Below are 55176 nucleotides of genomic sequence, written 5' to 3'. Positions count from 1 at the left end.
CATCGGCAACCTCGTCGTGCTCGCGCCGATGCTGCTCAACAGCCACGCCGGCACGAAGTACGGCATCCCGTTCCCGGTGTTCGCCCGCGCGTTCTACGGCCTGCGCGGCGCCAACCTGGCCGCGCTGCTGCGCGCGTTCATCGCGTGCGGCTGGTTCGGCATCCAGACGTGGGTCGGCGGTGAAGCCATCTACGTCATCCTCGGGCGGCTGCTCGGGTCGTGGTGGCGGGACGCGCCGATGGTCGCCGGCCAGCACTGGACGCTCTGGCTGTCGTTCGTCGTCTTCTGGATCGGCCAGATGCTGATCATCTGGCGCGGCATGGAGGCGGTCCGCCGGTTCGAGAACTGGACGGCGCCGCTGGTGTCGGTCGGCTTCCTGATCATGCTGGGGTACGTGCTGGTCAAGGCGGGCGGGCTCGGCCCGATCCTGTCCGACGGCGGCAAGCTCGGCTGGGGCCCGGACTTCTGGAAGGTGTTCGCGCCGTCGCTGATGGCGATGATCGCGTTCTGGTCGACGCTCTCGCTCAACATGCCGGACTTCACGCGCTTCGGCGGCAGCCAGCGCAAGCAGGTCCGCGGCCAGATCCTCGGCCTGCCGACTACCATGACGTTCATCGCGATCGTCGCCATCCTGACGACGTCGGGCGGGCACGTCCTCTACGGCGAGGACATCTGGGACCCGGCGCAGCTGGCCGACAAGTTCGCCAGCCCGGTCGTGGTCGTCGTCGCGCTGGTCGCGCTGGTGCTGGCGACGATCTCGGCGAACCTCGCGGCCAACGTCGTCAGCCCGTCCTACGACTTCTCGAACGCCTTCCCGAAGAAGATCACCTTCGCGATCGGCGGCGGGATCACCGGTGTCATCGGCGTCCTGATCCAGCCGTGGCGGCTCTACTCCGACCCGAACATCTACATCTTCGCCTGGCTCGGCTTCTACGGCGGCCTGCTCGGCGCGGTCGCCGGGGTGCTCGTCGCGGGCTACTGGGTGATCGCCCGCACCAAGCTCAAGTTGAAGGACCTCTACACACCCGATGGGGTGTATTGGTTCAGCGGCGGCTGGAACTGGCGCGCGCTGGTCGCGACGCTGGTGGGAGCCCTGCTCGCGGTCGGCGGCGCCTATGGCGGGCCGTTCCCCGACGGCGGCCTGATCCCGTTCCTCAAGCCGCTTTACGACTACAACTGGGTGGTCGGCTTCGTCGGCGCGTTCGTCGTCTTCGCCGCCCTGTCCGCATCGTCCAACAAGGAGGAAGCCAGTGAGCGTGGTCCGAGCCGCATTGATCCAGCAGCGGTGGACAGGTGACAAGGAGTCCATGATCAAGGCGGCGGTCGACCACATCGCCACCGCCGCCTCGCAGGGCGCCCAGGTCGTCTGCCTGCAGGAACTGTTCTACGGGCCCTACTTCTGCCAGGTGCAGGACACCGAGTTCTACTCCTACACCGAGGGCATCCCGGACGGGCCGACGACCAAGCTCATGCAGGAGGTCGCCGAGCGCCACGGCGTGGTGCTGATCGTGCCGATGTACGAGGTCGAGCAGCCGGGCGTCTACTACAACACCGCCGCGGTGATCGACGCCGACGGCACGTACCTCGGCAAGCACCGCAAGAACCACATCCCGCAGGTCAAGGGCTTCTGGGAGAAGTTCTACTTCCGGCCCGGGAACATGGGCTACCCGGTGTTCGACACCGCCGTGGGCCGCATCGGCGTCTACATCTGCTACGAGCGGCACTTCCCGGAGGGCTGGCGCGCGCTGGGCCTGGCCGGGGCGAAGATCGTGTTCAACCCGTCGGCGACCAGCCGCGGCCTGTCGCAGTACCTGTGGAAGCTGGAGCAGCCGGCGGCCGCGGTGGCCAACGAGTACTTCGTCGGCGCGATCAACCGCGTCGGCGTGGAACCGCTGGGTGACAACGACTTCTACGGCCAGACGTACTTCGCCGACCCGCGCGGGCAGCTGATCGGCGACGCCGCGTCCGACACCGACGACGAGGTCGTCATCCGCGACCTCGACATGACGCTGCTCGACGAGGTCCGCGACCTGTGGGCGTTCTACCGCGACCGCCGGCCGGACACCTACGGCCCCCTCACGGAGGCCTGATGACCACGCTCATCACGGGCGGCCAGGTCGTCTCACCGTCCGGAGCGATCTCCGCGGACGTCCTCGTCGACGGTGAGACCATCGCCGCCGTCGGGGCACCCGGGACGCTGACCGGCGACGAGACGATCGACGCCACCGGAAAGTACGTGCTGCCCGGCGGCATCGACGCGCACACGCACATGGAGATGCCGTTCGGCGGCACGCACTCCGTCGACTCGTTCTCGACCGGCACCACGGCGGCGGCCTGGGGCGGCACGACGACGATCATCGACTTCGCCGTGCAGGCCAAGGGAACCTCGCTGCTGTCCACACTGGACAAGTGGCACACCAAGGCCGACGGCAACTGCGCCATCGACTACGGCTTCCACATGATCGTCTCCGACGTCAACGACCAGTCGCTGAAGGAGATGGAAGCCTGCGTCGGCGCCGGGGTCGGCAGCTTCAAGATGTTCATGGCCTACCCGGGCGTGTTCTACTCGACCGACGGCGAAATCCTGCTGGCCATGCAGAAGGCGCGCGAGATCGGCGCCACGATCATGATGCACGCGGAGAACGGCATCGCGATCGACCAGCTGGCGGCGCAGGCCGTGGCCGCGGGCAACACCGACCCGGTCCAGCACGGCCTCACGCGTCCGCCGGAGCTGGAAGGCGAGGCGACGTCCCGGGCGATCCAGCTCGCGAAGGTCACCGGTTCGCCGCTGTACATCGTGCACCTGTCGGCGTCGCAAGCGCTTGCGGCGGTCGCGGAGGCGCGCAACGACGGTCAGAACGTCTTCGCCGAGACGTGTCCGCAGTACCTGTATCTGTCCATTGAGGACCTGGCGAAGCCGGACTTCGAAGGCGCGAAGTACGTCGCGTCGCCGCCGCTGCGGGAGAAGTCGCACCAGGCCGACCTGTGGCGGGGCTTGCGGACGAACGACCTGTCCGTCGTGTCGACCGACCACTGCCCGTTCTGCTTCAAGGACCAGAAGGAGCTGGGCCGCGGCGACTTCCGGGCGATCCCGAACGGCATGCCGGGGGTCGAGCACCGGATGGACCTGCTGCACCAGGGCGTCGTCGCGGGCGAGCTGACGCTCGGACGCTGGGTCGAGACGTGTTCGGCGACGCCGGCGCGGATGTTCGGGCTGTACCCGCGCAAGGGCGTCATCGCGGCGGGTTCGGACGCGGACATCGTCATCTACGACCCGTCGGCGACCCAGACGTTGTCGGCCGAGACGCACCACATGAACGTGGACTACTCGGCGTACGAGGGTTTTGAGCTGACCGGCCGGGTGCACACCGTGCTGTCACGCGGGCGCGTCGTGGTGTCGCCGGACGGGTTCACCGGGTCGACGTCGCACGGGAAGTTCCTCTCGCGCGACCTGAACCAGTACTTGAACTGAGGGAGTCATGGACTTCGGGATCGTGCTGCAGACGGACCCGCCCGCGCGGGACGTCGTGCGGCTCATGAAGGACGCCGAGGACGCCGGGTTCCGCTACGGCTGGACGTTCGACTCCTGCGTGCTGTGGCAGGAACCGTTCGTCATCTACTCGGCGATCCTCGCGGCGACGTCGTCGCTGGTCGTGGGGCCGATGGTGACCAGCCCCGGGACGCGCGACTGGTCGGTGATGGCGTCGACGTTCGCCACACTCAACGACATGTACGGCAACCGGACCGTCTGCGGCATCGGCCGCGGCGACTCGGCGCACCGGGTCGTCGGGAAGCCACCGTCCACTTTGGCCACCGTCCGCGACTGCATGCGCGTGGTGAAGGACCTCGCCGAAGGCCGTGCGGTGGAGATGAACGAGACGACCGTGCAGATCCCGTGGATCCGCAACGGCAGGCTCGAGATGTGGATGGCCGGGTACGGGCCGAAGGCGCTGAAGACGGTCGGCGAGCACGCCGACGGCTTCATCCTCCAGTGCGCGGACCCGGCGATCGCGCGCTGGACGATCGGCGCGGTCCGTGACGCGGCCCGCGCGGCCGGGCGCGATCCCGGCGGCATCACGATCTGCGTCGCGGCCCCGGCGTACGTCGGCGACGACCTGGCGCACCAGCGGGAACAGCTGCGCTGGTTCGGCGGGATGGTCGGCAACCACGTCGCCGACCTGGTGGCGCGCTACGGCTCGTCGGGTGCGGTGCCGAAGGAGCTGACCGACTACATCCGCGAGCGCGAGGGGTACGACTACAGCCACCACGGCAAGGCGGGCAACCCGTCGACGGAGTTCGTCCCGGACGAGATCGTCGACCGGTTCTGCCTGCTGGGCCCGGCATCGGCCCACGTCGAGCGGTTGCAGGAGCTGGCGGAGCTGGGCGTGGACCAGTTCTCGCTGTACCTGATGCACGACGACCGCGAGGCGACGCTGGCGTCCTACGGCTCGCAGATCATCCCGAAGCTCACCGCGTAGGGCTCGCCCTACCCCGGTTCCGGGGGTGCGCACCAGCGCGCCCCCGGTCCCGGTGGCGGGACGATCGGCTCATGAATTCTCCGAAACTCCGTGCTGCGCTGGCTCTGGGGGCCGTCGCGAGCGCGGTCGCCTTGAGTGCGCCCGCGGCCGCGGCGAGCCCCGCCGGAATCGTCTGGGAAGACTCGTGCGCCGCCGGATACCAGTGTGGCCACCTCGACGTCCCACTGTCCTATCAGGACCCTTCGGCCGGCACAGTGTCCGTCGCCGTCGGCCGGTTGCCGGCCACCGACCAAGCCCACAAGCTGGGCACCATCTTCTACAACCCCGGTGGCCCCGGCTCGTCCGGCCGGTTCGCCCCCGCGTTGACGCCGTCCCTGCACGCGCGTTTCGACATCGTCGGGTTCGACCCGCGTGGAGTCGGATCCAGCTCGAAGATCCACTGCTTCACCGATCCGTCGCAGCTCGAAGTGCTGCAGCGGGCGCTCGGCACGTTCCCACTGACCCGCGAGGCCGAGCAGCAGCAGATCGCGGACACGCAGACCGTCACCGACCTGTGTGAGCAGAACGCCGGTCCGCTGGCGAACCACCTCTCGACCGGCACGATCGCCCGTGACCTCGACCGCCTGCGGGCGGCGTTCGGCGAGCCGAAGCTGCGGTACTACGGCAAGTCGTACGGCACCTACCTCGGCGAGACCTACGCCAACCTGTTCCCCGGCCGCGTCGGTTCGCTCGCGCTCGACGCCGTCGACGACCCGGCGCGCTGGTCGACCGGCACCGGCCCGATGAGCTACCGGCTTCGCGGCTACGAAGACGGACCGCGCGCGCTTCAGTCCTTTTTGGACGCCTGCGCGTCGCGCTGCGCGTTCGACTACGACGCTATCCTGGACCGGCTCGAAGCCGGCCCGATCACGGTGACCGACACGGCCGGGAAACAGGTCGTCGTCACCTACCAGAGCGCGATCGCCACGATCCACAACTACCTGACCGATGCCCAGGCCGCGCCGCGGCTGGCGGCGTTCCTCCAGGCGCTCGCGGATCCGGCGTCGCGCGCCCCGGCCGCGGCGGGCGGCCCGCCGGACGTCGATTCCCTTCTGGGCGGCGGCGCGACGCTGTGCTCGGACGCGGCGAACCCGCGTGATCCGGCCGTCTGGTGGGACTACGCCCGGCGCGCGGACCAGGTCGGGCGGGGTTTCGGCCCGTACGACGTCTACAAGACGCTCCCCTGCGCCACCTGGGACATCTCGGACACCGGCCGGTACGCGGGTCCGTGGAACCGGCCGACGGCGCCGATCCTGCTCCTCGCCAACCGCCAGGGTGACCTGGAGACGCCGTACGCCGGGGCCCAGCGGACCGAGAAGCTGCTGGCCAACGCGCGCCTGCTGACCCTCGACGCGTACGGCCACGGTTCGCGCGGCAAGAGCGCGTGCGTCGACGCCTCGCTCGACCGCTACTTCGTCGCCGGTTCGGTGCCCGCCCGGGGTGCGCTCTGCGCTCCGGACCGGGGTCCCTTCGACTGAAGGTACGCCATCGCCGCTTCGGGATCGCCCAGCCAGCCTGCGTAGTCGGCCGGGTTCTCGAAGAGGTGCGCGAACCGGTGCGCCACTTCGGGAACGCGCTGTGCGGTGTCCAAAGTGGCCAGTACGTGGGGCGGCGGCGGGGCCAGGAGGTCGTTGTTGAAGCGCGTCGCGTGCCGGGCGTGCTGCCAGTAGCGGGCGAAGGCGTCGTGCATGAACTCCTCGTCGAACGGCCGGTCGGCGCGCTCGACGATGGCCTCCTGGTACGCCCGCGCCGCGCGGGCGGCCATGTTGGCGCCCTGGCCGCCGACCGGGTCGTTGGTCACCGCGGTGTCGCCCATCGCGAGGACCTTCGCCCCGGACGGCAGGGTGCCGACCGGGTGCCGCACGATCGGCGTGATCCGGCCGTGCAGCATCTCGGTCGGCGCCACGGGACGCGTGTTGTCGAGGAGCTCCGCCTGCCACGGGTAGTGCGTGCGCAGCAGCTTCCGCGCGGTCTCGTAGTGCTGGTCGATGTCGGTGACGCCGTCCCAGACGTCCATCGGGCCGCCGGGCAGACCGAAGAAGCCGATGCCGTGCACCGGGCCGTGGACCGAAAGCACGGGCAGCAGGAAGAACTCGCCGACCGGCGCCATGCCGAAGGTGAGCCCCGGCACGGCGTCGAGCGTGCCGGCGACGTAGCAGATACCGATCGCGCGCTGCGGCTCGCGGTAGGGCGAGCGTTCGTCGTCACGCGGGAAGAGCGCGTCGAACTGCGGCCCGCGCCCGGCCGCGACGATGAGCAGCTCGAACTCGCGGGCGCAGTCGTCGAGGTCGGCCGGGGTGACGCGGCGGAGGCGGAGGTCGCCGCCGAGGCGGTCGAACTCGGTCATCCAGTCGGCGACCTTGACGCGCTGGTCGACCGACTGCGCGGGCCGGTCGAGCCCGACGCGCCACGAGATGGCGGGCTCGGCGCCTTCGCCGGCGGCGGCGAAGGCGACTTCGCGGATGGGCGGCGCCTCCCAGAAGTCGATGCCGAGGGCGCGTTCCCGTTCGAGGGCGGGGTGGAAGAGGCACTGGTTGGAGACGAGCCGCCCGTCGCGCACGGCTTCGGCGGGGCGTTCGGCGAAGATCGTGACGTCGTAACCCCGTTGCCGCAGCCCGATGCCGAGGACGAGCCCCGCTTGCCCCGCTCCGACGATCCCGATCCGCCGCATGGCCGCCCCTCCCCTGGAAACCCTTTGCTGCCAACGTACTCGTTTTTCGGGAACCGGCCCCCGCCCGATCGGGCGGCCGCTAGGGTGGTTCGGTGACGCAGCCGCCGCCGGGTTTCGACCGCACACTCCTCCTCCGGGACGGCCGCCGGGTGTGGGTCCGCCCGCTGACCCCGCAGGACGCACCGGAGCTGGGCGAAGCGATCCGGAACGCGGACCCGGAGACGCTTCGCCGCCGGTTCTGCGGCTCGGCTCCCCGAGTGACACCCCAGCTGCTGGAGCGCCTGACGGTGCTGGACTACGAGCGCCGGTTCGCCCTGGTGGCCAGGTCAGCGGAGGGCCCGGGGGTGGCGGTGGCCCGCTACGAGGCAACGGGCCGGCGGATGGCGGAGGTGGCGATAGCGGTGGCCCCGGCATGGCGCCGGGTGGGGCTGGCCTCGGCGTTGCTGCACATGCTGGGGCTGGCGGCATTGGAGCGCGGGTTCGAGCGGTTCACGGCGGTGTATTCGGCGGACAACCGTCCGGTGGCGGAGCTGTTGGACTACGCGCGGGGGCGCCGGGTGATCGCTGAGGGTGTCGCGGAGGCGGAGGTGCAGCTTCGGGATCATCCCGAAGCGCCGGTGTCGAGGCCGGGATTTTCTTTCTTTCAGCGGAATCCGTAACAGAACGGCACCGGCTGTCGTCCGGTACGACGGGTGACGCGCGCGGGCGGATCATCTCCGAGGTCACCGCAGATGTGGGCACCAGCGCGAGAAGATCGGCCGCGCGATCGTGCACAACGGGGCATATGCAGGCGGATCGAGCACGCCTCCCAGCTGTTCCGCTAGTTCGCCGACATCGACGAAACCCTGCTGCCCGAGCTGGCCAAGCTCACGAAAGAGTCCTTCGACCTCGACTCGGTCATCAGCGCCGCCGGTGAGCTCAAGTACATCGGGCAGCTGAAGCGCGTCCTCGCGGCTCAGTTCAAGGAACCCGAGGACGACTGGGTCAAGTTCCTGACGTCGCGGGTCTACGAAGGCGCGATCACCCAGCGGGTGCGGGACCAGTTCGGCCCGCTGGTGGCCAAGGCGGCCAGCCAGTTCCTGAACGAGCAGGTCAACGACCGCCTGAAGAACGCGCTCGGCGGGCCCGGTTCCTACGTCAGCGTGTCGGGCGGGAGCACGCCGCAACCCGAGCCGGAGCCGGTCGCCGATGCCGATGACGCCGAGCGCGTCGTCACCACCGAAGACGAGCTCGAAGGCTTCCGGATCGTCCGCGCGATCGTCTGCGCCGAGGTGTCCGCCTCACGGATCGCCGCGCGGGACACCCAGACGTACTTCGGTGTCCTGCTCGACGACAACAACCGCAAGCCGATCGCGCGGCTGTGGTTCAACCGGTCGAAGAAGTACCTCGGTGTTTTCGACGAGAACAAGGTCGAGACCCGGCTGCCGATCACCACGGTCGAAGACATCTACCAGCACGCGGACCACCTGCGGACCACGGTGGCGAGGTACCTCACCACCGTGCGCCCGGAACCCGCTCAGTCCAGCAGCGCCTGGTAGACCAGCTGCCGCAGCTGCGACCGCAGCCGATACGTGCTCGACGGCAGCAGCTGCGTGTAGAACGCCACCGTCACGTCCTCGTCCGGATCCACCCAGAACGCCGTCGAGGCCGCGCCGCCCCAGGCGAACTCCCCCGCCGACGACAACGTCCGGGCCTTCACCGGGTCCTCCAGTACCGAGAACCCCAACCCGAACCCGTGCCCGTCGAACGGCATCTCCGCGAACAACGGCCGGCCGTACTCCTCCAGGTCCACGTGGCCCGGCAGGTGGTTCGACGCCATCAGCGCCACCGTTCGCGGGGACAGCAGCCGGACGTCGTCCAATGCTCCGCCGCGCAGCAGCATCTCCGTGAAACGCCAGTAGTCCGACGCCGATGACACCAACCCACCGCCGCCGGAAAGGCAGTCCGGGCCGGACTTTCCGAGAGCGCCGAACGCTTCGTTGCGCGTAGCACGGCCCGTAGCGGGATCCGGCACGTAAAGCGCGGCCAGACGAGCGACCGAAGAAGCCACGAACCCCGTGTCCGTCATGCCCAGCGGTGTGAAGATCCGCGACGAGAAGAACTCGTCCAGCGACTGCCCCGAAACGACCTCGACGAGCCGCCCCAGGACGTCCGTCGCGATCGAGTAGTTCCACTCCGCGCCCGGCTGGAACAGCAGCGGCAGCGACGCCCACTGCTCCGAACACGCCGCCAGGTCCAGACCCGGCGGCGTCCCCCACTCGAACCCCGCCGCCCGGTAGATCGCGTCGACCGGGTGGCCGTGGTGGAAGCCGTATGTCAGACCGGCCGTGTGGGTCAGCAGGTGCCAGACGCGGATGGGCTGCGTAGCCGGTTCGGTCACCGGCCGCAGCGCCGAGCCCTTGACGAACACCCGGGGCGACGCGAACTCCGGCAGCCACCGGGAGATCGGGTCGTCCAGCTCCAGCAGGCCGTCTTCGACCAGCATCATCGCCGCGACCGACGTGATCGGCTTGGTCATCGAGAAGATCCGCCACAGCGTGTCGGTCTCCACCGGCGTGCCCGCTTCGACGTCGCTGTGCCCGCCGCTGCCGACGTGCACGATCCGGCCGTGCCTGCTCACCACCGCGAGCCAGCCCGGTAGCCGTCCATCCTCGACGTACCGGTCGAAATGGGTGTCCATCCGGGAAAGCCGGTCCGCGTCGAATCCGGCTTCGGCCGGGTCGACGTCCACCTTGAGGTTCGCCATGTCGGCGAGATTACTTCTCGCGAGCCCGTTCGGCCGCTTTCTCTTCACGCCAGGCTTCGTCGTTCTTCCCGGCGCGCCAGTACCCCGAGATCGACAGCAGCTCACGCCGCATCCCGCGCTCGTCGAGCAGATACCGCCGCAGGTCGCGGACGAACCCCGCCTCGCCGTGCACGAACGCCTGGACCACCCCGGAGCGCCACGGCAGCTCCCGCACCGCCGCGGCGACGTCGCCACCGGACGAGCGGTGCAGCCACGTGATCTGCGCGTCGGCCTTCGTGGAAAGCGGCTGCTGCTCTTCGGCGTTCTCGACCAGGATCACGGCGTGGGCCGCGACGCCCGCCGGGAGCGCTTCGAGCGACGCCGCGATGGCCGGCAACGCGCTTTCGTCGCCGGCCAGCAGGTGCCAGTCCGCCTCGGTGCCCGGCGCGTACGCGCCTCCGGGGCCGGACAACAGCAGCTCGTCACCCGGCTGGGCCGCGGCCGCCCACGGGCCGGCGATGCCTTCGTCGCCGTGGTGGACGAAGTCGAAGATCAGCTCGCCGGCCTGCGGGTCGAACGCCCGGACGGTGTAGGACCGCATCCGCGGCCAGTGCTCCCGCGGCAGCGTGGCCCGGCACTCCTGGACGTCGAACGGCTCCGGGTACTCGACGCCCGGGACCTTGAACAGCACCTTCACGTACGCGTCGGTGAACTCGTTGGGCCGGAAATCGGCGATGCCCTCGCCGCCCGCGACGATCCGGATCATGTGCGGGGTCAGCCGCTCGGTGCGCAGCACGCGCAGTTTCACCGCGGGCCGTCCGGACCGCCGGGGTGCTTCGGCCATCGGCCAACTCCTCGCTCAGGTACTAAGGGTTACCTAAGCACCGTACGCGCAGATTCCGGCTCCTGGCCATCGGGCCGCCCCAGTTCTTCGATCATCCGGGCAAAACCGGCGGCCGTCTTCGCGCGGAACCCGACGAAGAACCGGTTGGCCAGCGGGACTCCCCAGCGTCCCCAGGTGGCCGCGTTGACCACGCGGTGCTCGACGCGCGCGCCGCCCGGATCGAGCGTGACGCGGTACTCCCCCCGGTACCACCAGCCGCCCTGCACCGCGAGGAACCCCCGTTCGGCGTCGACCTCGGTCCGCATCGGATGGCCGCCTCCGGTCACCCGGCGCCGCACGTCCTCGAACACCTCGGCCGGCGGGCGCGCGACGACCCCCGACGCCTCCGCAAGCGTTTTCACCCGCGCGGATCCGAGACGCGCGTGTTCTGGAACGCCGTGATCAGCCACTCGCCGTCCTCCTGGACGAGCACGAAGCTGACGGTCGACTCGCGGCCTTCGTCGGTGGTGTCCGCTCCGGTAACCGAAGAGCCGCCCCCGACGACGACCACGGCGACGTCCGGGCGGACGAACCGCACCTTCGCCGCCGCGCCGAGCTGCCCGGTCAGCTTGGAGCCCTTGAGCGGCCCCTCGAAGAGGGCCCGGTGCGAGCTTTCGATCGCTTCCCGGCCGGGGAAGTTGAGCCCGAAGAACGTCACGTAGTCCGCGTCCTCGGTGAAGAGCCGTCCGTATGCGGTGGCGTCGGCGGAGTTCCAGGCCTCAGTGAGGCGGCCGAGCACGGCGCGGACGTCGGCTTCAGCGGTGGTCGTGGTCATGAGATCCCCTTTTTTTGCGAACACTGTTCGTCTTACGAACACCGTTCTACATACGAACGGTGTTCGCGTCAAGTACAGTGTTCGCGTGACCGTTCCCCCACCGCCGTGGCGCAGCGCCCCACGCCGTCGCGCCGCGAAACCCGCGCTCTCCCAGGAGCTCGTCGTGAAGACGGCGTTGGAGATCTTGGCCAAGGAGGGGCTCGAAGCGGTCACCATGCGACGGGTCGCGCAGGAGCTGGAGACGGGACCCGCGTCGCTCTACGCGCATGTCGCCAACAAAGACGAGCTGGCGGAGCTGATGCTCGACGCCGTGCTCGCCGAAGCGCCGATCCCGGAGCCGGACCCGGCGCGCTGGGATGAGCAGGTGAAGGAGCTGGTCCGCGGTCAGATCCGGGTGATGGTCGCCCACCCCGGCATCGCGCGGGTGGCGTGGGACATCGCCGTGCCGGTCACGCCCAGCTCGCTTCGGCAGGGTGAGGCGATGCTGGCGCTGCTGCGCGCGGGCGGCCTGACGCTCAAGCAGGCGACGTTCGCCGGCGACGCCCTGGCGCTCTACGCCAAGGCGTACGCCTACGAAGCCAGCGGCTGGACCTGGGGCGACATCGATGAAGCCGACACCGCGAAACGCGGCGAGCAGATGGTGGCGTACATGCGGTCGCTGCCGCCCGAGGCGTTCCCGAACATGCTGCACGTCGGCGAGTTCTTCTCCGCCGAGACCGCGACCGAACGCCTCGAGTTCGCCCTCGACATCTACCTCGCCGGCCTCAGGGTCGTGGCGGCCAAGAACTAGGGCCGCAGGACGATCTTGCCGCGCGTGTGCCGCTGCTCCAGCTCGCGGTAGGCGTCGTGCACCTCGGCGAGGGGATAGACGCGCGCGATCGGCACCTCGAGAAGTCCCTTGCCCACCAGCAGGCTCAGCTCGCGCAGCACCTCGGCCGACGCGCCCGCCATGTTGCCGTCGGTCTTGACGTTGTACTTCGCGGCGGCTTCGTAGTCGATGATCGTGTCGATCCGGCCGGGGTGGATGCCCAGGTGCAGCGCCAGGTCGACGTAGCCGGAGCCGAAGGTGTCGACGAACGCGTGCACGCCGTCCGGGGCCGCTTCCTTGATCCGCTCGAGGACGCCGTCGCCGTAGGAGACCGGGACCGCCCCGACCGAGCGCAGCCAGTCGTGGTTCGCTTCCCCGGCCAGGCCGATCACCGTGGCGCCGGCCAGCTTCGCGAGCTGGACGGCCAGCGATCCGACTCCGCCCGCCGCGCCCGAGACGACGACCGTGTCCCCCTCGCGCGGGCACACCGCGGCCACCGCGGCGTAGGCGGTGGTGCCGGCGACGAACAGCGAGCCGGCGGCCTCCCACGACACCCCGTCCGGCCGCGGCGTGAGGTCCGAAGCCTCGGCCACGACGTAGTCCGCGTGGCTCGATCGCGTGTGGACGAAGCCGATCACCTCGTCGCCGACGGCGATCTCCTCGACGCCTTCGCCGAGCTCCGCGACGACGCCGGCGAAGTCGCTGCCCTGCCCGGACGGGAACGTCGCCGGGAACCGCTCGTGCAGGAGCCCGCGCCGGATCGACGCCTCACCCGGGTTGATCCCGGCGGCGCGGACCTCGACGAGCACCTGCCCCCGTCCCGGTGCCGGCCGCGGCACGTCCTCCACCCGGAGGACGTCCACGTCGCCGTACTCGTCGAACCTGATCGCGCGCGCCATGGGCCCTCCTGGAAAAGTCGTTGCTCTATACAAGCAACCAGGAGGTCCCCGGATTTAATCCCGTCAGCCCGCGAGCCGCCGCACGACGCCGTCGGCCAGCAGCCGCCCGCGGTCGGTGAGCACCGCGCGGCCGCGGGAGTCCAAAGCGGCCGGATCGAGCAGGCCCTCGGCCGCCGCCGCCCTGGCCTCCGCGAGCCCCGGCTCGTCCAGGACGTCGAGCGGAAGTCCTTCGGCGACACGCAGTTCGAGCATGATCCGCTCGAGGTGCTGGTCGTCGTCGGTGAGCACCTCGCGCCCGCCCGCGGGCGAGTCGCCGGCGGCCAGCAGCGCGGTGTAGCGCGCCGGGTGCTTGACGTTCCACCAGCGCACGCCGCCGACGTGGCTGTGCGCGCCCGGCCCGGCGCCCCACCAGTCGTCGCCGCGCCAGTAGCCGAGGTTGTGCCGGCAGCGGGCCGCGTCGTTCGCCGCCCAGTTCGACACCTCGTACCAGCGCAGCCCGGCCGCCGACAGCGTGGCGTCGATCATTTCGTAGTCCGCGGCCAGCACGTCGTCGTCCGGCGCGGGCAGCTCCCCGCGGCGCACCCGGCGGGCCAGCGCCGTGCCCTCCTCGACGATCAGCGCGTACGCCGACACGTGGTCGACGCCCGCGGCCAGCACGGCGTCGAGCGTCGCGAGGAGGTCGTCCGGGCGCTCGCCGGGCGTGCCGTAGATCACGTCGAGGTTCACGTGCTCGAACCCGGCCGCGCGCGCTTCGGCGGCGGCCTGGCCCGGCCGGCCCGGCGTGTGCACGCGGTCGAGGATCTTCAGCACGTGCCGCGCCGCCGACTGCATGCCGAGCGAGACGCGCGTGTAGCCGGCTTCGCGGATCCCGGCGAAGAACTCCGGCGACGTCGACTCCGGGTTCGACTCCGTCGTCACCTCGGCGCCCGGGGCGAGCCCGAAGACGTCGCGGACGGCGTCGAGCACCGAGCCGAGGCCCTCGGCGCCGAGCAGCGACGGCGTGCCGCCGCCGACGAACACGGTGTCGGCGGCGGGCGGCACGACCAGGACCTTCGCGGCCAGCTCCAGCTCGCGCCGCAGCCCTTCGAGCCAGGACTGCGGCGACGAGCCGGAGTCGAGCTCACCGGCCGTGTAGGTGTTGAAATCGCAGTAACCGCAGCGTGTCGCGCAGAACGGGACGTGCACGTAGACCCCGAACGTTCTGCTGCCGAGCCCCTTCAGCGCACTCTCCGGCAAGGCCGGATCGATCGAGGTGGCGGAGTCGGAACGCAGTACGGGCACCCTCGAATTGTCCCCTACGACGCCGGGAGGTTCGCCGCCGCCCAGTCCGGGTCGAGCGGGATCATCTCGATGACGTCGAGCAGGACACCGTTCGGATCGGCAACATAGAAGTGCCGCTGCCCGAACGCCTCGTCGACGACCGGTGTGACGAGGTCGACACCCGCGTCCACCAGCCGTTTCGCCTCGGCCGCGGCGTCCTCGACGACGAGCCCGAACATCAGCCCCGCCGTCTCCCGCGCCCGGTAGGCCGGCGGGACGGAGTCGTGCCCGCGCTGGACGAAGCTGATCTCGTAGCCGGGCGCGCCCGCGTTGACGCTGGCGAACCAGTCCAGCTCGACCGTGACCGGCAACCCGATCACGTCCCGGTAGAAGCGGGTGGTCGCGGCGACGTCGTCGACCAGGTACCCCGCCCCGAACCCCTTGACTTGCATCGCCAGTTCCTCTCCGTCAAACCACTGTACTTGTAGTACTCTAATCATAGTGGTTTGAGTCGGCAAGGAGGATTCGTGCGGCAGAACACCGAACGGCGGACGGCGCTGACGGACGCGGCCATCGAGGTCCTCGCCCGTGACGGCGCGCGCGGGCTCACCTACCGCGCGGTGGACACCGAGGCCGGCGTCCCGCCCGGGACGACGTCGAACTACTTCCGCGACCGCGACCAGCTGCTGGCCGAGGCGGGTGACCGCGTGCACGTCCGGCTGTCCGCGCCCGAGGAGGTCATGGCCGATCCGCGCGCCGAAGCGCCGTCGACCGGGCGGGTCGCCGCGCTGCTCGGCGACGTGATGAGCCGGCTGACCACCCGCCGCAGCTCCTACCTCGCCCTGCTCGAACTGCGCCTGGAGGCGAACCGGCGGCCCGGGCTGGCGGCGGCGCTGACCGCGACCGTGCGGGAGAGCTTCGACCTCAGCGTGGGCTTCCACGAAGCCGCCGGGCTGCCCGGCGGACGCGACGACGTCCTGCTGCTCTATCTGGCCCTGACGGGGCTGACCGTCGAGCGGTTGACATTGCCCGAGGCGTTCGCCGGATACTCGGATGCGCAGGTCGTGGGCCTGCTGGTCGACCGCATTCTCCCAGGCGAGTGACCCTTCTCCCACCATGCGGGCACCCCTGGACCACATTGTGGACGCGTGGCACGCTGACGCCGTGACTCATGCCGGTGTTCTCCTCGTGGCGCGCCGCCACGTCGACCTCCTGCGGGTCGCCAGCGCCCTCTGCGTACCCGTTCGCTGACTCCCGTCGCCACCACCTGCCACGAATTCTGGACAGCCGGCGCCGGAGGCCACCCGCGAGCCGGTGGTCCTCCGCTGCCACGAAAGCCTCTCGGAGGACGCCGCCATGGCCACGCCCCAGACCCCCGCCCGCCCCGCGCGCGTCAAGCAGAAGCGCGGTGAAGGGCAGTGGGCGCTCGGTTACCGGGAGCCGCTGAACCCGAACGAGCGGTCCAAGAAGGACGACCACCCGCTCAACGTGCGGGCGCGGATCGAGAACATCTACGCCCACCGCGGGTTCGACTCGATCGACCCGGGCGACCTGCGCGGCCGGTTCCGCTGGTTCGGCCTCTACACCCAGCGCAAGCCGGGCATCGACGGCGGCCGCACCGCGACGCTGGAGCCCGAAGAGCTCGACGACCGCTACTTCATGCTGCGGGTCCGGCTCGACGGCGGCGCGCTGACCACCGGCCAGCTCACCGTGCTGGGCGAGATCTCGCAGGCCTACGCGCGCGACACCGCCGACATCACCGACCGGCAGAACATCCAGTACCACTGGATCCGCGTCGAGGACGTCCCGACGATCTGGGCCAAGCTCGAAAACGCCGGCATGACGACGATGGAGGCCTGCGGCGACAGCCCGCGCGTCATCCTCGGCTCGCCGGTCGCCGGCATCGCTGCCGACGAGATCATCGACGGCACCCCGGCCATCGACGAGATCAAGCGCCGCTACATCGGCAAGCCGGAGTACGCGAACCTGCCGCGCAAGTTCAAGACCGCGATCTCGGGCCAGCCCGACGTCGCCCACGAGATCCACGACATCGCCTTCGTCGGCGTGAATCACCCCGAGCACGGCCCCGGCTTCGACCTCTGGGTCGGCGGCGGCCTGTCCACCAACCCGATGCTGGGGCAGCGCCTGGGCGCCTGGGTGCCGATCGACGAGGTGCCCGACGTCTGGGAAGGCGTCATCTCGATCTTCCGCGACTACGGCTACCGGCGGCTGCGCTCGCGGGCCCGGATCAAGTTCCTGGTCAAGGACTGGGGCGCGGAGAAGTTCCGGCAGGTGCTGCAGGACGAGTACCTCAAGCGGGAGCTGATCGACGGCCCGCCGCCGGTCGACCCGGCCGTGCCGATCGACCACGTCGGCGTGCACCCGCAGGTCGACGGCAAGTTCTACCTCGGCGCCGCGCCGATCGCCGGCCGCGTCTCCGGCGGCACGCTGGTCGCCGTGGCCAAGGCCGCCGAGCGGGCCGGGTCGGGCCGCGTCCGGCTCACCCCGCAGCAGAAGCTCGTCGTGCTCGACGTCCCGAAGGAGCAGGTCGAGACGCTGCAAGCCGAGCTGGCCGAGCTGGGGCTGGAGACGAAGCCGTCGCCGTGGCGGCGCAGCGTGATGGCGTGCACCGGGCTGGAGTTCTGCAAGCTCGCCATCGTCGAGACGAAGGCCCGCGCGCAGCAGCTCGTCGCGGACCTGGAGAAGTCCCTCGCGGACATCCAGGACGGCCTCGACACGCCGGTGACCGTGCACCTCAACGGCTGCCCCAACTCCTGCGCGCGGATCCAGACCGCGGACATCGGCCTCAAGGGCCAGATCGTCACCGACGCCGACGGCAAGCAGGTCGAAGGCTTCCAGGTGCACCTCGGCGGCGGGCTCGGCCTCGACGCCGGGTTCGGCCGGAAGCTGCGCGGCCACAAGGTGACCTCGGGCGAGCTGACCGGGTACGTCGAGCGCGTCGTGCGCAACTACGTCACCGGACGCGAACCCGGCGAGCGCTTCGCCCAGTGGGCCGGGCGCGCCGACGAGAGCGCCCTGCAGTGACCTCCACCGAGCGCGCCGTGCCGTACCACTGCCCGTACTGCGGCGACGAAGATCTGCGGCCGGAAGAGAACGGCGGCTGGCTTTGTTCCGCCTGTCGCCGGGTTTTCTCGGTCAAGTTCCTCGGACTGTCCCTTCCGGAGGTGTCCCGATGACCGCCACTGCCGACTACAAGACGCTCGCCGAGCGCGCGTCGAAAGAACTCGCCGAAGCGACCGCGGACGAGGCGATCCGCTGGACCGTCGACACGTTCGGCGAGGACTTCATCGTCGCGTCCAACATGCAGGACGCCGTGCTGATCGACCTCGCGACGAAGGTGAAGTCCGATGTGGACATCCTCTTCCTCGAGACGGGCTACCACTTCCCGGAGACGATCGGCACGCGCGACGCCGTGCAGGCGGTCTACCCGGACGTGAAGATCGTCAACGCCCAGGCCGAGCAGAGCGTCGCCGAGCAGGACGCCGAATACGGCGCCAAGCTGCACGACCGCGACGCCGCGCTCTGCTGCAACCTGCGCAAGGTCGTGCCGCTGCGCAAGACACTGGCGAACTACTCGGCGTGGGTGACCGGCGTCCGCCGCGTCGACGCGCCGACCCGCGCGAACACCCCGATCGTCACCTGGGACGACCGCAACGGCCTGGTGAAGATCAACCCGATCGCCGCGTGGACCGACGACGAGTTCAACGGCTACATCCGGGACCACTCGATCCTCGAGAACCCCCTCGTCTCGATCGGCTACCTCTCGATCGGCTGTGCGCCCTGCACGGCTCGCGTGGAGCCGGGTCAGGACCCCCGCAGCGGCCGGTGGGCGGGCCAGTCAAAGACCGAGTGCGGACTGCACGGCTGATGTCAGACACCGAGGGACGCATGACAACGTTGGAGCCCGCCACCGATGCGGCACAGGACAATCTCGCGGCTTTGGAGTCCGAGGCCATCCACATCTTCCGGGAGGTGGCAGGCGAGTTCGACCGCCCGGTGATCCTGTTCTCCGGCGGCAAGGACTCGACGCTGCTGCTGCACCTGGCGATCAAGGCGTTCTGGCCGGCGCCGGTGCCGTTCCCGCTGCTGCACGTGGACACCGGGCACAACTTCGACGAGGTCATCGAGTTCCGTGACCGCGTCGTCGAGAAGCACGGGCTGCGGCTGGTCGTCGCGAAGGTCCAGGACTGGATCGACGACGGGCGGCTCGAAGAGCGGGCCGACGGCATGCGCAACCCGCTGCAGACCACACCGCTGCTGGACACCATCTCGGAGAACAAGTTCGACGCCGTGTTCGGCGGCGGCCGCCGCGACGAGGAGCGCGCCCGGGCGAAGGAGCGGATCTTCAGCCTCCGCAACGCCTTCGGCCAGTGGGAGCCGCGCCGGCAGCGGCCCGAGCTGTGGAACCTCTACAACGGCAGGCACCGCCCGGGCGAGCAGGTCCGCGTCTTCCCGCTGTCCAACTGGACCGAGGCCGACGTCTGGAACTACATCGCCCGCGAGAAGGTCGAGCTGCCGTCGATCTACTACGCGCACCAGCGCGAGGTGTACCTGCGCGACGGGATGTGGCTCGCCGAAGGCCCGTGGGGCGGCCCGCGCCCGGGCGAGGAGGTCCGCGAGCGGACGGTCCGCTACCGGACGGTCGGCGACGGCTCGTGCACCGGGGCGATCGAGTCCACCGCGGCCACCGTCGAAGACGTCATCGCCGAAGTTTCGGCGTCGCGGCTGACCGAACGCGGCGCCACCCGCGCCGACGACCGGATGTCCGAGGCGGCCATGGAAGACCGCAAGCGTGAGGGGTACTTCTGATGAGCTCGCTGCTTCGCCTGGCCACGGCCGGAAGCGTGGACGACGGCAAGTCCACTTTGGTCGGCCGGCTGCTGTACGACACCAAGTCGGTGCTCGCCGACCAGCTCGACGCGGTCACCCGCGCGTCCGTCGACAAGGGACTGTCCACACCGGACCTGTCGCTGCTCGTCGACGGCCTGCGCTCGGAACGCGAGCAGGGCATCACCATCGACGTCGCCTACCGGTACTTCGCGACGCCGAAGCGGTCGTTCGTGCTGGCCGACACGCCCGGGCACGTGCAGTACACGCGCAACACGGTGACCGGCGCGTCCACCGCGCAGCTGGCCGTGCTGCTGGTCGACGCGCGCAAGGGCGTCATCGAGCAGACCCGGCGGCACGCGGCGGTGCTCGCCCTGCTCGGCGTGCCGCAGCTGGTGCTCGCGGTGAACAAGATCGACCTGGTCGGCTACGACGAGGCGACGTTCACGGTGATCGCGAAGGAGTTCGCGACGCACGCCGAAACGCTGGGCTATCCCCAGGGCTCGGTGCTCGCGATCCCGGTCTCGGCGCTGGAGGGCGACAACGTCGCGACGCGCTCGGAGCGGACGCCGTGGTACTCCGGCCCCAGCCTGCTGGCGCACCTGGAGGACGTGCCGGTCGCGCCCGACCCGCACGACTCGGCGCTGCGCTTCCCGGTGCAGTACGTGATCCGCCCGCGCACGCCGGAGTACCCGGACTACCGCGGCTACGCGGGCCAGATCGCCGCGGGCACGGTCCGCCCCGGCGACGAGATCGTCGTGCTGCCGCAGGGCATCCGCAGCCGCGTCGAGCGCATCGACACCGCCGACGGCCCGCTGGACGAAGCCGGTGCCGGGACGTCGGTGACGCTGCTGCTCACCGACGACATCGACATCTCCCGCGGCGACCTGATCGCCGCCGCGGACGCGCCGCCGCGGGTCACCGACGAGATCACCGGCACGCTGTGCTGGCTGTCGTCCAAGCCGCTCAAGCCGGGCGCGCGCGTGCTCGTCAAGCACGGCGCCCGCACGGTGCAGGCGCTGGTCGGCGAGCTGCACGCGCGGTTCGACGAGCAGAAGCTGTCCAGTGTGGACGCTCCGACCTCGTTGGAGCTGAACGACATCGGCCTGGTCACCTTGACGCTGGCCGAGCAGCTGAGCGTCGACGACTACGGCGACAGCCCGCGCACCGGCGCGTTCCTGGTGATCGACCCGAAGGACGGCGACACCCTCGCCGCGGGCCTGGTGGGCGAGCGCTTCTCGTGACGCCGCCCCTGGTCGCCGTCGCGCACGGCAGTCGTGATCCCCGCTCGGCGTCGACCGTGCGGGCGCTCGTCGACGTCGTGCGCGCCCAGGCGCCCGGGGTGCCGGTGCACGAGTCCTTTTTGGACCTCTCGGAGCCGCTCGTCACGGACGTGCTGCGAGGGTTGTACGCGTCGGGCCACCGGTCGGCGGTCGTGGTGCCGCTGCTGCTCGGCAGCGCGTTCCACGCGCGGGTCGACCTGCCGGCGCTGATCTCTTCGGTGACGGCTTCGTGCCCGGGCTTCCGCATCGAGGTGTCGGACGTGCTGGGAGCGGACCCGGCCCTGGAGGCGGTGGCCCTGGACCGGCTGGCGCCCGCTCCTCGCCGGCGCGGGACGGGTGTGCTGCTCAGCGGAGTCGGCTCGTCCAACGCGTCGGCGAACGCGGTCGTCGCTTCCCTGGCCGCGCGCTGGGAAGAGCGGCTGGGTGTCCCGGTGAGCGAGGCCTTCGCTTCGGCCGCCCAGCCGGACATCCCCGCGGCCGCCGCCCGGTTGCGCGCCCGCGGCGTGCGGCACCTGGTCGTGGCGTCGTGGTTCCTGGCGCCGGGGTTGCTGCCGGACCGCATCGCCCGGCTGGCCCTCGATGCGGATCCGAAGGCGTTCATCGCGGAGCCACTGGCCGACGACCCACGCGTCGCCGACGTCGTCATCAGCCGGTACGCCACCGCGATGAGCGGACTGCTCCGCCAATACGCGTAACCCGCCGGCGGTGCCATGCCGGACGTAGGGCAGCTGATCGTCATGAGCGTGGTGCCGGTCCAGAGCCGCTGGATCAACTTCCCCGGGTCCGTGTTCGCGTGGCATTTCTCAGCCGCGGTGTCGGCAAGGGGCGTACTGGTCGAGCGCTTGGCGTGCCGCCTCCGTGTCTTGGCGGTACATCGGTTCGAAGGCGAATCCGCGGTGTTCGCCGGGTTTGAGATGTGCTTTCGATTCGGCGGCGGCCTTGAGCATCGTGTCGACGTCGGTCTTCACCTCGGGCGGGGCGGTCTTCGCCAGCTCGGCGCCCGCGTCGGCGATCACGTCGGCTTGCCGAGTGAGCTCGGCGATCCCGGGCGCTTTCCGGCCGTTGCCTTCATCGGGCCGTACGGTTCTGGCAAGGTCGGCGCTGAAGTGGATCAGCAGGAAGGAGAATTCCTGCAACTGGCCGCACAAGGCCTGCTGTGCACCGTCGGGGGCCGGTGAAGTGCTCGCGGTGGGTGCCGCGCTGCTCATCGGAGGCGGTGGCGAACCGGCTGTGCAGCCGGCGAGCGCCGTGGCGACAGCCAGTGCCACTGCCGATCTGCCGAGCGTGTGCACGAGATGACTCCTCGGTCCGTCGGTCTGGTACGACGTATCTACCCAAAGAGCGCTGGGAGGGGTCCCGGACCGCAGGTCAGTGTGCGCCGTTCCCGGCAGGCTGGACCACTTTCGGTAGCTCAAGGCGATCACCCGGAGCCCACCACCGCCAGAAGGCGAGTCTTTTTCACATTTCTGGTGACGCTGCGCGCATGGGAACGGTAAATCCTTGACGTGCTAGTTAACTTGCCGGTAACTATCTAAGCGCTGCGCGGCTTTCTTCTCCCCCCTCCAAAACCGCAGGTAGGTGGATACAAGTGAAAGCACTTCACCTTTCCAAGCTCGGCGTCCTGGTCGCGGTCGCGGCCCTCCCGATCGCTCTCGCCGCCCCGGCTTCGGCGGCCACCACCGTCGCGTTCGACTGCCAGGCCGACGCCCCGATCGTCGGGCCGCAGCAGGTGTCGCTGAACCAGGACGCCGACGTCACTGCGCCCGCCACGGTCGCCCCCGGCGGCGCGTTCGACGTCGTCATCGACCCGGCGCCGAACACCGTCCCGGGCGACGTCAGCGGGAACAAGGTCAAGAACATCAACACGTTCGCGCTGAAGTTCCCGATCCCGGCGAACTCCACGTACGTCGGCGCGGACCTGGCCGGCGGCTCCGGGCTCGGTTCGACCCCGCCGACCATCGCCGTCGCCAACGGGGTCGCCACCCTGAGCTTCCCCGGCCCGATCGCCGGCGGCGCCACCTTCGAACTGCCCACCGTCACGGCGCACCTGACCGCCGGCCAGTCGGGCACGATCGAGACGAAGCTGTCCGGAACGAGCTACAGCGACCCGGGCCTGACGTTCAAGGCGGTGGCGAGCACGATCATCGGCGACATCACCGCGCCGACGGCCTGCTTCCCCAACCCCAGCCCGGTCTTCACGACGACGACCATCGGCTGACGTCCGGGCCACCCCGTGGGTCCTCACCCACGGGGTGGCCCGCGTAACACCGGTGGCGCGCGGGGAGTGTGCAAAGGTGTCGGTCATGGCTGACGAACTGGTGCACTACGACGTGGTGGGCGGCACCGCCACGATCACCCTGGACTCCCCGCACAACCGCAACGCGCTGTCGGCGCAGCTGCGTCGCGAGCTCTCCGGCTCGCTGGCGAAAGCGGCCGCCGACGATGCCGTGCGGGTCATCGTGCTCACCCACACGGGTCCGGTGTTCTGCGCGGGGATGGACCTCAAGGAGGCCCGCGGCGCCGGCGCGGGCGACCAGGGCGTGAACGAGTTCCCGAAGATCCTCGAGCAGCTGTGGACCAGCCCGAAGCCGGTCGTCGCCCGGCTGGCCGGCCCCGCCCGCGCCGGCGGCATCGGCATGGTGGCGGCGTGCGACATCGCCGTGGCGGTGCCGGAAGCGACGTTCGCCTTCTCGGAAGTCCGCATCGGCGTCGTCCCGGCGGTCATCTCCCTGACGGTCCTGCCGCGGCTGAACGCACGTGCGGCGCACGAGCTGTTCCTGACGGGCGACACCTTCGACGCGCGCCGCGCGGTCGAGATCGGCCTGCTGAACTCGGCGGTCCCGGCCGAAGAGCTCGACGCCGAAGTGGCCCGGTTCGTGAAGGCGCTGGCCGCGGGTGGGCCGACGGCGCTGGCCGAGACGAAGGCGCTGCTGAGCCGTCCCCGCCCGGCGACGCCGTCGGAGGGGTTCGACGAGATGATCGGGCTGTCGGCGAAGTTCTTCGCGAGCGAGGAAGGCCAGGAAGGCATCCTGGCCTTCGCCCAGAAGCGCAAGCCGAACTGGGTCCCGCAGGACTGAGGCTCAGGCGTCGGGCAGCACGACCGTCAGCCGCCACGAGCCCGCGCTGCGCCCGCTCGGCCCGAGCGCGCGCTGCGCGTCCGAAAGCACGCTGCGGATCGCCAGGTACGTCTTGGGTTCGGTCCTGCGCAACGCGTCCGAGCCCGGCCAGATCAGCACGTGCTCCCCCGGCGGCAGCCAGGACAGGTCGGTCAGGCAGTCGTAGAGCGCGTCGAGGTTGTGGCCGAAGTAGTCCGGAAAGGACAGTGCCGCGGCGAACGCGCTCAGCGTGCTGGCCTTGTCCACCGTCGGGTGCGAGTTCACCAGGTGCGGGTACGCGCCCCTCGCGAAGGCCTCTTCCGCGGCGGCCTTCGCCTGCTCCGAGGCGCTCATCGGGCCGGGTCCACGACGACGAACGACCCGTAGTGGTCGCCGGTGTAGTACAGCTCGTGGGCCTGGCCCGTGATCAGCCGCCGCGCGCCGCGGTCGGCGCTGCCGGGGGTCTTCACGGTGTACTCGTGGTAGTAGCCGGACTTCTTGCCGGGCAAGCGCTTCTCGCGGTTCTCGAACACGACGTCGTCGTTGCGCGGGTACGGGTACGGCCCGCCCTTTTCGATCAGCTTCCACGTGTCCCCGGCCTGCGACGGCAGGGTCGTCAGTGCCTTGACCGGCAAGCCGGAGTCCGCGCCCGGCACGGCCGCGCCACCCTTGGCCGGCGCGCTCGCCGACGTGCCCGGGGTGCCGCTCGGGCCGGGGGTCGCCGGGGAGCCGTCGCCGACGGCGTCCTTGACCAGCCAGCCCCCCAGCACCAGCACGAGGAGCCCGATCAGCGCGGCGGTGATCCGCCTTCGGTTGAACATGGTGCGCCAGCCTAGGACGGGGTGTCGGAGCGGTCGTCGTCACGCCCCGGTGCGAGCCTGCGGGCGAAGAGCCCGACGAGCTTGTCGAGCACCCACGCGGCGGCCAGGCACAGCGGTACGACGACCACCATGACCAGCACGAACTGGACCGGGAACCAAGCCTGGGCGAGCCACAGCTCGACCCCGTCCCACCAGTCGGCAAGCCCGTTGAACACGGTGTGAGCCTACGCGCGGTCTACTGCCGCCGCGCTTCAGGGGCGGTACGTTGCGAGGCATGTTCGCCGTGTACGCGCAGGAACCCAACGCCGAAAGCCCCCTGGACTCGCTCGTCGTCGGCGAGCGCCCCGAACCCGACGTGCCGGAAGGCTGGGTCCGGGTGCACGTCAAGGCGGCCAGCCTCAACATGCACGACCTCTGGACGCTCCGCGGCGTCGGCATCAAGCCCGAGCAGTTCCCGATGATCCTCGGCTGCGACGGCGCCGGGACCCTCGACGACGGCTCCGAGGTCGTGATCCACTCCGTGATCAACGCGCCGGGCTGGCAGGGTGACGACACCCTCGACCCGAAGCGGACGCTGCTCACCGAGAAGCACCAGGGCACCTTCGCCGACCAGGTGATCGTTCCGGCCCGCAACGTCGTCCCGAAGCCCGCCGCGCTCAGCTTCGCCGAGGCCGCGACCATGGGCACGGCCTGGCTGACCGCCTACCGGATGCTCTTCGTGAAGTCCGGGCTGCGGCCGGGCCAGACGATGCTCGTGCAGGGCGCGTCCGGCGGCGTATCGACCGCGCTGGTGCAGCTCGGCCGCGCGGCCGGGTTCCGGGTCTGGGTGACCGGCCGCAGCGAGGAGAAGCGCGCGCTCGCCTCGAGCCTCGGCGCGCACCAGACGTTCGAGTCGGGCGCGCGGCTGCCCGAACGCGTCGACGCCGTGTTCGAGACCGTCGGCAAGGCAACCTGGTCGCATTCGGTCAAATCACTCAAGCCGGGCGGGATCATCGTGGTCTCCGGCTCGACCAGCGGCCCGGACGCGGGCGCGGAGCTGCAGCGCGTCTTCTTCCTCCAGTTGCGCGTCGCCGGGTCGACCATGGGCACCCGCGACGAGCTCGCGGACCTGCTCGCCTACCTCGACCTGACCGGGGTGCGGCCCCAAATCGGCGCCGAACTGCCCTTCACCGAGGCCCCTAAGGGGTTCCGGGCGATGCTCGACGGCGACACCGCCGGCAAGATCGTCTTCACCCGCTAGACCCCCGCTGAGCTGGGCGGATCGTCTTGTTCCGCCCGGCTCGGCATTAGGTGAATCCCTAACGTACTCAGTTCGAGATCTGGTCGTTAGCACCTGAATTCGACCAAACCCCAATGGTCGCAAGGTATTCTGTGGTCATGACCGCGACGAAGCGGCCCGACTCGGCTGGACCGGGCGGCCGGTCCAGCAGCGACCCGGACCCGATCCGGGTCTCCTTCCGGCGCTACGCCGGTGTCCGCACCCGCGTCCTGGAGGTCGGGGACATCGCCGGTGACCCGGAGCTCCCCCGCCGTTCCCTGCGCCGCCGCGCGGCCACGCCGCACCCGCGGCCGAGCACACCGCGGCTGGTGCTGCTGCACGGCTACTGCGACAGCGCCGACACGTGGCGCCCCGCTCTCGAGCAGCTCGCGGCCGCCGGGATCCCGGCGGTCGCGGTCGATCTGCCCGGGTTCGGGGACGCGCAGCCGCTGCGGCCCGGCCCGATGCTGCCGCAGCTCGACGCGTTCACCACCGCCGTCGTCCGCGAGCAGGCCGTGCTCGGCTCGGTCGTGCTGGCCGGCAACTCCCTCGGCGGCACCATGAGCCTGCGCGCGGCCCAGAACAGCCGGCTGCCGATCTCCGGTGTCGTGTCCATCGCCGCGCCCGGGTTCGTCGACTCCTGGCTGATCCGGACCGTCGCGCGCTACCCGTTCCCGCTGCGGCTCTACTCGGCGCTGCCGGTCCCGGTGCCGGGGTTCCTGGTGCGCAAGGTCGCCGAGCAGCTCGTCCCGCGGCTGCTCTACGCCGACTCGACGGCGGCCGACGCGATGCAGGTCCAGCGCTTCACCGCGCTGTTCCCGGACTACCGCGCGACCAAGAACCGGCTGGAGCAGGCCCGGCAGCTCGTCGCCGAGCTCGCCGACGCCTACCGCCTGGACTCGGTGAAGGTGCCGCTGCTGGTCGTCGCGTGCGGCAAGGACAAGCTCGTCACCGCCGCGTCCGGGCGGCAGCTGCACACGCTGGTGCCGCACAGCCGCCTGCTGGTCCGCGAAGACTGGGGGCACTGCCCGCAGCTCGACGACCCCGTCGAAATCGCCGAGCTGCTCACCTACTTCGCGGCGAGCGCGGTCCGGACCACCCAGGCCAAGCGCGCGGTCGAGGCCGTGAGCGAGGACACCGCGGCGGGCTGAGCGGCTCACGCTGTCTTCACACCGAGATCGCGGTAGGTTCCGGCGTTGGGTCCGTGATCCGGATCCGTCCACCGCGACGTTCGGGAGACGATGATGTCCGCTCCAGTGGGTGCCGGCTCCGGCATCTTCCGGCGCAAGCCGATCGACCAGATCCAGGACACCTCGGAAGAGGGTGGCCTGAAACGGACTTTGGGTCTGTGGCAGCTGACCGCCATCGGTATCGGCGGCATCATCGGCGCCGGGATCTTCGCCCTCGCCGGCAGTGTCGCGCACGGCGACGACTCGGCTGGCATCCCCGGCGTCGGCCCGGCCGTGCTGATCTCGTTCCTCATCGCCGGCGTCGCGAGCGCCGCGGCCGCGTTCTCCTACGCCGAGTTCGCGGGCCTGATCCCCAAGGCCGGGTCGGCCTACACGTACGGGTACGCGGTGCTCGGCGAGGTCGTCGGCTGGTTCATCGGCTGGGACCTGCTGCTGGAGTACACCGCGATCGTGGCGGTGGTGGCGATCGGCATCTCCGGCTACTTCAGCTTCCTGCTCGGCCAGCTCGGCCTCGACCTGCCCGCCTGGATGCTCGGCGCGCCCGGCACCGGCCCGGGCCACAAGGTCGACCTGTTCGCCGCGCTCCTGTGCCTGCTGATCGCGTTCCTGCTCAACCGAGGTATCCGCAGTGCGGCCCGGTTCGAGACGGCGATGGTCGGGATCAAGGTCCTGATCGTGCTGGTGGTCATCCTGGTCGGCTTCTTCTACGTCAAGACGGGCAACTACACGCCCTTCGCCCCGGCCGGCTTCGGCGGCGCGGTGACCGGCGCGGCCACGGTGTTCTTCGCCGTCTTCGGCTACGACGCCATGAGCACCGCCGCGGAGGAGTCGAAGGACGCGCAACGGCACATGCCGAAGGCGATCCTCTACTCGCTGGCCATCTCGATGGTGCTGTACGTCCTGGCCTGCCTGGTGCTGACCGGCATGCAGAAGTACACCGAGATCGACCCGAAGAGCGGCTTCTCGACGGCGTTCAAGTCGGTCGGCCTTTCCGGGCTGGCCACGGTGATCGCGATCGGCGCCATCGTCGGCATCCTCACCGTGCTGTTCACGTTCCTGATGGGCGCCACGCGGGTCGGCTACTCGATGAGCCGCGACGGCCTGCTGCCGCCGTGGTTCGGCAAGACGAACGTCAAGCGGCAGGTGCCGAGCCGGATGACGTGGCTGCTCGGCGGTGCGTCCGCGATCATCGCCGGCGTGCTGCCGATCGGCGAGGCCGCGGAGCTGACGAACATCGGCATCCTGCTCGCGTTCGTCGTCGTCTGCGTCGCGGTGATCGTGCTGCGCTACAAGCAGCCGGACCTGCCGCGGACGTTCAAGACACCCGGCATGCCGGTGGTCCCCGCGATCGGCATCGTGTTCTCGATCTGGCTGATCACGTTCCTGCAGCCGGAGACCTGGATCCGGTTCGCCGTCTGGTTCGTGCTCGGCATGATCGTCTACTTCGCCTACAGCAAGCGCCACTCGCTGCTGAACCGCACCGGCGGCTCGGACAGCTAGCGGATGCGGTCGAGGCGTGCGGCGGCGTCGCGCGCCTCGACCTTCAGCCGCTCGAGGATGACGGCGGCCGACGCGTCGTAGGCAAGCGGATAGGTCTGGCCCGCCCACAGCGAGATCGCTTCCGGGTCGCCGGCCTTCGCCGCTGCCTTGCGCACCGGCCCGGCGAGGCTGTTCAGCTGCGGGTAGGCCGCGGGCGCGCCTTCGGAGAGCGCGTCCATGAACTTGTTGACGAGCCCGCGCGCCGGGCGGCCGCTGAAGGCGCGGGTGAACGCCGTCTCGCGCTCGGCCAGCGCCAGGGCCTTGCGGTGCGCCTCGGACGTCCCGGCTTCGTCGGCACGCAGGAAGACGGTGCCCAGCTGGGCGGCGACGGCCCCGGCGGCGAGCACGGCGGCGACGTCCGCGCCGTGCACCAAACCCCCGGCCGCGATCAGCGGCAGGTCGACGTGGGCGGCGACGAGCCGCAGCAGCGCGAGGACGCCGTATTCGGCACCGCCGCCGGGCCGGTTCGCGTCGTCGGTGAACAGGGACCGGTGGCCGCCCGCTTCGAAGCCCTGCAGGACGAGGGCGTCGGCGCCGAGGTCGGCGGCCCGATGCGCGGCCTCCGGGGTGGTCACGGTGACGACGACCGCGCTGCCGGCTTCGTGGAGCCGGACGACGTCCGACGGCGACGGCGGCCCGAAGGTGAACGACACCACGGGAATGCGCTTCTCGAGCACGACGTCCAGCTTCGCGGGGTACGCGTCGTCGTCCCACTTCGGTTCGCCGAGTTCGACGTCGTATTCGCCGGCGAAGGCCTGCAGACGCTCGCGGTGCGCGGAGACGTCGGCGCCGGTGTCGGGCTGCGGCACGAAGAGGTTGACGCCGAACCCGCGGCCGGTCAGCTCCCGCGTGCGGTCGATCTGCGCGGCGAGCGCCGCGGGCGTGAGCATGCCGGCCGAAAGGAAGCCGAACCCGCCGGCCTCGCCGACCGCGGCGACCAGCTCGGGGGTGGTCGGCCCGCCCGCCATCGGGGCGGCGATGACCGGGAACGTCAGCTCGTCGAACATGCTCCCGAGCGTAATCGCCTCAGCCCGGCAGCAGCATGGTGTAGAGCTTCTTGATGCGCCCGTCCTCGACGAGGGCGACATCGATCCCCCGCGCGACCGGCGGCGCGCCCTCGGGACCGAAAGCCCAGGCCAGGTGCCCCAAATCGTGGTTGACCAGCACCGGACCGGCCGCGGCGAACACGAAGCCCGGCGACTGCTCCAGCAGCCCTTTGGCCTTGGCGTTCAGCTCGTCGTGCCCGGTCGCGGTGCCTTCGGGATCGGCGAAGACGACGTCGGCCGCGTAGGTCGCGGCGATCGCCTTCGCCCGTCGCTCGTCATCGCGCTCGTTGAAGACCGCCAGCAGATTGGCTTCCATCAGTTCGGCCACCGTCGCCATCGCAACCTCCCGGGTTCGCCGCCATATTACGTGACATGTCACGCAACCGTCAGGGGTGGTCTTCCGGCCGTGGCAGGGTGCCGTTCCCGACGAGCCGGTCGTAGACGCGGTCGAGCAGCGCCGTCCACTGCGCCAGCTCGCCGGGCCCGAGGGCGTCCAGGAACGCCTGGCGCACGAACCCGACGTGGTCCGGCGCGGCCTGCCGCAACGCCTCCCAGCCGGCTTCGGACAGCACCACCTCCGTGGCCCGGCGGTCGTCGGCGGCCGTCCCGGTCTCGACCAGCCCGCGCTCCCGCATCCGCTTCAGGTGGTGCGACAGCCTGCTGCGCTCCCAGCCGATGCGGATCGCGAGGTCGGTGACCCGCATCCGCCCCTCGGACCCGCTCGTCAGCGCCACCAGGACGTGGTAGTCGGCGAGCGAAAGACCGCTGTCGGCCCGCAGCTGCCGGTTCAGCTCGTAGTCCAGGCGCAGGTGCACCTTCATGTAGGCGTACCAAGCGGCCGTTTCGGCCTCCGACAGCAGGGCGAACGGCGATCCCGGCACGAAGTCCCGCGTCACGGCGCGAGCTTAACCACCCAGACTGGTCTAGACCACGACCGCCGAAAATGCGACGATCCGGGCAGGTGCGACGGCGATGTCGCGCCCATCCCGCCAGGAGGTCCCGGTGAAGACATCCCGAGCGCGGCGCTCCGGCCGCGCGTCAGACGAGGAGGGCCCGGTGAAGACTTCCCCCGCGCGCCGCCTCGGCCGCGCACTCGCCGTGCTGGCGCTGATCGGCGCCAGTGCGACCGCCGCCCAGCTGGCGCCCGCCGCGGCGGCCACCCCGGCGCTGCAGTCGATCGTGCCCGTGCCGGCGTCGGTGACCCCGGCGGCCGGGGTCACGTTCCCGCTGGTCTCGACGACGAAGATCCTCACCGAGGCCGGGTCGGCGCCGGCCAAGGACGTCGGCACCTACCTGGCCGGGGTCCTGCGGCCGTCGACCGGCTTCGCGCTGCCGGTGTCCGACGCGCCGGCGACCGTGCCGTCCGACAGCATCGCGCTGCTGCTGAGCGGCGCGCCGGCGTCCGTCGGCACGCAGGGCTACCAGCTCGTGTCGACGGCGTCCTCGGTCACCGTGCGCGCCCAGACGGCCGACGGGCTGTTCGCCGGTGTCCAGACGCTGCGGCAGATGCTGCCGGGCCGGGTGGAAAGCCCGGCTCCGCAGACGGGCCCGTGGAGCATCCCGGGCGCGACGATCGTCGACTACCCGCGGTTCGGCTACCGCGGCGCGATGCTCGACGTGGCGCGGCACTTCCACCCGGTGTCGACGGTCAAGCGGTACATCGACGAGCTCGCCCAGTACAAGATCAACAACCTGCACCTGCACCTGGCCGACGACCAGGGCTGGCGCATCCAGATCGACAGCTGGCCCCGCCTGACGACGTACGGCGGCAGCACCCAGGTCGGCGGCGGCGCGGGCGGCTACTACACGAAGGCGCAGTACACGGACATCGTGAACTACGCGGCTTCGCGCCACATCACGGTGATCCCGGAGATCGACATGCCGGGGCACGTGAACGCGGCGCTGGCCTCGTACGCGGAGCTGAACTGCAACGGCGTGGCCCCGGCGCTGCGGACGGACACGGCGGTCGGCTACAGCTCGCTGTGCATCTCGAAGGACATCACGTACACGTTCATCGCGGACGTCCTGCGCGAGCTGGCGGCCCTGACCCCGGGCCAGTACATCCACATCGGCGGCGACGAGGCCCAGTCGACGTCGGCGGCGGACTACGTGACGTTCGTGAACAAGGTCCTCCCCCTGGTCGCGGCGACGGGCAAGTCGGTGGTGGGCTGGCACGACATCGCGAAGGCCGCGCTGCCGGCGTCCGCGGTCCCGCAGTTCTGGGGGACGACGACGTCGGATTCGGGCGTCTCGACGGCGGTTTCCCGCGGCAGCAAGGTGATCCTGTCGCCGGCGAACAAGGCATACCTGGACATGAAGTACAACAGCTCGACACCCATCGGGTTGTCATGGGCCGGCTACATCGAGGTCCAGGACGCGTACGGCTGGAACCCGGGCGCGTACCTGTCGGGGGTCGGCGAGTCCGCGGTCCGCGGGGTGGAGTCCCCGCTGTGGGCGGAGACGGTGGTGACGCCTTCGGACATCGACTACCTGGCATTCCCCCGCTTGGCCGCGCACGCGGAGCTGGGCTGGTCCCCCTGGTCGACGCACGACTGGACGGCATTCCGGACCCGGTTGGGCGCCCAGGCACCGCGCTGGGTGGCCCAGTCGATCAACTTCTACCGGTCGTCGCAGGTTTCGTGGGACACGGGCGGGACGACTCAGCCGGGGACGTGCACGGACCCGGCTTGGAGCGCTTCGCAGGTGTACACGGGCGGAAACGTGGTGTCGCACAACGGCCACAAGTGGAAAGCGGGCTGGTGGACGCAGGGCGAGGAGCCGGGAACGACAGGCCAGTGGGGAGTGTGGACCGACAACGGCGCCTGTTGAGCAACCCTGGTCGGCCCCGGCGCCCTCACACGAAGGCGTCGGGGTCGTCCAGTTCCAGATCCTGGAGCAGGACCAGGAGGCTGTTGTCGTAGTCCCGGTCTTCTTTCTTCGCCAGATCCTCCAACTCGGACAACTGCGTGCCGAGCCAGCCGCGGGGAACACGGCGTGCGATCAACGCCAGGAGCCACAGGACGTGGACGCGGTACCGATGCCGCTGGTCGATGTCGCTCGGCGCGAAGCCGTGCGCCGCGAACTCCCAAGCCACCTCGAACGCCTGGGTCAAGGCGTCCATGTCGGCGGGACCGGTCGCCGTCAGCCAGAGGGCGATCAGCGCGTGCGCTCCGGACACCGGTCGCGGCCGGCCGCCGACGTGGTGGAAGGTGAACACGGCGGCGCTGAGGTCATCGTGAAACGGATCGAGTGCGTGCAGGACGACTTCGTCGTCGGCCTCGCACTGGAACCGTCCTTGGTTGCGGAGGTAGCCGTAAGTGCCCTCGTACCAGCCCAGACCCTGGTACGGCTCGCCCGGCCGTTTCGGGTGGCCCGGCCAGTACCGGCCGTAGGTCCAATAAGTATCCGGGCTCCAGGTGCCCGCCGAATGGATCGGGACGACGTACGCCGTGCGGCGCTCGCCGCGCCAGTCCCGCTCCACCGTGAACCGGTGGATGAGCCCCTTCCAGCCCTCTCCGGGTAGCTGCGAACGCCACAGCAGCGTCAACCGGCGCCAGGCGTCGATCGGTTCGGCGGCACCGGGAAACAGATCGTCGACACAGAGCCGTCCGCTCACGAGGACGAGCAGGATGGTCAGGTTGACCGAATACGCCGCGTGCCGTTCCGGCTGCGTCGCCGGCCTCGGCCGGTAGCCGGCGAAGGCATCGCTGTGCCGGAGTTCGAGTGCCTGCCGCACCAGGGAAAGGAGCAGCTCCCGCAGCACCGCGCGATCGGCATCGGGGACAGCGGCCAGCCGCTCCCCGATGAACGAGACGGTGGTTTCGCGCATGACCAAGGGGGCGAACGAAAGCAGCGCGTACAGGAAGGAGTCTTCGAGTACTCCGGGGCGGCCCCGGTGGGCCATCGTCCGGGCCGCGGCGGTCAGGTCGCCCAGCTCTTCCGTGACGAGACGGCCGACCAGGTATTCCCCGAAAGTCGCGTGGAGGAACTCGTAGGTGCGCAGCCGCCGGTCGTCCTGGACGGCCTGGGTTTCGTGGATGAAGTAGAAGCGGCCGAACATCAGCTGGGCCGCGGTCAGCGCGGCCCGCAGGTCCGCGGTGGGCCGCTGCGGAGAGGTGAGCAACGCCGCGAGATCGGCGTCCAGCTCCGCCTCGGTGACCCACTGGCGGGTCCGGTTGAACATCGCGAACGCGGCGACCGACAACCGCAGCAGTTCTTGCTCGGTGGCCTGGCGGAACTCCGCGGGTGTCAGGCCACCTCCGGACTTGAGGACTTCCCTCGCGGCGAACCGGGCCAGCAGCTGTTCGTACAGCTCGGCCTGTCCGAGCGCGGCGTCGTGGTGCTGCAACGAGTTGTCGTCGGCGTCGTAGAGCGCCAGCATGAGCAGCATCAGCGGCTGGCCGGCGAGCTCGGCGTGCGGCGCCACCACGGCCGCGGTCAACGGGCACAGACCACTGTCGGTGAAGTAGGTGGCGTTGCCGCGGTTCCACACGTCGAGCCACTGCCCGACCTGGTCGGCGTCGAAGGGCTCCAGCCGCACGGCGATCATCTCGTAGGCGGGACGCGCGCGGTCGGCGACCGCCGTCCGGCTGGTCACGAGCACCACGACCGGCCGGCCGAGGGCCGCTTCCCGACGCTGGAACTCGGCCGCCCGCTCCAGGTAGTCGGACTGGCTCGCGCCTGTGGCCTGGAGCAGTTCGTCGAAGCCGTCGAGGAGGATGACCGGGAGCGCGCCCGCGGCCTCGCGGGTCAACGCGGGCCAGGTGTGGTCCTCGCCGGTCGCGACCCGCACCGCGTCCTCGATGTGGCTCTGCAGGTCGGCTTCGACGCGCACCTCGCGGAGCACGACCCGCACCACGAGGTATTCGGCCGTCGCGAGCCGCGCCGCGAGTATCTGCGTGAGGATCGACTTCCCGGCGCCGGGCTGGCCGAGGACGAGCAGCGGAGCCCGGGTCGCCTGCGGCGCGGTCAGGTGGCCGACAAGGAACGCCGGGAGGTCGTCGCGCACGTCCCGCTGCAACCACCAGCGCTCGGACGCGACCGGATCGGAGGCACCGATTTCGGCGACGCGGAACCGTGGCGTCACGTAGGCGTCTGCCAGCGTGGGGATGTTCAGGCCGGCGGGAACGTCTCTGATCGAGATCATGGGCCGGTCGAGGGCACCGCGGTGGGCGAGCCGCAGCGGGTGCGCGACCGGTGGCGCGCTCGCGAGTCCGGCGAGGGCGCGTTCCAGCCCCGCGAGACCGGCGCCGAGGTCGCGGACCGCCGCACGGGTCGCCTGGTGGTCCCGCAGACCGGCCCAGAACGCGAACTCGGGGAACTCGACGGCCAACCGCCGGTAGTGCGCTTCGTACCGGGTCACCGCCTGGGCGTTCAGCTCGGCGAGCCGGCGCTCGAACCGCCCGCGGCCGGTCTCGTCCAGGAGCTCCCAGCCGGCCAGCCCGGTCAGGAAGTCCCGGGTCCGCGCCGCCAGCTGCCGGTAATAACGGTCCAAGCTCCGGAGCACGTCTTCATACGGCTGGTGCGGCGCGGGGATCGGGATGTCGTCCTCCACCACCGCGGCGAGCAGGCGATCCAACCGCCTGGCCGTGTGCGGGCTGTGGAGCGCCACCCGCAGCTGGTCGGCGCGGTCGAGCCGGAGGTCACGCAGTTCCGGAGGAAGCTTGATCTCCGACAGCACCTCGAAGAAGGACGCGAGCACCGCGACCGCGTGCGCCGCGGTCAGCCGATGAGTGCGATCGGCCCGGCTCAGGCCGCTCAGCCGATCCCGCAGGCCCGAAGCCAGAACGCCGGTCAACCGGGCGAACTCGGCCTTCGGATCGAAGAGGCCGAGCGCGAAGTCCGCGCCCGCGGCTGCCGCGGCCAGGAGCACTCCGCCGGCGAGCTTGTCGAGCGCGGCGACCGTCCGGTTGTCAGCGCCGCCCAGGAGGCGAACAGCGTCGCGAAAACACAGGCCTCGTGCCATCGTCCCCCCTCGGTGTCGAACCAGGAGATCGCCGGTGGGTGCCGCGCCGCAACGCGCCCGCTCGACGGTCACCCGAACGCCGCGCGGGGAATGGTGCCGGGCTGTGCGGACGGTCAGCACCGCACTCCAGCCGGTGAAAGCGGAACACCCGGTCGGCCCGGCGGGTTAGGTTGGGGCATGAGCGTTGATCTGGAGCAGGTTCGCACGCTGTCGCTGCGGGAAAATGGCCTGGCCACCGTTGCCACGACGCGGGGCGATGGCACCGTTCACTCCTCCGTTGTCAACGCCGGTGTCTTCGATGACCCGGTGACCGGTGCCCCGGGCGTCGCCTACGTCGCGGTCGGCAAGGCGCACAAGCTCCTGTTGCTGCGGCGGGCCGGGCATGCCACCGTGACCTTCCGCCGCGGCTGGAACTGGGTCTCCGTCACCGGCGCCACCCACCTCGTCGGGCCGGACGATCCCGACCCCGCCTTCGACCCCGCGGGCCTGCCGAAGCTCCTGCGTGACGTCTTCGTCGCCGCCACCGGTACCCACGACGACTGGGACGAGTACGACCGCGTGATGGCCGACGAGCGGCGGGTCGCGGTGTTCGTGACGGCCGACCGGATCATCGGCAACCCCTGACCCGCCCGGACCCAGGAGCCGACCCGTTGTCCGAGTCCCCCGCCCGTGTCACGACGCCCGTCAAGGTCCTGGTCGGCGTGCTGCTCGTCGCCGACGCCGGCTTCGGCGCCGCACTCGTCTCCGGTCTGGTGCGCGGCCTCTCGCCGTGGCTGGTCGGTGGCGCCTACGCCGCGACCGTGCTCCTCGCCGTCGTGGCCTTCCAGCTCTCGCGCGCTCGCAGGCTCAAGCGCGGCCTCGCCGGCCTGCAGGACCTCACCGTCGGCGACGAAGGCCTCCGCGTGCCCGCGGGCACGCTCAGCACGCGGCTGATCCCGTGGTCGCAGATCGCCGACGTCTCGACGCGCCGTTCGGCCCGCTTCGGCGACGGTTTCCTGCGCGACGCGCTCTGGGTCGACCTGGTCACCGGCGAAGGCGTCGAGAGCTCGGTGCAGCGCTACGCACCCCGCGGCCGCCTCGCCCCCGCGCCGCCCCAGCGACGCCAGTTCGACCAGACGGCGATCCTCGACCCGGCCCTGTTCGACGCGGTGGTCGACCGGCTGCGGAAGGAGCTGCGAAACCGGCAGCTGCACGCCCAGCTGCGCGGCACACCGCGCATCCGCTGACCGCGGTCAGCCCAACCGGCCCAGCAGCTCCCGTGGCACGATCCGCACCGGGAACGGCCGCTCGGCCTCGAGCACCTCGTCGCCCGCGGCCTTGGCCACCTGCTGGTAGCACCCGTCCTCGTCCAGCTCGAACACGGTCAGCGAGGGATCCCCGGGATCGATCACCCAGTAGCTGGGGGTGCCGAGCCGCTCGTAGATCGCCTTCTTGGTGTTGAGGTCGTGGATCGCCGTGCTCGGCGAGAGCACTTCGACCGCGAGAACCGGCGGCACCGGGAGATCCTTCTCGGTGAAGTCTTCGTCCCGGCCGACCAGGACGTCGGGTTGCAGCTCGATCTTGTCACCGTGGTGCACCGCGAACGGCGCCCCGACGACCTCGAACTGGGGCGGGCACGAAGCCTCCAGGACGCCGTGAAGTCGGTAGGCGATCTTCTGGTGTCTCAGGCCGGGCGCCGGGCTCACGACGAGCACCCCGTCGATGAGCTCGTAGCGTCGGCTGTCATACGGGATCCCCTCGAGGTCGCGCACCGTCAAGGGGCCCGAATCGGTGGGATGCTCGCTGTCCGCCATGGCCGTCATGGTGCTCTCCTTTCGCTCTTCGCACCAGAGCGAACCAGACAGCACCGACAGAAACCGCGTCGAACACGGGTTCGGCGCCCACATTCACTCGGAGGCATGGATATGGGCGCCACTGTCACATCAACGTGACACTTACTTCTTGTTCTTTCCCGAGTCCTCAGTGGACAGTGCGGCGACGAAGGCCTCCTGCGGGACCTCGACCCGGCCCACGGTCTTCATCCGCTTCTTGCCTTCCTTCTGCTTCTCCAGCAGCTTGCGCTTACGCGAAATGTCACCGCCGTAGCACTTGGCCAGAACGTCCTTGCGGATCGCGCGAATCGTTTCGCGGGCGATGATCCGGGCGCCGATGGCCGCCTGGATGGGCACCTCGAAGTTCTGGCGCGGGATCAGCTCTCGGAGGCGGTTCACCATGCGGTTGCCGTAGTTGTAGGCGTCGTCCTTGTGCACGATCGCGGAGAACGCGTCCACGCCCTCGCCCTGCAGCAGGATGTCCACCTTGACCAGGTCCGCCGCCTGCGTGCCGGCCTCTTCGTAGTCCAGCGACGCATAACCGCGCGTACGCGACTTCAGCGTGTCGAAGAAGTCGAAGATGATTTCGCCCAGCGGCATGTTGTAGCGCAGCTCGACCCGGTCCTCGGACAGGTAGTCCATGCCGAGCAGCTGGCCGCGCTTGTTCTGGCACAGCTCCATGATCGTGCCGATGAACTCCGACGGCGCCAGGATGCTGACCTTGCTGACCGGCTCCAGCACCTTGTCGATCTTGCTCCCGGTCGGCCAGTCCGACGGGTTGGTGACGTGGATTTCCTTGCCGTCGTCCAGCACCACGTCGTAGACCACGTTGGGCGCGGTGGAAATCAGGTCGAGGCCGAACTCGCGCTCGAGCCGGTCGCGGGTGATCTCCAGGTGCAGCAGGCCGAGGAAGCCGCAGCGGAAGCCGAAACCGAGCGCCACCGACGTCTCCGGCTCGTAGTCGAGCGCGGCGTCGTTCAGCTGGAGCTTGTCCAGGGCCTCGCGCAGCTCGGGGTAGTCGGAACCGTCCACCGGATACAGTCCGGAGTAGACCATCGGCTTCGGTTCGCGGTAGCCCGCCAGCGCTTCCTTGGCGCCGTGGCGTTCGGAGGTCACGGTGTCGCCGACCTTGGACTGCCGGACGTCCTTCACACCGGTGATCAGGTAGCCGACCTCGCCCACGCCGAGGCCCTTGCTCGCCTTCGGCTCCGGCGAGATGATGCCGACTTCCAGGAGCTCGTGGGTCGCGCCGGTGGACATCATCTTGATGCGCTCGCGCGGGGTGATCTTGCCGTCGACAACGCGGATGTAGGTGACGACGCCGCGGTAGGTGTCGTAGACCGAGTCGAAGATCATCGCGCGGGCGGGCGCGTCGGCGTCGCCCTGCGGCGCCGGGACCGACTTCACGACCTCGTCGAGCAGCGCGCCGACGCCCATGCCGGTCTTGGCCGAGACCCGCAGGACGTCGTCGGGCTCGCAGCCGATGATGTGGGCGAGCTCACCCGCGTACTTGTCGGGGTCGGCCGAGGGCAGGTCGATCTTGTTGAGCACCGGGATGATCTGGAGGTTGTTCTCCAGGGCGAGGTAGAGGTTGGCCAGCGTCTGGGCCTCGATCCCCTGCGCGGCGTCGACCAGCAGGACGGCGCCTTCGCACGCCTCCAGCGCCCGGGAGACCTCGTAGGTGAAGTCGACGTGGCCGGGGGTGTCGATCATGTGCAGGACGTGGTCCTGCCCGTCGACCTTCCAGGGCAGCCGGACGTTCTGCGCCTTGATCGTGATCCCGCGCTCGCGCTCGATGTCCATCCGGTCGAGGTACTGCGCGCGCATGGCCCGCTCTTCCACGACGCCGGTGAGCTGCAGCATGCGGTCGGCCAGGGTGGACTTGCCGTGGTCGATGTGCGCGATGATGCAGAAGTTCCGGATGAGCTCCGGAGGCGTGAAGGTGGTGTCGGCGAACTTGTTGAGCGCTGTCACTCGAATGAGTCCTCGGAAAGTCGGGGATGGCCACCTCTATGCTCCCATGCCCCTCCGGGTGCCAGTGGGGGTCATCCCCGATGCGGGTGTTCGTGATCCGTGGTGCCCTCGAAGTATGAGCACATCGCACCAGCCGGCACCCCCTCCCCAGCCGGAGACCAGCGGCTTCGCCCGCGTTCTCGACCGTGCGTTCGGTCACCCTTCCGGTCCGCTCGGCCGCCTCGGCGGCTGGGTGATGGCGCGGGGCAACGCCGCGACCGAGCAGCGCATCGTCGACCTGGCCCGGATCGAGCCCGACGAGACCGTCCTGGTCGTCGGACCCGGCCCCGGCGTCGGCCTGGACGCCGCCGCGCGGCTGGCCGGGCGCGCCCTCGGCGTCGACCCCTCCCCCGAGATGCTCGGGCTCTGCCACGAGCGCTGTGGCGACCGCGCTGAGCTCCGGGAAGGGTCGGCGGCGCACACCGGCGAGCCCGACGGGTCCGTGGACGTCGTGTTGACCGTCAACAACGTCATGCTCTGGGACGACCGCGCGGCCGGGTTCGCCGAGCTGTTCCGGGTGTTGCGCCCCGGCGGGCGGCTGCTGCTGTCCGCGCACGAGAAGTGGCTGCCCGTGAGCAGGCACGTCCTGGCCGACGAAGCCGCCGGAGCGGGCTTCGCCGACCTGCAGACGTGGACCTGGGACCCGCCCGGCTTCGCCGCGCTGGCCGCGCAGCTGCGCGCCGTCAAGCCCGCCTAGCGGGTGTCCACGCGGATCGGGTGGCCCTCGGGCACCTCGACCAGCACGATGCGCGTGCCGTCCGGGTCGGCGATCCAGGCCTCGTCGAGGCCCCAGGGCTCGCGCTGGGCGTCGCGCACCGGCTCGAGGCCCTTCCCCTTCAGGTCGGCCATCGTGGCGGCGAGGTCCCGGACCTGCAGCCAGAGCACCAGATCGGGCGACGGGCCCGTCTCGCCCCGGCCGGAGACCTCCAGGGAGCCGTGGCCGAGGAAGAACACCGTGCCGCCGGGGAACTCGCGCTCCACGGCCAGGCCGAGGGTGTCGCGGTAGAACGCCGTCGTCGCGCCGGCGTCGCGCGAGCGGACGATCAGCCTGCTCTTCAGGACTTCCATCCGACCATCCCTACCGGACGCGCTCAGGCGGCCGCAATCGCGGCGATGCCCGACAGCACGATCACCGACCCGGCGAGCCGCCGCACGGCGTCGCGTTCGCCCAGCACCAGCCACGCGGCGAGGCCGCCGAGCACGATGCTCAGCTCGCGGGCGGGCGCGACCAGGCTGACCGGCGCCATCGTGAGGGCGAACAGCACGAGGATGTACGCGACCGGCGAAAGCACCGCGACGACCAGCACCTCGCGGCGCTGCTCGCGCCAGATCCGCGTCACCTCGGCGCGGCCGGCCAGTGCGCCGGGCACGAGCAGCACGCTCTGCAGGATCGAGCCGAGGCCGAAGTAGACGACCGGCGGCACGCCGAGACCGGTCACCGAGTGCGCGTCCCAGAGGGTGTAGCCGGCGATGACGGCGCCGGTCAGCAGGCCGTAGAGGATGCCGGCCTTGACCGCGTGCGGGTCGCCGCCCTTGCGGCCGGTGCTGATCACCAGCACCCCGGCGACGACCAGGAAGGCGCCGAGCAGGCCGAGCCAGCCGGGCCGTTCGCCGAGCACGAGGACGGCGGCCAGCACCGACAACAGCGGCCCGGTGCCCCGCGCGACCGGGTAGACGACGGAGAGGTCACCCACGCGGTACCCGTGCTGCAGCACGATGCCGTAGGCGATGTGCAGCACCGACGTGACCACGGCGGCCACCAGCCAGCTCCACTGTGGACGTTGCGGTTCGACGACCAGCAGCACGACCGTCACCGGCAGGAGGATGACCGCGGAAGCGGTGTAGTAGAGCCAGACGAACTGGGTGCCGCCGGAGGAGATCCGCTTGGCGGCCAGGTTCCACGCGGCGTGCACGACCGCGGCGACGAGGACGAAGGACAGGGCAGTGGTGTTCATGGGACCCTTCGGGTTTTCGCGCGCGCGAAAACCGGGTCCTCCAGGCTTTTGCCCCGTCAGATGAACGACCGGCCGTCCGGGCCCGCCGACGGTGCCGCTCGGACCAGACCCGCCGGTCCTGGTTGTGTACCGCGAGATGCCTGCGGACCGGCGACGGAACCCTAGGCACTACCGTCGCCCACCGTACTCCCGGTGCCGGACGTCCGCGGCCCGGCTGTTAAAGTTGCTGCTCGCTGCCCGTGCGGCATTCCGTCATGGAGGAAGCCCGCTCTCCGAGCGGGGCCAATTCAGCGCGGCGGCGAATCTCACCGAGTGAAAGAGGAGTTGCCCCTATGGCCAACATCAAGTCGCAGATCAAGCGCATCACGACGAACGAGAAGGCGCGTCTGCGCAACCAGGCGATCCGGTCCTCGGTGAAGACCGCGATCCGCAAGGTCCGCGAAGCCGCCGAGGCCGGCGACAAGGCCAAGGCCGTCGAGCTGCAGCGCGACGCCGCCCAGAAGCTGGACAAGGCCGTCTCGAAGGGCGTTCTCCACGCCAACCAGGCCGCCAACAAGAAGTCGGCGCTGGCGAAGCGCGTCAACGCGCTCTGAGCTGGTTGATTTCCGGCTGTTCGATTTCCCAGAAAGCCCCGGCTTCGGCCGGGGCTTTCTGCATGTCCGGGATCAGCGCTCGCCCTTGGCGGCCGCCACCTGGAGGACCGCGCGCTCCAGCGCGTAGCCCGGGTCGGCCGCCACGCCCTTGACCTCGGCGTTCAGCCTCGCCACCACGCGCATCGCCGTCGCCAGGCCGTCCTGGTTCCAGCCGCGGACCTGGCCCTGCGCCTTGCGGATCTTCCACGGCGGCATGCCCAGCTCGCCCGCCAGCTGGTTCGGGTTGCCCCGGCCCGCGCCGGAGACCCGGGCGATCGTGCGGACCGCGTCGGCCAGTGCGTCCGCGACCAGGACGTGCGGGACGCCCAGCTGCATCGCCCAGCGCAGCGACTCCAGTGCCGCCGAGCGATCGCCGCTCACGGCCTTCTCCGCGACCGCGAACCCGGTCACGTCCGCGCGCCCGCGGTGGTAGCGGCGGACCGCTTCGGCGTCGACGGACCCACCGGCGTCCGCCACCAGCTGCGTCGCCGCCGAGGAGAGTTCCCGCAGGTCGGAGCCGACGGCGTCGATCAGCGCGGCGACTCCCGCCGGGTCGATCTTGCCGCCCGCGCGGCGCACCTCGTGGCGCACGAACTGCTCGCGCTCGGCCGGCTTGGTCATCTTCGGGCACTCCGTGACCTCGGCGCCGGCCTTCTTCAGCACCGCCGGGAGCGTCTTGCCCGCCTTGCTGCGCCCACCGCCGGTGTGCACGACGACCAGCACGACGCCGTCCGCCGGGTCCTTCAGGTAGGACGCCACGGCGTCGGCCAGCTCCTGCGAGATGTCCTGCCCCGACTCCAGGACGATCACGCGGCCCTCGCTGAACAGCGACGGGCTGACGAGTTCGGCCAGCTCGGGGGCTGTGAGATCGGACACCCGGACCCGGGTCAGCTCGGCCGTGGCGTCGAGCGCGCGGGCCGCGGCGAGCGTCTCGCGGACGGCGCGCTCGATCAGCAGTTCTTCCTCACCCAGGACCAGGTGCAGCGGGGCCGGGGCGGTGGCTTGGGCGGTCACGGGAGGATCCTCTCACTTGCGGTGTCGTGCGCCCGCTCCGGTGATGTCGAGCGGCCGGCATGGCACGGCCCGAGCGCCATGTCGTACGGTGTCCTCGAGGCGGCGCGCAGTTTGGCGCGCACCGACAACCGAATACCGCTCATCCAGAGGGGCAGAGGGAACGGCCCGACGAAGCCCCGGCAACCGGCGTACAGCCCGTCATCCCGCATTCGCGGGGTAGCTGACGACCACGGTGCCAATTCCGGCCCGCTTCGGCGGGGCAGATGAGGAAGGAACCTCGCGATGACCGCCACCCTCGGAACGACCTCCACCACGAAGACCCCGGATCTCGGTCCCGCCGTCGAGCTGGTGTCGAAGGAAGAGGGCCACCGGCAGCCGCTCGCGCCGGAGTTCGTCTCTGCCGAGGACTTCTCGCCGCTCGAGGTCGCCTACGACTTCGGCCGCGTCCGCCGCGAAGACATCGAGGCCGGCCCCAAGAACATCTGGCGCTACAAGAAGCTCCTCCCGGTTCCGTCGAACATCGAAGAGATCCCGAACACCGAGCCCGGCGCGACCCGGCTGATCCGCGCCGACCGCCTGGCCAAGGAGCTCGGCCTCAAGCGCCTGTGGGTCAAGGACGACACCGGCAACCCGACGCACTCGTTCAAGGACCGCGTCGTCGCCGTCGCGCTGGCCGCGGCCCGCGAGTTCGGCTTCGAGGTGCTCGCCTGTCCGTCGACCGGCAACCTGGCCAACGCGACGGCCGCCGCCGCGGCCCGCGCCGGCTGGCGGTCGGTCGTGCTGATCCCGAAGACCCTCGAGCGCGCCAAGATCCTCACCACCGCGGTCTACGACGGCGACCTGATCGCCGTCGACGGCAACTACGACGACGTCAACCGCCTCGCCACCGAGCTCGCCGGCGAGCACCCGAAGTGGGCGTTCGTGAACGTGAACGTCCGGCCGTACTACTCGGAAGGCTCGAAGACGCTGGCCTTCGAGGTCGCCGAGCAGCTGGGCTGGCGCATCCCGCCGCAGATCGTCGTGCCGATCGCCTCCGGTTCGCAGCTGACCAAGGTGGACAAGGGTTTCCGCGAGCTGGGCCAGCTCGGTCTCGTGGACGCCAGCCCGTACAAGGTGTTCGGCGCGCAGGCGACCGGCTGCTCGCCGGTGTCGGCCGCCTTCCGCGCCGGCCAGGACGTGGTCCAGCCGGTGAAGCCGGACACGATCGCCAAGTCGCTGGCGATCGGCAACCCGGCCGACGGCCCCTACGTGCTCGACATCGTCAACCGCACCGGCGGTGCGATCGAGGACGTCACCGACGAAGAGGTCGTCGAAGGCATCCGGCTGCTGGCCCGCACCGAAGGCATCTTCACCGAGACCGCGGGCGGCGTCACCGTCGCGACGGCGAAGAAGCTGATCGAGACGGGCAAGCTGGACCCGGACGCCGAGACGGTCCTCCTGATCACCGGCGACGGCCTCAAGACCCTCGACGCGGTCGAGAACCACATCGGCCCGAAGGCGACCGTGGCGGCTTCCGTCAAGGCCGTGAACGAGGCGCTCGGCTACTGACGCTCACCGCCGGGGCGGGCCACGCGGCTCGCCCCGGCGCGCTACGGCCGGCCCGGCCGGGTCGCCGACCACGGCCGTGTCACCATCCATATCGGTCCGGGTCACCAATGCTCCCAGCGCTTTCAGACTGTCTATTGTGGACTTGTTCGGGTGCCCGTAGGTGTTGCCGGCGCCCACGCTGACCAACGCCACCCGCGGCGCCACCGCCGCGAGGAACGACGGCAGCGAGTAACGCGAACCGTGGTGAGGAACCTTCAACACCTCCGCCTTCAGGTCGTCGCCGTCGGCCAGCAGGTCGGCCTGGGCCGCCAGCTCGACGTCACCGGTGAGGAGCACCCGGCCGGCGGGGCTCCGCGCTCGCAGGACCACCGAGCTGTTGTTGATCGTCGTGCCGTCCTGCTGTCCAGCCGAGCGTTCCGGCACGTAGTGCGGGCCGAGCACGTCGAGCGACAGCCCGGGCCACGCCAGCTGCTCCCCCGGGCTCAGCTCCACCAGCGGCACGCCCTGCCGCTTCGCCTCCGCGGCGACCTGCCGCCACGCCCACTCCGGCGCCCGCCCCGGGCCGACGGCGATCCCGCCGACCGCCCGGCCATCGAAGACCGACGCCAGCCCGCCGATGTGGTCGGCGTGCAGGTGGCTCAGCACCAGCAGCGGGATCCGGTCGACCGCCAGCCGGTGCAGGCACTCGTCCACCGGCCCCGGCTCGGGTCCGGTGTCCACGACGACCGCGCGTCCCGGCTCGGCGGTCGCCAGCACGACCGCGTCGCCCTGCCCGACGTCGCACTCGACCATCGCCCAGTTCCGCGGTGGCCACGCCGGCGCGAGCACCCGGACCGGCACGAAGATCAGCAGCGCGCCGACGACCAGCACCGCCAGCACCAGCCGCACCCGCCGGCGCCGGGCGGCCAGCACCAGCACCACCAGCACCCCGGCGGCGAGCAGCCCACCCGACCAGCCGCCTGGCCAGGCGACGACCGCGCCGGGAGCCCGCGCGCCGTGGCGCGCCACGGTGATCAGCCACCGGGCCTCCGGGTCGGCCAAGTGCACCAGGACCTTCCCTGCGCCCGGCCACCAGGGACCGAGCACCGTCGCCAGCAGGCCGAGCACCGTCACCGGGGCCACCACGGGCGCGGCGAGGACGTTGGCCAGCACCGAAACCAGGCTCACCGACCCCGCCATGCCCGCGATGACCGGCGCCGTCACGAGGAAGGCGGCCAGCGGGATCGCCAGCCCGTCGGCGAACCCCGGCGGGACGCCGCGACGGGCCAGCGCAGCGGCCCAGCGTGGCGCGATGAGCACCAGCCCGGCCGTGGCGAACACCGACAACGCGAACCCGAAGTCCGTCGCCATCGCCGGATCCGTCACCACCAGCACGCACACCGCGAACGCCAGCGCGGGCAACGCCGAGCCTCGCTTGCCCAGCGCCAGAGCCAGCAACGCGACCGCCGCCATCACCCCGGCCCGCAGCACGCTGGGCTCCGGCCCGACCAGCACGAGGAAACCGGCCAGGCACGCACCGGCCGCCACCGCCGACAGCCGCGGCCCGAGCCGCAGGAAGCGCAGCAGGAGCAGCACCGCGCCACACGCGACGGCGAGGTTTCCCCCGCTGACCGCGGTCAGATGGGCGAGCCCGGCGGTGATGAACTCCTGCTCGACCCGCGGCGACAACCCGCTCGTGTCGCCCAAGACCAGCCCAGGCAGCAGGCCGCCGGGTTCATCGGGCAGGACCTGGCACAGGTCGTGGAGTCCGGCGCGCAGGCCGGCCGCGGTCCGCTGCCACCACGGCGCCGGCCCGAGGTCGCCCGGCGGGCCGCGCACGGACAGCACCGCGACGGTCAGGTCCGAGCCGCGTGGCGCCATCAGCAGGCCGCTCGCCGTCACGTCCTGGCCCGGCAACAGTGACGCCCATTGCGCGACCGGCGCCAGCAGCAGGACGCGTCCGGACGATGTGACCGGCCGGCCGTCGACCGACGCCGTGCGGACGTCGGCCGTCAGCACCACCGACCGGGCACCGGCCTGCTGATCGGCATAACCCGCGCCGCGCACGGGCTTCGGGCGCTCGGCGACGACGACCCGCACCGACGCGGGGAGCCCGTCGGCCGAAGCCGCGCGGAGGTCGTCGCGTTGCGCGTCCCGGATTCGCCAGGCGACCGGGCCGGCGGCGGCGAGTCCCAGCACCAGCAGTGCCGCGGCCGCGCCGAGCGCCCGGGGACGCCCTCGCGCCCGCCAGAGCACCAGTCCGGCGAGCACCGCCGAGGCGAGGCCGACGGCGACGGCCGTCCACCAGCCCAGCAGCAGGCCGCCGAGTGCGGCGAGCCAGCACGCCAGCGCCGCCGGGACGAGCCGCAGGTCCTGCCGGGTGTCGGTCGCAGGGAGGGTGCTCATCCGACCGTCACCTGCTCGCGCAGCTTTTCGAACTTGCTTTCCCCGATGCCGGAGACGTCGCGCAGTTGCTCGACCTTCGCGAAGCCGCCGTGCTCGGTGCGCCACTGGACGATCCGCTGGGCCGTCACCTCGCCGACGCCGGGCAGCGTGTCCAGCTGGTCCGCGCTCGCCGCGTTGAGGTCGACCTTGGCGGCCGCCGGAGCACCGGCGGCCACGGCGGCGGGTGGTGCCGGGATCCCGACCGCGAGCTGCTCCCCGTCGGTCACCCGGCGGGCGAGGTTGAGCGCGCTCAGGTCCGCGCCGGGCTCGGCGCCGCCCGCGGCCCGCAGGACGTCCGCGACGCGGGCGCCCTGGACCACGGTGACCAGGCCGGGCGACCGGACGCGGCCGATCACGCTGATGACGAGACCGGCCGGGGGCGCCGCCCGGGCCGACGCTTCGCTCGCCGGTTTCGCGCTGGGCAGCGACGGTGGTGGCTCGGGTACCGGCGGGCCGCCGAAGAGCGCGACCGCACCGAGGACGATCACCACGACCGAGACGAGGACGCCGGCGAACGCCCACCGGCGGCGGCCGGCCCCGGCGGCTCCACCGGGCAGCCAGCGCCGGACCAGCCGGCCGCCGGGCCCGACCGTGCTCGCATCGGGCGAGAACTGGTCGGCCAGCCAGGCGAGCCGGTCGTTGACGGGAGGGCCCGGATCCCGGGCGGGCTGCTCGAACACACGATCGACGTTAGGGCTCGCGGGGCGGCGTCCGACAGGGGTGCCGCCGCGTCCTGTGGACAACCGGGGTGCTGTGGACGGATCCACCCCGCCCGGGCCGGAACGGCCGTTTCCGTCGTACCCGGGTGGCATGCTGGAGGGTTCGGCGCGCCGGCGCCGGTGGCGGGCCGCGCGCGTGGCCGAAGTGGACGAGCGGAAAGGGCCCGTCGCGGGGAAGGTGCCCGTCAGCGCATCCGGCCGGCGTCTCCGGTCACCGCACTAGCCGCGGGACGGAACCGTCCGCTGGACGACGACCCCGAGCACCCCCGGCCCGGTGTGGGCCCCGATCACCGCGCCCAGCTCGGAAACCACGCAGCCCGCCGACCGCGGCACGGCCTCTTCCAGCCGGTTCGCCAGCTCGACCGCCCGCTCCGGCGACGCGAGGTGGTGGACGGCCAGCTCGACATCGTCGTCCCGCGCGGCCTGGGCGGCGAGCTCGACCAGCCGCGCGAGCGCCCGGTTCATGGTGCGGACCTTCTCCAGCGGCAGGATCCGGCCTTCGGACATGTGCAGCACCGGCTTCACCGCCAGCGCCGTGCCGAGCAGCGCGGCCGCCGGGCCGATCCGGCCGCCGCGACGCAGGTGGTCGAGCGTCTCGACGACGAACAACGTCGACGAGCAGGCCGCCGCGGTCACCGCCGCGGCCTCGACTTCGGCCGCCGAAGCCCCGGCGGCCGCGGCGGCCGCGGCGTGCAGCGCGGCGAACCCGAGCCCCATCGCGGTGGTGCGCGAGTCGACCACGCGGACCCGGTCCGGCCCGACCTCCTGCGCCGCCAGCACCGCCGCTTCCCAGGTGCCCGACAGCTCACGCGAGAGGTGCACGGAAACGATCGAGTCCGCGCCGCCGTCGAACGCGGCGCGATACTCCGCGACGAACTCCGTGGGCGTCGGCCGGGACGTCGTGACGATCTTGCGCTGGCTCATCGCCTCGGCGACCGCCGCCGGGCCGGTCTCGACGCCGTCGAGGGAGACCACGCCGTCGACCAGGACGTGCAGCGGCACCACCCGGACCGCGTGCCGTTCGGCGAAGCCCTCCGGCAGGTGGGCGGTGGAATCCGTGACTACGGCGACCGACACGCCGTCAGCCTACGTGGCCGGGGGTCAGCACCGGCGCCATCAACACGGACATCGCGTCGCCCACCGCGGCGTGCCCCTTCCAGCCCCAGTGCATGCCGTCGGGGTTCCCCTCGCCGCTCAGGACGTGCTCTCCGACAACGGCTTCGAGGTCCAGCAACGGAATTCCCGCTCGTGCGCCCCAGGCCTTCATCGCGGCCTCCGCGCCCGGACGCGCGGTGTGCACGCCGCCGTAGGCCGCGGCCCGGTGCACCGAGGGCAGCATGCTGAAGATCGGCAGCTCGGGCCGCAGAACGCGCAACGCACCCACCGCCGTGTCGAGGTACTGCACGGTGAGCTTGGCCGGCAACACCGTGGGACGGCCGCGGAGCGCGACCGACAACCGCGGCTGCGCGGCGAGATAAGCCTTGCGCACCACGCGCCGCACCGGGTCGGGCCGCAGGTACTTCAGCCCCGTGCGCAGGTAGGTCGGCAACGGCGAAGGCAGCGTGTCCATGCTGCCGACCGCCAGCACGACCGCGTCGACGTGGTGCAGATCGGCCCACACGCGCGGGTCGCCGGTCAGCGACCACCAGGCGTCGCGGGCGGTCCAGCCGATCCCGGCGACCAGGTCGGCGGTGCCGCCGAGGGCTGCGGCGGCGACGTTGGGCCACAGCCGCGGTTCGTCCGCGGCGCAGGGTCCTTCGGGACCGTGAAAGCTCAGCGAATCGCCGAACACGAGCAGGCGCGGCCCCATCGGCTAGCCGTGCATCCCCGCGTTGTAGGCCTGCAGCCGCCACTTCCCGTCGCGCGCGCCCAGTTCGACCCAGTGGCAGTTCGAGATCCCGCCCAGCGACGGCCAGGTCTCCACCGGCAGGTTCAGCAGCCGCGCGGTGAGCGCGGTGATCAGGCCGCCGTGCGCGGCCAGCAGCACGGTGTCGCCCACCGAAGAGTTGGCCTGCTGCAGGTCGGTGACGACTTCGCTCGCGCGGTCGGCGACGTCGAGGCGGTTCTCGCCGCCGGGAGGCGCCCAGGTCGCGTCCTTGCGCCAGCGGTCGCGCTCACCGGGGTAGGCCGCGTCGACCTCCGCGCCGGTGAGCCCCTGCCATTCGCCGAGGTGCGTCTCGCGCAGGCGCTTGTCGATCCGCAGCGGGACGCCGATCGCGTCGGTGAGCACGGTGGCCGTGTCGGTGGCGCGGCGCAGGTCGGACGCGATGACGAGGTCCGGGGAGAACCGGGCCAGCGCGGGGACCGCGAACCGGGCCTGGTTCCAGCCGACCGGCGTCAGCGCCGAGTCGAGGTGACCCTGCATCCGCCCGGCGGCGTTGTAGTCCGTCTCGCCGTGGCGCCAGAGCACGAGCCGCCGCGGGCTCACGGGACGTCCGGGTCCTCGTCGGCGGGCGACTCCTCGAGACCGGCCACCTCGATGCGCGGGCAGTCCTTCCACAGCCGCTCGAGGCCGTAGAACGAGCGCTCCTCGACGTGCTGGACGTGCACGACGACGTCGACGTAGTCGAGCAGGACCCAGCGGCCCTCGCGGGCGCCTTCGCGGCGGACCGGCTTGTGGCCGCTCTCCCGCAGCTTCTCTTCGACGTTGTCGACGATCGCGCCGACCAGGCGCTCGTTGGACGCGGAGGCGAGGACGAAGGCGTCGGTGATGACGAGCTGCTCGGACACGTCCAGCACGACTACGTCGCTGGCCTTCTTGTCCGCCGCCGCGTGTGCGGCCGCTACGGCCAGCTCTCGTGCCTCGGACGTGGCTGCCACGGTGCTCCTTCACAGATCGGGTTCGCCCGAGAAGAGTACCCGCCGCGACCAGGAGCGCTTCAGTCGCTCTTCCGGTAGAGATCCTTCTTCGCGATGTAGCGGACGACGCCGTCGGGGACGAGGTACCAGACCGGCTCCCCGCGCTCGACGCGGTCGCGGCAGCCGGTCGAGGAGATCGCCATCGCGGTGACCTCGACGAGGCTGACCTTGCCGCTGGGCAGGTGGTGCGAATTGAGCCGGTAGCCGGGCCGCGTGACGCCGATGAAGTGCGCGAAGTCGAACAGCTCGTCGGCCTTGTGCCAGGTCAGGATCTGCTCGAGCGCGTCGGCGCCGGTGATGAAGTAGAGCTGGTCTTCGGGGTACTCGGCGTGCAGGTCGCGCAGGGTGTCGACGGTGTAGGTCTGGCCGGCGCGGTCGATGTCGACGCGGCTGACCGAGAAGACCGGGTTGGACGCGGTCGCGATGACCGTCATCAGGTAGCGGTCCTCGGCCTTGGTCACCTGGCGGCCGGTCTTCTGCCAGGGCTGGCCGGTGGGGACGAAGATCACTTCGTCGAGCCCGAACCGGGACTGGACCTCGCTCGCCGCGACGAGGTGGCCGTGGTGCACGGGGTCGAACGTGCCGCCCATGACCCCGATCCGCCGTGGTGACATGACTCGGGAGCCTATACATCGCGCGCGCGAGGCGTCGGGTGCTGTTCACCACCTCGCCCGACCCGGGCAATGTCTGTGATTCAGGTCACATAACCACCTGTATTCGTCACGAACGGTCCGTTCGCGACGCCGCCGATTCCCGGATCGTCGGTGCCATGGGGTAGACGTGGTGACGTGGACACGACCAGCACCACCCCAGCCCTCCGCGACCGCGCCGAGACCCTCCTCCGGGCCCTGGCCGGTGACTCGGCGAAGCTGCGCGAAGACCAGTGGACGGCCATCGAGGCCCTGGTCGCGCAGCGGCGTCGCGCACTGGTCGTGCAGCGCACCGGCTGGGGCAAGTCGGCGGTGTACTTCCTGGCCACGGCGCTGCTGCGGGAACAGGGCAGCGGGCCGACGGTCATCGTCTCGCCCCTGCTCGCCCTGATGCGCAACCAGATCTCGGCGGCGGCCCGCGCCGGGATCCACGCGGCGACCATGAACTCGGCGAACCCGCAGGAGTGGGACCAGGTGCAGGCGTCGGTCGCGGCCGGCGAGATCGACGTCCTCCTGGTCAGCCCCGAACGGCTGAACAACCCGGACTTCCGCGACAACGTCCTGCCGAAGCTGACCGCGAGCACCGGACTGCTGGTGGTCGACGAGGCGCACTGCATCTCCGACTGGGGGCACGACTTCCGGCCGGACTACCGGCGCCTGCGCACGCTGCTGGGCGACCTGCCCGACGGTGTGCCGGTGCTGGCGACCACGGCGACGGCGAACGACCGCGTCGTCACCGACGTCGCCGAGCAGCTGGGCCTCGGCACGGGCACCGACACGCTGGTGCTGCGCGGCACCCTCGACCGGGAGAGCCTGCGGTTGTCGGTGTGCCGGCTGCCGACGTCGCAGGCGCGGCTGGCCTGGCTCGCCGAGCACCTGGCCGAGCTGCCCGGGTCGGGGATCATCTACACGCTGACCGTGGCGGCGGCGCACGACGTCGCGTCGCTGCTGAAGGACCGCGGCTACCCGGTGGCGGCCTACACCGGCAAGACCGACCCGGCCGACCGGCAGGCGGCCGAGGACGACCTGCTCGGCAACCGGGTCAAGGCGCTGGTCGCGACGTCCGCGCTGGGCATGGGGTTCGACAAGCCGGACCTCGGGTTCGTCGTGCACCTCGGGGCGCCGTCGTCGCCGATCGCGTACTACCAGCAGGTCGGCCGTGCCGGGCGTGGCGTCGAACGCGCCGAGGTCGTGCTGCTGCCCGGCGAGGAGGACAAGGCGATCTGGGCGTACTTCGGGTCGCTCGCCTTCCCCGACGAGCTGCGGGTCACCCAGGTGCTGAACACGCTCTCCTACGCCGACCGTCCCCTTTCGACGGCCGCGCTCGAGCCGTCGGTGGAGCTTTCCCGGTCACGGCTGGAAATGGTGCTCAAGGTCCTGGACGTCGACGGCGCGGTGCGGCGCGTGAAGGGCGGCTGGACGAGCACGGGCGAGAACTGGGAGTACGACCGCGGGCGGTACCGGCGGGTCGCGGAGGCCCGGCAGCGCGAGCAGGACGCGATGCTCGGGTACCTGGCGGCCGACGGCTGCCGGATGGAGTACCTGCGGCGCCAGCTCGACGACCCCGAGGCGGCGCCGTGCGGCCGGTGCGACAACTGCACCGGCGAGTACTGGGACACGACGGTGGCCGACGACGTCGCCGAGGCGACCAGGGAACGGCTGCAGCGTCCCGGCGTCGAGGTCGCGCCCCGGAAGCAGTGGCCCACCGGGATGTCCTCTTTGGACGTTCCGGTGTCCGGCCGGATCTCGGCCGACGACCAGGCCGAGCCGGGCCAGGTGCTCGGGCGGCTCACCGACGTCGGGTGGGGCAACCGGCTGCGGGAGCTCGTCGGCGCGTCGGCGCAGGACACTGACGTTCCCGAATCGGTGTTCAAGGCCTGCGTCCAGGTGCTCGCCGGGTGGCACTGGACGGAACGGCCGGTCGCGGTGATCGCCGTCCCGTCGGAGACACGACCGCAGCTCGTCTACAGCCTGGCCACCCGGCTGGCCGAGGTCGGCAGGCTGGACTTCCTGGGCGCGCTCGACGCGGACGGGCCGCCGCCGCGTCAGGCCAACAGCGCGCAACGGCTGGCCGACCTGTGGCGGCGGATGAGCATGCCGGCCGACCTCGCGGCGACGTTGCCGGCCGGGCCGGTTCTGCTGGTGGACGACGTCATCGACACCGGCTGGACGATGACGCTGGCCGCGCGGCTGCTGCGGCGGGCCGGGGCGCCCGCGGTGCTGCCGTTCGCGCTGGCGAGCACCGCCTGAGGAGGCCGACAGGAAACGGAGCAGTCGGGATCTTTCGCACCGCGAACGAATGTGGCAAAGTCCCGTCCACCTTCGGGGGACGTGGAGGCTGCCATGACCGTGCAGGTCCGGCACCGGCTGCCGGTGCGCAAGCTGTTCGCGGCGAGCGCCGGCAACGCGCTGGAATGGTTCGACTGGACGATCTACGCGACGTTCAGCATCTACTTCGCCGGCGCGTTCTTCCCGGCCGGGAACGACACCCTGGCCCTGATCAACACGTTCGCCACCTACGCGCTCGCGTTCTTCTTCCGCCCGCTCGGCGGAGTCCTGCTCGGACGCTTCGCGGACACGCGCGGCCGCAAGCCCGCCATGATCCTCACCATCCTGCTCATGGCGGGCGGATCGGTCGCGATCGGGCTGCTGCCGACGTTCTCGCAGGTCGGCTGGCTGGCGCCGATCCTGCTGCTGCTCGCCCGCATCGCGCAGGGACTGTCGCTCGGCGGTGAGGTGTCGAACGCGTCGGCCTACCTCGGCGAGATCGCGCCGCCGGAACGCCGGGGCCGCTACTCGGCGTTCTTCTACATCTCGACCGGGACGGCCGTGCTGATCGCGACCGTGCTCGGGTTCGTCCTGGCCCGGACGCTGGACAAGGCGCAGCTCGCGTCCTGGGGCTGGCGGCTGCCGTTCCTGCTGGGCGGGGTCTTCGGCCTGGTCGGGCTGTGGCTGCGCCGCAGCCTCGCCGAGACCGAACTGTTCGAGCAGACGAAGGCCAAGGCGCGGAAGCTCGAACGGCCACTGCTGACGACGTTGACGCACCACCCCAAGGCCGTCGGCAGGCTCGTGGGCTTCACGATGCTCTCGACCCTCTGCTACTACACGTTCTTCAGCGCGCTCACGTCGTTCGCGGTGAAGAACCGGCACGCCGACGCGGACGCCGTGTTCCTCGCGCTGTCCGTCGGCACGGCGCTGTTCATCGCCCTGCAGTACCCGATGGGTGCGCTCGCGGACCGGGTCGGGCGGAAGCCGCAGCTGCTCGTCTGGTCGGGGGCGACCGCGGTCGTCGTCGTGCCGCTGTCCACCTTGATCGGGCGGAGCATCGGCGGGCTGCTCGTCGTGTTCTGCGTCGGGCTCGGGCTGTACACGGCGATGACGTCGATCGCCCCGGCCATCATGAGCGAGCTGTTCCCGACCGAACTGCGCGGGCTGGGGATCGGCGCCTGGTACAACCTGACCGTCGCGATCTTCGGCGGCACCGCCCCGCTGCTCATCACCGTCTTCGGCACGATCTCGCCGACGCTCTACTTCTGGTACGTCGCGGCCGGCGCGGCGATCGCGTTCGCCGTCATCCTCACGCTGCCCGAGACCAAGGGCAGCGAGCTGCGGTAAACCCTTCGTCACCGGCCGGTCACGCTCGCTACGCTGCGTGCTCCGAAGCCGAGCCGAAGGAGGGACACCGTGCAGCACGCCGACGTTACCGAGGAGCTGGCGCGCCGCGTGGTGGCCGCCGCCGGCAAGGCATTGGACGTCGAGCTGACGCCGGAGCAGGCGCTGATCCAGGCGTCGCCGCGCGAAGGCGTCGACTACCAGGGCAACCTCGCGATGAGCCTGGGCAAGCGGCTCGGCCGTCCGCCACGCGAAGTCGCGACGCTGATCGCCGGCGCGCTGGAACTGGACGGAATCGCCGACCCACCCGAAGTCGCCGGGCCCGGGTTCCTGAACTTCGTGCTGCGCAAGGAATG

At 71.0% G+C, this 55176-nt stretch carries 58 protein-coding genes and 1 riboswitch (2 of these 59 cut by a window edge); of the genes, 30 read left to right on the top strand and 28 right to left on the bottom strand.

What is annotated here, in order from left to right; translation table 11 throughout:
- The 5 genes from ACZ7PG_RS48300 to ACZ7PG_RS48280 all read left to right on the top strand — a co-directional run.
- On the top strand, positions 1-1297 hold the 3' portion of the coding sequence (locus ACZ7PG_RS48300; RefSeq protein ID WP_470245976.1) for an NCS1 family nucleobase:cation symporter-1. It extends 257 nt beyond the left edge of the window; the window shows 1297 of its 1554 coding nt (coding positions 258-1554); its start codon lies beyond the left edge, outside the window; it ends in the stop codon at positions 1295-1297.
- Positions 1298-1307: 10 nt separating this feature from the next.
- A complete protein-coding gene (locus ACZ7PG_RS48295; RefSeq protein ID WP_247025045.1) occupies positions 1308-2090 on the top strand; it encodes a nitrilase-related carbon-nitrogen hydrolase in 783 nt (260 codons plus the stop codon).
- Positions 2090-3472 (top strand): dihydropyrimidinase, encoded by a 1383-nt coding sequence (gene hydA, locus ACZ7PG_RS48290; protein ID WP_470245975.1) that lies wholly within the window; start codon positions 2090-2092, stop codon positions 3470-3472. Before ACZ7PG_RS48295 ends, hydA begins: the two co-directional genes overlap by 1 nt.
- Positions 3473-3479: 7 nt before the next feature.
- Positions 3480-4478, top strand: coding sequence for a TIGR03842 family LLM class F420-dependent oxidoreductase (locus ACZ7PG_RS48285; RefSeq protein ID WP_470245974.1), 999 nt, complete (start codon positions 3480-3482; stop codon positions 4476-4478).
- Positions 4479-4549: 71 nt separating this feature from the next.
- Complete coding sequence (locus tag ACZ7PG_RS48280; RefSeq protein ID WP_470245973.1) at positions 4550-5995, top strand: alpha/beta hydrolase; 1446 nt, start codon at positions 4550-4552, stop codon at positions 5993-5995.
- Here the strand turns inward: ACZ7PG_RS48280 and ACZ7PG_RS48275 are convergent.
- Positions 5926-7188, bottom strand: coding sequence for a styrene monooxygenase/indole monooxygenase family protein (locus tag ACZ7PG_RS48275; protein WP_470245972.1), 1263 nt, complete (start codon positions 7186-7188; stop codon positions 5926-5928). The two genes, ACZ7PG_RS48280 and ACZ7PG_RS48275, sit on opposite strands and share 70 nt — an antisense overlap.
- 92 nt (positions 7189-7280) lie before the next feature.
- Here ACZ7PG_RS48275 and ACZ7PG_RS48270 point away from each other — a divergent pair, with 92 nt between their 5' ends.
- Positions 7281-7847 carry a GNAT family N-acetyltransferase gene (locus ACZ7PG_RS48270; protein WP_470245971.1) on the top strand — a complete coding sequence of 189 codons (567 nt, stop codon included), beginning with the start codon at positions 7281-7283 and terminating at the stop codon, positions 7845-7847.
- 372 nt (positions 7848-8219) lie between these two features.
- Positions 8220-8726, top strand: a complete 507-nt coding sequence (locus ACZ7PG_RS48265) for a hypothetical protein (RefSeq protein WP_470245970.1) — start codon at positions 8220-8222, stop codon at positions 8724-8726.
- Here ACZ7PG_RS48265 and ACZ7PG_RS48260 read toward each other — a convergent pair.
- Genes ACZ7PG_RS48260 through ACZ7PG_RS48245 form a run of 4 tightly spaced genes read right to left on the bottom strand, consistent with a single transcriptional unit; the run spans position 8705 to position 11571 of the window.
- Positions 8705-9934 (bottom strand): serine hydrolase domain-containing protein, encoded by a 1230-nt coding sequence (locus ACZ7PG_RS48260; RefSeq protein ID WP_470245969.1) that lies wholly within the window; start codon positions 9932-9934, stop codon positions 8705-8707. The two genes, ACZ7PG_RS48265 and ACZ7PG_RS48260, sit on opposite strands and share 22 nt — an antisense overlap.
- A gap of 10 nt (positions 9935-9944) precedes the next feature.
- Positions 9945-10757 carry a siderophore-interacting protein gene (locus ACZ7PG_RS48255; RefSeq protein WP_470245968.1) on the bottom strand — a complete coding sequence of 271 codons (813 nt, stop codon included), beginning with the start codon at positions 10755-10757 and terminating at the stop codon, positions 9945-9947.
- A gap of 29 nt (positions 10758-10786) precedes the next feature.
- Positions 10787-11206 carry a hypothetical protein gene (locus ACZ7PG_RS48250; protein ID WP_470245967.1) on the bottom strand — a complete coding sequence of 140 codons (420 nt, stop codon included), beginning with the start codon at positions 11204-11206 and terminating at the stop codon, positions 10787-10789.
- Positions 11155-11571: an SgcJ/EcaC family oxidoreductase gene (locus ACZ7PG_RS48245; protein ID WP_470245966.1), complete on the bottom strand. Its 417-nt coding sequence runs from the start codon at positions 11569-11571 to the stop codon at positions 11155-11157. Before ACZ7PG_RS48245 ends, ACZ7PG_RS48250 begins: the two co-directional genes overlap by 52 nt.
- Positions 11572-11656: 85 nt before the next feature.
- Between ACZ7PG_RS48245 and ACZ7PG_RS48240 the strand changes: the two genes are divergently transcribed.
- Positions 11657-12361 carry a TetR/AcrR family transcriptional regulator gene (locus tag ACZ7PG_RS48240; RefSeq protein ID WP_470245965.1) on the top strand — a complete coding sequence of 235 codons (705 nt, stop codon included), beginning with the start codon at positions 11657-11659 and terminating at the stop codon, positions 12359-12361.
- Here the strand turns inward: ACZ7PG_RS48240 and ACZ7PG_RS48235 are convergent.
- The 3 genes from ACZ7PG_RS48235 to ACZ7PG_RS48225 all read right to left on the bottom strand — a co-directional run bounded on the left by ACZ7PG_RS48235 (position 12358) and on the right by ACZ7PG_RS48225 (position 14990).
- Positions 12358-13278 carry an NADP-dependent oxidoreductase gene (locus ACZ7PG_RS48235; protein WP_470245964.1) on the bottom strand — a complete coding sequence of 307 codons (921 nt, stop codon included), beginning with the start codon at positions 13276-13278 and terminating at the stop codon, positions 12358-12360. The genes ACZ7PG_RS48240 and ACZ7PG_RS48235 overlap by 4 nt on opposite strands.
- 63 nt (positions 13279-13341) lie before the next feature.
- Positions 13342-14559 (bottom strand): radical SAM family heme chaperone HemW, encoded by a 1218-nt coding sequence (hemW, locus tag ACZ7PG_RS48230; protein ID WP_470245963.1) that lies wholly within the window; start codon positions 14557-14559, stop codon positions 13342-13344.
- Positions 14560-14573: 14 nt separating this feature from the next.
- Complete coding sequence (locus ACZ7PG_RS48225) at positions 14574-14990, bottom strand: VOC family protein (protein ID WP_470245962.1); 417 nt, start codon at positions 14988-14990, stop codon at positions 14574-14576.
- A gap of 75 nt (positions 14991-15065) precedes the next feature.
- Here ACZ7PG_RS48225 and ACZ7PG_RS48220 point away from each other — a divergent pair, with 75 nt between their 5' ends.
- From ACZ7PG_RS48220 to ACZ7PG_RS48185, 8 genes are all read left to right on the top strand, one after another.
- Positions 15066-15641 (top strand): TetR/AcrR family transcriptional regulator, encoded by a 576-nt coding sequence (locus ACZ7PG_RS48220; protein WP_470245961.1) that lies wholly within the window; start codon positions 15066-15068, stop codon positions 15639-15641.
- Positions 15592-15789: a putative leader peptide gene (locus ACZ7PG_RS48215; protein ID WP_470245960.1), complete on the top strand. Its 198-nt coding sequence runs from the start codon at positions 15592-15594 to the stop codon at positions 15787-15789. The genes ACZ7PG_RS48220 and ACZ7PG_RS48215 overlap by 50 nt, the downstream gene beginning before the upstream one ends.
- A 105-nt stretch (positions 15790-15894) precedes the next feature.
- Complete coding sequence (locus ACZ7PG_RS48210) at positions 15895-17583, top strand: nitrite/sulfite reductase (RefSeq protein ID WP_470245959.1); 1689 nt, start codon at positions 15895-15897, stop codon at positions 17581-17583.
- A complete protein-coding gene (locus ACZ7PG_RS48205) occupies positions 17580-17735 on the top strand; it encodes an Insertion element protein (protein WP_155545716.1) in 156 nt (51 codons plus the stop codon). The genes ACZ7PG_RS48210 and ACZ7PG_RS48205 overlap by 4 nt, the downstream gene beginning before the upstream one ends.
- Complete coding sequence (locus ACZ7PG_RS48200) at positions 17732-18427, top strand: phosphoadenylyl-sulfate reductase (RefSeq protein WP_470245958.1); 696 nt, start codon at positions 17732-17734, stop codon at positions 18425-18427. Before ACZ7PG_RS48205 ends, ACZ7PG_RS48200 begins: the two co-directional genes overlap by 4 nt.
- Positions 18428-18447: 20 nt before the next feature.
- Positions 18448-19368: a sulfate adenylyltransferase subunit CysD gene (gene cysD, locus ACZ7PG_RS48195; RefSeq protein ID WP_470245957.1), complete on the top strand. Its 921-nt coding sequence runs from the start codon at positions 18448-18450 to the stop codon at positions 19366-19368.
- Positions 19368-20630 (top strand): sulfate adenylyltransferase subunit 1, encoded by a 1263-nt coding sequence (locus tag ACZ7PG_RS48190; protein WP_470245956.1) that lies wholly within the window; start codon positions 19368-19370, stop codon positions 20628-20630. The genes cysD and ACZ7PG_RS48190 overlap by 1 nt, the downstream gene beginning before the upstream one ends.
- Positions 20627-21364: a sirohydrochlorin chelatase gene (locus tag ACZ7PG_RS48185; RefSeq protein WP_470245955.1), complete on the top strand. Its 738-nt coding sequence runs from the start codon at positions 20627-20629 to the stop codon at positions 21362-21364. Before ACZ7PG_RS48190 ends, ACZ7PG_RS48185 begins: the two co-directional genes overlap by 4 nt.
- A 108-nt stretch (positions 21365-21472) precedes the next feature.
- Here ACZ7PG_RS48185 and ACZ7PG_RS48180 read toward each other — a convergent pair whose 3' ends face one another.
- A complete protein-coding gene (locus tag ACZ7PG_RS48180) occupies positions 21473-21961 on the bottom strand; it encodes a hypothetical protein (protein ID WP_470245954.1) in 489 nt (162 codons plus the stop codon).
- A gap of 296 nt (positions 21962-22257) precedes the next feature.
- Here ACZ7PG_RS48180 and ACZ7PG_RS48175 point away from each other — a divergent pair, with 296 nt between their 5' ends.
- The gene (locus ACZ7PG_RS48175; protein ID WP_470245953.1) at positions 22258-22887 is read left to right on the top strand and encodes a cyclase; all 630 of its coding nucleotides are present in this window, start codon (positions 22258-22260) and stop codon (positions 22885-22887) included.
- Positions 22888-22972: 85 nt separating this feature from the next.
- Complete coding sequence (locus ACZ7PG_RS48170; protein ID WP_470245952.1) at positions 22973-23746, top strand: enoyl-CoA hydratase family protein; 774 nt, start codon at positions 22973-22975, stop codon at positions 23744-23746.
- Between the two features lie 3 nt (positions 23747-23749).
- Here ACZ7PG_RS48170 and ACZ7PG_RS48165 read toward each other — a convergent pair whose 3' ends face one another.
- The 3 genes from ACZ7PG_RS48165 to ACZ7PG_RS48155 are packed head-to-tail and all read right to left on the bottom strand — an operon-like array spanning position 23750 to position 24800.
- Positions 23750-24118, bottom strand: coding sequence for a barstar family protein (locus ACZ7PG_RS48165; RefSeq protein ID WP_470245951.1), 369 nt, complete (start codon positions 24116-24118; stop codon positions 23750-23752).
- Positions 24115-24585, bottom strand: coding sequence for a guanyl-specific ribonuclease (locus ACZ7PG_RS48160; protein WP_470245950.1), 471 nt, complete (start codon positions 24583-24585; stop codon positions 24115-24117). Before ACZ7PG_RS48160 ends, ACZ7PG_RS48165 begins: the two co-directional genes overlap by 4 nt.
- An 11-nt stretch (positions 24586-24596) precedes the next feature.
- On the bottom strand, positions 24597-24800 hold the full coding sequence (locus tag ACZ7PG_RS48155) for a hypothetical protein (RefSeq protein WP_086676857.1): 204 nt from the start codon (positions 24798-24800) through the stop codon (positions 24597-24599).
- Between the two features lie 59 nt (positions 24801-24859).
- Between ACZ7PG_RS48155 and ACZ7PG_RS48150 the strand changes: the two genes are divergently transcribed.
- The 3 genes from ACZ7PG_RS48150 to ACZ7PG_RS48140 all read left to right on the top strand — a co-directional run bounded on the left by ACZ7PG_RS48150 (position 24860) and on the right by ACZ7PG_RS48140 (position 28533).
- On the top strand, positions 24860-25825 hold the full coding sequence (locus ACZ7PG_RS48150) for a quinone oxidoreductase family protein (protein ID WP_470245949.1): 966 nt from the start codon (positions 24860-24862) through the stop codon (positions 25823-25825).
- A 137-nt stretch (positions 25826-25962) separates the two neighbouring features.
- The gene (locus ACZ7PG_RS48145; protein WP_470245948.1) at positions 25963-26994 is read left to right on the top strand and encodes an alpha/beta fold hydrolase; all 1032 of its coding nucleotides are present in this window, start codon (positions 25963-25965) and stop codon (positions 26992-26994) included.
- Positions 26995-27087: 93 nt separating this feature from the next.
- Entirely contained in the window at positions 27088-28533 is a 1446-nt protein-coding gene (locus ACZ7PG_RS48140) for an amino acid permease (protein ID WP_470245947.1), read from the top strand.
- Here ACZ7PG_RS48140 and ACZ7PG_RS48135 read toward each other — a convergent pair.
- The 3 genes from ACZ7PG_RS48135 to ACZ7PG_RS48125 are packed head-to-tail and all read right to left on the bottom strand — an operon-like array spanning position 28530 to position 30514.
- Positions 28530-29579, bottom strand: a complete 1050-nt coding sequence (locus ACZ7PG_RS48135) for an NAD(P)H-dependent flavin oxidoreductase (RefSeq protein WP_470245946.1) — start codon at positions 29577-29579, stop codon at positions 28530-28532. The two genes, ACZ7PG_RS48140 and ACZ7PG_RS48135, sit on opposite strands and share 4 nt — an antisense overlap.
- Before the next feature lie 19 nt (positions 29580-29598).
- Positions 29599-29955, bottom strand: coding sequence for a nuclear transport factor 2 family protein (locus ACZ7PG_RS48130; protein ID WP_470245945.1), 357 nt, complete (start codon positions 29953-29955; stop codon positions 29599-29601).
- A 49-nt stretch (positions 29956-30004) separates the two neighbouring features.
- Positions 30005-30514: a MarR family winged helix-turn-helix transcriptional regulator gene (locus tag ACZ7PG_RS48125; protein ID WP_470245944.1), complete on the bottom strand. Its 510-nt coding sequence runs from the start codon at positions 30512-30514 to the stop codon at positions 30005-30007.
- 160 nt (positions 30515-30674) lie between these two features.
- Between ACZ7PG_RS48125 and ACZ7PG_RS48120 the strand changes: the two genes are divergently transcribed.
- Positions 30675-32447, top strand: a complete 1773-nt coding sequence (locus ACZ7PG_RS48120) for a family 20 glycosylhydrolase (protein ID WP_470245943.1) — start codon at positions 30675-30677, stop codon at positions 32445-32447.
- A gap of 25 nt (positions 32448-32472) precedes the next feature.
- Here the strand turns inward: ACZ7PG_RS48120 and ACZ7PG_RS48115 are convergent, their stop codons facing one another.
- The gene (locus ACZ7PG_RS48115) at positions 32473-35583 is read right to left on the bottom strand and encodes an NACHT domain-containing protein (protein WP_470245942.1); all 3111 of its coding nucleotides are present in this window, start codon (positions 35581-35583) and stop codon (positions 32473-32475) included.
- A 177-nt stretch (positions 35584-35760) separates the two neighbouring features.
- Here ACZ7PG_RS48115 and ACZ7PG_RS48110 point away from each other — a divergent pair, with 177 nt between their 5' ends.
- Together ACZ7PG_RS48110 and ACZ7PG_RS48105 are read left to right on the top strand one after the other, a co-directional pair.
- Positions 35761-36207, top strand: a complete 447-nt coding sequence (locus ACZ7PG_RS48110; RefSeq protein ID WP_470245941.1) for a pyridoxamine 5'-phosphate oxidase family protein — start codon at positions 35761-35763, stop codon at positions 36205-36207.
- Positions 36208-36233: 26 nt separating this feature from the next.
- On the top strand, positions 36234-36809 hold the full coding sequence (locus tag ACZ7PG_RS48105; RefSeq protein WP_470245940.1) for a PH domain-containing protein: 576 nt from the start codon (positions 36234-36236) through the stop codon (positions 36807-36809).
- Positions 36810-36815: 6 nt separating this feature from the next.
- Here the strand turns inward: ACZ7PG_RS48105 and ACZ7PG_RS48100 are convergent, their stop codons facing one another.
- Positions 36816-37385, bottom strand: a complete 570-nt coding sequence (locus ACZ7PG_RS48100; protein ID WP_470245939.1) for a Uma2 family endonuclease — start codon at positions 37383-37385, stop codon at positions 36816-36818.
- 132 nt (positions 37386-37517) lie between these two features.
- Entirely contained in the window at positions 37518-39368 is a 1851-nt protein-coding gene (lepA, locus tag ACZ7PG_RS48095) for a translation elongation factor 4 (protein ID WP_470245938.1), read from the bottom strand.
- A gap of 115 nt (positions 39369-39483) precedes the next feature.
- Here lepA and ACZ7PG_RS48090 point away from each other — a divergent pair, with 115 nt between their 5' ends.
- Positions 39484-40104 (top strand): class I SAM-dependent methyltransferase, encoded by a 621-nt coding sequence (locus tag ACZ7PG_RS48090; RefSeq protein ID WP_470245937.1) that lies wholly within the window; start codon positions 39484-39486, stop codon positions 40102-40104.
- Here ACZ7PG_RS48090 and ACZ7PG_RS48085 read toward each other — a convergent pair.
- Both ACZ7PG_RS48085 and ACZ7PG_RS48080 read right to left on the bottom strand, forming a co-directional pair.
- Positions 40101-40475, bottom strand: coding sequence for a VOC family protein (locus ACZ7PG_RS48085; RefSeq protein WP_470245936.1), 375 nt, complete (start codon positions 40473-40475; stop codon positions 40101-40103). The two genes, ACZ7PG_RS48090 and ACZ7PG_RS48085, sit on opposite strands and share 4 nt — an antisense overlap.
- Positions 40476-40498: 23 nt before the next feature.
- A complete protein-coding gene (locus tag ACZ7PG_RS48080) occupies positions 40499-41362 on the bottom strand; it encodes a DMT family transporter (RefSeq protein ID WP_470245935.1) in 864 nt (287 codons plus the stop codon).
- Positions 41363-41694: 332 nt separating this feature from the next.
- Here ACZ7PG_RS48080 and rpsT point away from each other — a divergent pair, with 332 nt between their 5' ends.
- Positions 41695-41955 (top strand): 30S ribosomal protein S20, encoded by a 261-nt coding sequence (gene rpsT, locus ACZ7PG_RS48075; protein WP_360672178.1) that lies wholly within the window; start codon positions 41695-41697, stop codon positions 41953-41955.
- Positions 41956-42027: 72 nt separating this feature from the next.
- Here rpsT and holA read toward each other — a convergent pair whose 3' ends face one another.
- Entirely contained in the window at positions 42028-43008 is a 981-nt protein-coding gene (gene holA, locus ACZ7PG_RS48070; protein ID WP_470245934.1) for a DNA polymerase III subunit delta, read from the bottom strand.
- A 136-nt stretch (positions 43009-43144) separates the two neighbouring features.
- Positions 43145-43278: riboswitch (SAM riboswitch) on the top strand.
- 12 nt (positions 43279-43290) lie between these two features.
- On the opposite strand from holA, the gene thrC reads away from it, so the two are divergent.
- The gene (thrC, locus tag ACZ7PG_RS48065) at positions 43291-44556 is read left to right on the top strand and encodes a threonine synthase (protein ID WP_470245933.1); all 1266 of its coding nucleotides are present in this window, start codon (positions 43291-43293) and stop codon (positions 44554-44556) included.
- A gap of 3 nt (positions 44557-44559) precedes the next feature.
- On the opposite strand, the gene ACZ7PG_RS48060 is transcribed toward thrC, so the two are convergent.
- The 7 genes from ACZ7PG_RS48060 to nadD all read right to left on the bottom strand — a co-directional run bounded on the left by ACZ7PG_RS48060 (position 44560) and on the right by nadD (position 51172).
- Positions 44560-46941 carry a ComEC/Rec2 family competence protein gene (locus tag ACZ7PG_RS48060; RefSeq protein ID WP_470245932.1) on the bottom strand — a complete coding sequence of 794 codons (2382 nt, stop codon included), beginning with the start codon at positions 46939-46941 and terminating at the stop codon, positions 44560-44562.
- Positions 46938-47660, bottom strand: a complete 723-nt coding sequence (locus ACZ7PG_RS48055) for a ComEA family DNA-binding protein (protein WP_470245931.1) — start codon at positions 47658-47660, stop codon at positions 46938-46940. The genes ACZ7PG_RS48060 and ACZ7PG_RS48055 overlap by 4 nt, the downstream gene beginning before the upstream one ends.
- Positions 47661-47918: 258 nt before the next feature.
- On the bottom strand, positions 47919-48776 hold the full coding sequence (locus tag ACZ7PG_RS48050; protein WP_470245930.1) for a DegV family protein: 858 nt from the start codon (positions 48774-48776) through the stop codon (positions 47919-47921).
- A 4-nt stretch (positions 48777-48780) separates the two neighbouring features.
- The gene (octT, locus tag ACZ7PG_RS48045) at positions 48781-49509 is read right to left on the bottom strand and encodes a diglucosylglycerate octanoyltransferase (protein ID WP_470245929.1); all 729 of its coding nucleotides are present in this window, start codon (positions 49507-49509) and stop codon (positions 48781-48783) included.
- Between the two features lie 3 nt (positions 49510-49512).
- A complete protein-coding gene (locus tag ACZ7PG_RS48040) occupies positions 49513-50127 on the bottom strand; it encodes a histidine phosphatase family protein (protein ID WP_470245928.1) in 615 nt (204 codons plus the stop codon).
- Positions 50124-50519 carry a ribosome silencing factor gene (rsfS, locus tag ACZ7PG_RS48035; RefSeq protein ID WP_470245927.1) on the bottom strand — a complete coding sequence of 132 codons (396 nt, stop codon included), beginning with the start codon at positions 50517-50519 and terminating at the stop codon, positions 50124-50126. The genes ACZ7PG_RS48040 and rsfS overlap by 4 nt, the downstream gene beginning before the upstream one ends.
- A gap of 59 nt (positions 50520-50578) precedes the next feature.
- Positions 50579-51172, bottom strand: coding sequence for a nicotinate-nucleotide adenylyltransferase (gene nadD / locus ACZ7PG_RS48030; RefSeq protein WP_470245926.1), 594 nt, complete (start codon positions 51170-51172; stop codon positions 50579-50581).
- Positions 51173-51346: 174 nt separating this feature from the next.
- On the opposite strand from nadD, the gene ACZ7PG_RS48025 reads away from it, so the two are divergent.
- The 3 genes from ACZ7PG_RS48025 to argS form a co-directional block, all read left to right on the top strand.
- Positions 51347-53458 carry a RecQ family ATP-dependent DNA helicase gene (locus tag ACZ7PG_RS48025; RefSeq protein WP_470245925.1) on the top strand — a complete coding sequence of 704 codons (2112 nt, stop codon included), beginning with the start codon at positions 51347-51349 and terminating at the stop codon, positions 53456-53458.
- 93 nt (positions 53459-53551) lie between these two features.
- Positions 53552-54823, top strand: a complete 1272-nt coding sequence (locus ACZ7PG_RS48020) for an MFS transporter (RefSeq protein ID WP_470245924.1) — start codon at positions 53552-53554, stop codon at positions 54821-54823.
- A 69-nt stretch (positions 54824-54892) separates the two neighbouring features.
- Positions 54893-55176, top strand: partial view of an arginine--tRNA ligase gene (gene argS / locus ACZ7PG_RS48015; RefSeq protein ID WP_470245923.1) — the 5' end (the start) only. It continues 1438 nt past the right edge of the window; only the first 284 of its 1722 coding nucleotides appear in the window; its start codon is at positions 54893-54895; the stop codon falls past the right edge of the window.

Source organism: Amycolatopsis sp. NPDC114504 (assembly GCF_055633595.1).
The sequence above is the reverse complement of the archived record's forward strand: the minus strand, read 5'-3'. Positions and strand labels throughout refer to the sequence as shown.

Coding starts and splice junctions, on each gene's coding strand:
- ACZ7PG_RS48295 (WP_247025045.1), top strand. CDS start 1,308: ATGATCAAGGCGGCGGTCGACCACATCGCCACCGCCGCCTCGCAGGGC.
- hydA (WP_470245975.1), top strand. CDS start 2,090: ATGACCACGCTCATCACGGGCGGCCAGGTCGTCTCACCGTCCGGAGCG.
- ACZ7PG_RS48285 (WP_470245974.1), top strand. CDS start 3,480: ATGGACTTCGGGATCGTGCTGCAGACGGACCCGCCCGCGCGGGACGTC.
- ACZ7PG_RS48280 (WP_470245973.1), top strand. CDS start 4,550: ATGAATTCTCCGAAACTCCGTGCTGCGCTGGCTCTGGGGGCCGTCGCG.
- ACZ7PG_RS48275 (WP_470245972.1), bottom strand. CDS start 7,188: ATGCGGCGGATCGGGATCGTCGGAGCGGGGCAAGCGGGGCTCGTCCTC.
- ACZ7PG_RS48260 (WP_470245969.1), bottom strand. CDS start 9,934: ATGGCGAACCTCAAGGTGGACGTCGACCCGGCCGAAGCCGGATTCGAC.
- ACZ7PG_RS48255 (WP_470245968.1), bottom strand. CDS start 10,757: ATGGCCGAAGCACCCCGGCGGTCCGGACGGCCCGCGGTGAAACTGCGC.
- ACZ7PG_RS48245 (WP_470245966.1), bottom strand. CDS start 11,571: ATGACCACGACCACCGCTGAAGCCGACGTCCGCGCCGTGCTCGGCCGC.
- ACZ7PG_RS48235 (WP_470245964.1), bottom strand. CDS start 13,278: ATGGCGCGCGCGATCAGGTTCGACGAGTACGGCGACGTGGACGTCCTC.
- ACZ7PG_RS48225 (WP_470245962.1), bottom strand. CDS start 14,990: ATGCAAGTCAAGGGGTTCGGGGCGGGGTACCTGGTCGACGACGTCGCC.
- ACZ7PG_RS48215 (WP_470245960.1), top strand. CDS start 15,592: ATGCGCAGGTCGTGGGCCTGCTGGTCGACCGCATTCTCCCAGGCGAGT.
- ACZ7PG_RS48210 (WP_470245959.1), top strand. CDS start 15,895: ATGGCCACGCCCCAGACCCCCGCCCGCCCCGCGCGCGTCAAGCAGAAG.
- ACZ7PG_RS48200 (WP_470245958.1), top strand. CDS start 17,732: ATGACCGCCACTGCCGACTACAAGACGCTCGCCGAGCGCGCGTCGAAA.
- cysD (WP_470245957.1), top strand. CDS start 18,448: ATGACAACGTTGGAGCCCGCCACCGATGCGGCACAGGACAATCTCGCG.
- ACZ7PG_RS48190 (WP_470245956.1), top strand. CDS start 19,368: ATGAGCTCGCTGCTTCGCCTGGCCACGGCCGGAAGCGTGGACGACGGC.
- ACZ7PG_RS48170 (WP_470245952.1), top strand. CDS start 22,973: ATGGCTGACGAACTGGTGCACTACGACGTGGTGGGCGGCACCGCCACG.
- ACZ7PG_RS48165 (WP_470245951.1), bottom strand. CDS start 24,118: ATGAGCGCCTCGGAGCAGGCGAAGGCCGCCGCGGAAGAGGCCTTCGCG.
- ACZ7PG_RS48160 (WP_470245950.1), bottom strand. CDS start 24,585: ATGTTCAACCGAAGGCGGATCACCGCCGCGCTGATCGGGCTCCTCGTG.
- ACZ7PG_RS48150 (WP_470245949.1), top strand. CDS start 24,860: ATGTTCGCCGTGTACGCGCAGGAACCCAACGCCGAAAGCCCCCTGGAC.
- ACZ7PG_RS48145 (WP_470245948.1), top strand. CDS start 25,963: ATGACCGCGACGAAGCGGCCCGACTCGGCTGGACCGGGCGGCCGGTCC.
- ACZ7PG_RS48140 (WP_470245947.1), top strand. CDS start 27,088: ATGTCCGCTCCAGTGGGTGCCGGCTCCGGCATCTTCCGGCGCAAGCCG.
- ACZ7PG_RS48135 (WP_470245946.1), bottom strand. CDS start 29,579: ATGTTCGACGAGCTGACGTTCCCGGTCATCGCCGCCCCGATGGCGGGC.
- ACZ7PG_RS48130 (WP_470245945.1), bottom strand. CDS start 29,955: ATGGCGACGGTGGCCGAACTGATGGAAGCCAATCTGCTGGCGGTCTTC.
- ACZ7PG_RS48115 (WP_470245942.1), bottom strand. CDS start 35,583: ATGGCACGAGGCCTGTGTTTTCGCGACGCTGTTCGCCTCCTGGGCGGC.
- ACZ7PG_RS48110 (WP_470245941.1), top strand. CDS start 35,761: ATGAGCGTTGATCTGGAGCAGGTTCGCACGCTGTCGCTGCGGGAAAAT.
- ACZ7PG_RS48100 (WP_470245939.1), bottom strand. CDS start 37,385: ATGACGGCCATGGCGGACAGCGAGCATCCCACCGATTCGGGCCCCTTG.
- ACZ7PG_RS48090 (WP_470245937.1), top strand. CDS start 39,484: ATGAGCACATCGCACCAGCCGGCACCCCCTCCCCAGCCGGAGACCAGC.
- ACZ7PG_RS48085 (WP_470245936.1), bottom strand. CDS start 40,475: ATGGAAGTCCTGAAGAGCAGGCTGATCGTCCGCTCGCGCGACGCCGGC.
- ACZ7PG_RS48080 (WP_470245935.1), bottom strand. CDS start 41,362: ATGAACACCACTGCCCTGTCCTTCGTCCTCGTCGCCGCGGTCGTGCAC.
- rpsT (WP_360672178.1), top strand. CDS start 41,695: ATGGCCAACATCAAGTCGCAGATCAAGCGCATCACGACGAACGAGAAG.
- thrC (WP_470245933.1), top strand. CDS start 43,291: ATGACCGCCACCCTCGGAACGACCTCCACCACGAAGACCCCGGATCTC.
- ACZ7PG_RS48060 (WP_470245932.1), bottom strand. CDS start 46,941: ATGAGCACCCTCCCTGCGACCGACACCCGGCAGGACCTGCGGCTCGTC.
- octT (WP_470245929.1), bottom strand. CDS start 49,509: ATGGGGCCGCGCCTGCTCGTGTTCGGCGATTCGCTGAGCTTTCACGGT.
- nadD (WP_470245926.1), bottom strand. CDS start 51,172: ATGTCACCACGGCGGATCGGGGTCATGGGCGGCACGTTCGACCCCGTG.
- ACZ7PG_RS48020 (WP_470245924.1), top strand. CDS start 53,552: ATGACCGTGCAGGTCCGGCACCGGCTGCCGGTGCGCAAGCTGTTCGCG.